The sequence below is a fragment of the Rhodococcus sp. NPDC079359 genome (assembly GCF_040702585.1).
Lineage (GTDB): Bacteria > Actinomycetota > Actinomycetes > Mycobacteriales > Mycobacteriaceae > Rhodococcoides.
Genome location: NZ_JBFBLH010000001.1, coordinates 807,400 through 865,070, shown reverse-complemented (window position 1 = coordinate 865,070; position 57,671 = coordinate 807,400). Strand labels below are relative to the sequence as shown.

Annotated in this window: 40 protein-coding genes and 1 pseudogene (2 of these 41 only partly in view); 19 read left to right on the top strand and 22 right to left on the bottom strand. The window is 63.6% G+C overall.

Going from position 1 to position 57,671, the window contains the following annotated elements; all coding sequences use genetic code 11:
• The 4 genes in view from AB0362_RS03880 to AB0362_RS03865 are tightly spaced (at most 24 nt apart) and all read left to right on the top strand, a layout consistent with a single transcriptional unit that may run on beyond the window.
• Positions 1–637: the 3' portion of a sugar phosphate isomerase/epimerase gene (locus AB0362_RS03880; protein WP_366234837.1), read on the top strand. 287 nt of this gene lie to the left of the window's left edge; only the last 637 of its 924 coding nucleotides appear in the window; the start codon falls outside the window, past its left edge; its stop codon occupies positions 635–637.
• A 23-nt stretch (positions 638–660) separates the two neighbouring features.
• Entirely contained in the window at positions 661–1,695 is a 1,035-nt protein-coding gene (locus tag AB0362_RS03875; protein ID WP_366234836.1) for a Gfo/Idh/MocA family oxidoreductase, read from the top strand.
• Between the two features lie 5 nt (positions 1,696–1,700).
• Positions 1,701–2,570, top strand: a complete 870-nt coding sequence (locus AB0362_RS03870) for a sugar phosphate isomerase/epimerase (RefSeq protein ID WP_366234835.1) — start codon at positions 1,701–1,703, stop codon at positions 2,568–2,570.
• A 24-nt stretch (positions 2,571–2,594) separates the two neighbouring features.
• The gene (locus tag AB0362_RS03865; protein WP_366234834.1) at positions 2,595–4,091 is read left to right on the top strand and encodes a CoA-acylating methylmalonate-semialdehyde dehydrogenase; all 1,497 of its coding nucleotides are present in this window, start codon (positions 2,595–2,597) and stop codon (positions 4,089–4,091) included.
• 249 nt (positions 4,092–4,340) lie between these two features.
• On the opposite strand, the gene AB0362_RS03860 is transcribed toward AB0362_RS03865, so the two are convergent.
• On the bottom strand, positions 4,341–4,697 hold the full coding sequence (locus AB0362_RS03860) for a universal stress protein (RefSeq protein ID WP_366234833.1): 357 nt from the start codon (positions 4,695–4,697) through the stop codon (positions 4,341–4,343).
• Positions 4,698–4,725: 28 nt separating this feature from the next.
• Positions 4,726–6,141 carry a sugar porter family MFS transporter gene (locus AB0362_RS03855; protein WP_366234832.1) on the bottom strand — a complete coding sequence of 472 codons (1,416 nt, stop codon included), beginning with the start codon at positions 6,139–6,141 and terminating at the stop codon, positions 4,726–4,728.
• A gap of 277 nt (positions 6,142–6,418) precedes the next feature.
• On the opposite strand from AB0362_RS03855, the gene AB0362_RS03850 reads away from it, so the two are divergent.
• A complete protein-coding gene (locus tag AB0362_RS03850; protein ID WP_366234831.1) occupies positions 6,419–7,435 on the top strand; it encodes a LacI family DNA-binding transcriptional regulator in 1,017 nt (338 codons plus the stop codon).
• A gap of 98 nt (positions 7,436–7,533) precedes the next feature.
• Positions 7,534–7,674: a hypothetical protein gene (locus AB0362_RS03845; RefSeq protein ID WP_176457443.1), complete on the top strand. Its 141-nt coding sequence runs from the start codon at positions 7,534–7,536 to the stop codon at positions 7,672–7,674.
• Between the two features lie 162 nt (positions 7,675–7,836).
• Here the strand turns inward: AB0362_RS03845 and AB0362_RS03840 are convergent, their stop codons facing one another.
• A complete protein-coding gene (locus AB0362_RS03840) occupies positions 7,837–8,805 on the bottom strand; it encodes a LacI family DNA-binding transcriptional regulator (RefSeq protein WP_366234830.1) in 969 nt (322 codons plus the stop codon).
• A 141-nt stretch (positions 8,806–8,946) separates the two neighbouring features.
• Between AB0362_RS03840 and AB0362_RS03835 the strand changes: the two genes are divergently transcribed.
• The 3 genes from AB0362_RS03835 to AB0362_RS03825 all read left to right on the top strand — a co-directional run bounded on the left by AB0362_RS03835 (position 8,947) and on the right by AB0362_RS03825 (position 12,335).
• Positions 8,947–9,969: a Gfo/Idh/MocA family oxidoreductase gene (locus tag AB0362_RS03835; RefSeq protein WP_366234829.1), complete on the top strand. Its 1,023-nt coding sequence runs from the start codon at positions 8,947–8,949 to the stop codon at positions 9,967–9,969.
• A 1-nt stretch (position 9,970) separates the two neighbouring features.
• Positions 9,971–10,741 carry a TIM barrel protein gene (locus tag AB0362_RS03830; protein WP_366234828.1) on the top strand — a complete coding sequence of 257 codons (771 nt, stop codon included), beginning with the start codon at positions 9,971–9,973 and terminating at the stop codon, positions 10,739–10,741.
• Positions 10,742–11,912: 1,171 nt separating this feature from the next.
• Positions 11,913–12,335, top strand: a complete 423-nt coding sequence (locus AB0362_RS03825) for a phosphate acetyltransferase (protein ID WP_366234827.1) — start codon at positions 11,913–11,915, stop codon at positions 12,333–12,335.
• A 56-nt stretch (positions 12,336–12,391) separates the two neighbouring features.
• Here AB0362_RS03825 and hydA read toward each other — a convergent pair whose 3' ends face one another.
• The 4 genes from hydA to AB0362_RS03805 are packed head-to-tail and all read right to left on the bottom strand — an operon-like array spanning position 12,392 to position 16,277.
• Positions 12,392–13,780 carry a dihydropyrimidinase gene (gene hydA, locus AB0362_RS03820; RefSeq protein WP_366234826.1) on the bottom strand — a complete coding sequence of 463 codons (1,389 nt, stop codon included), beginning with the start codon at positions 13,778–13,780 and terminating at the stop codon, positions 12,392–12,394.
• A complete protein-coding gene (locus AB0362_RS03815) occupies positions 13,777–14,163 on the bottom strand; it encodes a gamma-glutamylcyclotransferase (RefSeq protein WP_317785002.1) in 387 nt (128 codons plus the stop codon). The genes hydA and AB0362_RS03815 overlap by 4 nt, the downstream gene beginning before the upstream one ends.
• A gap of 13 nt (positions 14,164–14,176) precedes the next feature.
• Positions 14,177–15,325, bottom strand: coding sequence for an FAD-binding oxidoreductase (locus tag AB0362_RS03810; protein ID WP_366234825.1), 1,149 nt, complete (start codon positions 15,323–15,325; stop codon positions 14,177–14,179).
• On the bottom strand, positions 15,315–16,277 hold the full coding sequence (locus AB0362_RS03805; RefSeq protein WP_366234824.1) for a dihydrodipicolinate synthase family protein: 963 nt from the start codon (positions 16,275–16,277) through the stop codon (positions 15,315–15,317). Before AB0362_RS03805 ends, AB0362_RS03810 begins: the two co-directional genes overlap by 11 nt.
• Before the next feature lie 172 nt (positions 16,278–16,449).
• Between AB0362_RS03805 and AB0362_RS03800 the strand changes: the two genes are divergently transcribed.
• The 5 genes from AB0362_RS03800 to AB0362_RS03780 all read left to right on the top strand — a co-directional run bounded on the left by AB0362_RS03800 (position 16,450) and on the right by AB0362_RS03780 (position 21,415).
• Positions 16,450–17,454 (top strand): LacI family DNA-binding transcriptional regulator, encoded by a 1,005-nt coding sequence (locus tag AB0362_RS03800; protein WP_366234823.1) that lies wholly within the window; start codon positions 16,450–16,452, stop codon positions 17,452–17,454.
• Between the two features lie 228 nt (positions 17,455–17,682).
• Positions 17,683–18,543, top strand: coding sequence for an ABC transporter substrate-binding protein (locus tag AB0362_RS03795; protein WP_094641656.1), 861 nt, complete (start codon positions 17,683–17,685; stop codon positions 18,541–18,543).
• Positions 18,544–18,573: 30 nt separating this feature from the next.
• A complete protein-coding gene (locus AB0362_RS03790; protein ID WP_094614187.1) occupies positions 18,574–19,314 on the top strand; it encodes an amino acid ABC transporter permease in 741 nt (246 codons plus the stop codon).
• Between the two features lie 53 nt (positions 19,315–19,367).
• A complete protein-coding gene (locus AB0362_RS03785) occupies positions 19,368–20,099 on the top strand; it encodes an amino acid ABC transporter ATP-binding protein (protein ID WP_366234822.1) in 732 nt (243 codons plus the stop codon).
• A gap of 281 nt (positions 20,100–20,380) precedes the next feature.
• Positions 20,381–21,415, top strand: a complete 1,035-nt coding sequence (locus AB0362_RS03780; RefSeq protein ID WP_179271974.1) for an ABC transporter substrate-binding protein — start codon at positions 20,381–20,383, stop codon at positions 21,413–21,415.
• 66 nt (positions 21,416–21,481) lie between these two features.
• On the opposite strand, the gene AB0362_RS03775 is transcribed toward AB0362_RS03780, so the two are convergent.
• From AB0362_RS03775 to AB0362_RS03755, 5 genes are read right to left on the bottom strand one after another with little or no spacing between them, the layout of a single operon-like run.
• Entirely contained in the window at positions 21,482–27,886 is a 6,405-nt protein-coding gene (locus AB0362_RS03775) for an amino acid adenylation domain-containing protein (RefSeq protein WP_366234821.1), read from the bottom strand.
• Positions 27,883–34,689, bottom strand: a complete 6,807-nt coding sequence (locus AB0362_RS03770) for an amino acid adenylation domain-containing protein (protein WP_366234820.1) — start codon at positions 34,687–34,689, stop codon at positions 27,883–27,885. The genes AB0362_RS03775 and AB0362_RS03770 overlap by 4 nt, the downstream gene beginning before the upstream one ends.
• 25 nt (positions 34,690–34,714) lie before the next feature.
• On the bottom strand, positions 34,715–36,475 hold the full coding sequence (locus AB0362_RS03765; RefSeq protein ID WP_366234819.1) for an ABC transporter ATP-binding protein: 1,761 nt from the start codon (positions 36,473–36,475) through the stop codon (positions 34,715–34,717).
• Positions 36,472–38,184, bottom strand: a complete 1,713-nt coding sequence (locus AB0362_RS03760; protein ID WP_366234818.1) for an ABC transporter ATP-binding protein — start codon at positions 38,182–38,184, stop codon at positions 36,472–36,474. Before AB0362_RS03760 ends, AB0362_RS03765 begins: the two co-directional genes overlap by 4 nt.
• Positions 38,181–39,125, bottom strand: coding sequence for a methionyl-tRNA formyltransferase (locus AB0362_RS03755; RefSeq protein WP_366234817.1), 945 nt, complete (start codon positions 39,123–39,125; stop codon positions 38,181–38,183). Before AB0362_RS03755 ends, AB0362_RS03760 begins: the two co-directional genes overlap by 4 nt.
• A 274-nt stretch (positions 39,126–39,399) precedes the next feature.
• Between AB0362_RS03755 and AB0362_RS03750 the strand changes: the two genes are divergently transcribed.
• Positions 39,400–39,864, top strand: a complete 465-nt coding sequence (locus AB0362_RS03750; protein ID WP_068047344.1) for an SRPBCC family protein — start codon at positions 39,400–39,402, stop codon at positions 39,862–39,864.
• A 295-nt stretch (positions 39,865–40,159) separates the two neighbouring features.
• Here AB0362_RS03750 and AB0362_RS03745 read toward each other — a convergent pair whose 3' ends face one another.
• The 4 genes and pseudogenes from AB0362_RS03745 to AB0362_RS03730 form a co-directional block, all read right to left on the bottom strand.
• Complete coding sequence (locus tag AB0362_RS03745; RefSeq protein WP_068047343.1) at positions 40,160–40,978, bottom strand: DNA-formamidopyrimidine glycosylase family protein; 819 nt, start codon at positions 40,976–40,978, stop codon at positions 40,160–40,162.
• Between the two features lie 50 nt (positions 40,979–41,028).
• Positions 41,029–41,472, bottom strand: a complete 444-nt coding sequence (locus tag AB0362_RS03740) for a carboxymuconolactone decarboxylase family protein (protein WP_317785014.1) — start codon at positions 41,470–41,472, stop codon at positions 41,029–41,031.
• A 79-nt stretch (positions 41,473–41,551) separates the two neighbouring features.
• Complete coding sequence (locus AB0362_RS03735) at positions 41,552–41,779, bottom strand: hypothetical protein (protein WP_317785015.1); 228 nt, start codon at positions 41,777–41,779, stop codon at positions 41,552–41,554.
• A gap of 401 nt (positions 41,780–42,180) precedes the next feature.
• A pseudogene (locus tag AB0362_RS03730) lies at positions 42,181–42,684 on the bottom strand (transcriptional regulator); the annotation flags it as partial.
• Positions 42,685–42,692: 8 nt separating this feature from the next.
• Here AB0362_RS03730 and AB0362_RS03725 point away from each other — a divergent pair.
• Complete coding sequence (locus tag AB0362_RS03725; protein WP_366234982.1) at positions 42,693–43,433, top strand: SDR family NAD(P)-dependent oxidoreductase; 741 nt, start codon at positions 42,693–42,695, stop codon at positions 43,431–43,433.
• Between the two features lie 3 nt (positions 43,434–43,436).
• Here AB0362_RS03725 and AB0362_RS03720 read toward each other — a convergent pair whose 3' ends face one another.
• From AB0362_RS03720 to AB0362_RS03700, 5 genes are all read right to left on the bottom strand, one after another.
• On the bottom strand, positions 43,437–45,500 hold the full coding sequence (locus tag AB0362_RS03720) for an AMP-binding protein (protein WP_317785018.1): 2,064 nt from the start codon (positions 45,498–45,500) through the stop codon (positions 43,437–43,439).
• 186 nt (positions 45,501–45,686) lie between these two features.
• Positions 45,687–47,291, bottom strand: a complete 1,605-nt coding sequence (locus tag AB0362_RS03715) for a DASS family sodium-coupled anion symporter (protein ID WP_366234816.1) — start codon at positions 47,289–47,291, stop codon at positions 45,687–45,689.
• Between the two features lie 87 nt (positions 47,292–47,378).
• Complete coding sequence (locus AB0362_RS03710) at positions 47,379–48,827, bottom strand: alanine/glycine:cation symporter family protein (protein WP_366234815.1); 1,449 nt, start codon at positions 48,825–48,827, stop codon at positions 47,379–47,381.
• A gap of 125 nt (positions 48,828–48,952) precedes the next feature.
• Positions 48,953–50,293 (bottom strand): NAD(P)/FAD-dependent oxidoreductase, encoded by a 1,341-nt coding sequence (locus AB0362_RS03705; protein ID WP_366234814.1) that lies wholly within the window; start codon positions 50,291–50,293, stop codon positions 48,953–48,955.
• Positions 50,294–50,323: 30 nt separating this feature from the next.
• Positions 50,324–51,712: a protein kinase gene (locus tag AB0362_RS03700; protein ID WP_366234813.1), complete on the bottom strand. Its 1,389-nt coding sequence runs from the start codon at positions 51,710–51,712 to the stop codon at positions 50,324–50,326.
• A gap of 143 nt (positions 51,713–51,855) precedes the next feature.
• Here AB0362_RS03700 and AB0362_RS03695 point away from each other — a divergent pair, with 143 nt between their 5' ends.
• Both AB0362_RS03695 and AB0362_RS03690 read left to right on the top strand, forming a co-directional pair.
• On the top strand, positions 51,856–53,109 hold the full coding sequence (locus tag AB0362_RS03695; RefSeq protein ID WP_149405700.1) for an EAL domain-containing protein: 1,254 nt from the start codon (positions 51,856–51,858) through the stop codon (positions 53,107–53,109).
• A 92-nt stretch (positions 53,110–53,201) separates the two neighbouring features.
• The gene (locus AB0362_RS03690; RefSeq protein WP_317785023.1) at positions 53,202–54,746 is read left to right on the top strand and encodes an alanine/glycine:cation symporter family protein; all 1,545 of its coding nucleotides are present in this window, start codon (positions 53,202–53,204) and stop codon (positions 54,744–54,746) included.
• 18 nt (positions 54,747–54,764) lie between these two features.
• Here the strand turns inward: AB0362_RS03690 and AB0362_RS03685 are convergent, their stop codons facing one another.
• Positions 54,765–56,273 (bottom strand): PucR family transcriptional regulator ligand-binding domain-containing protein, encoded by a 1,509-nt coding sequence (locus AB0362_RS03685; protein WP_317785024.1) that lies wholly within the window; start codon positions 56,271–56,273, stop codon positions 54,765–54,767.
• A gap of 128 nt (positions 56,274–56,401) precedes the next feature.
• Here AB0362_RS03685 and AB0362_RS03680 point away from each other — a divergent pair, with 128 nt between their 5' ends.
• Positions 56,402–57,671 carry the 5' portion of a cytosine permease gene (locus AB0362_RS03680; protein ID WP_149405703.1) on the top strand. 188 nt of this gene lie beyond the right edge of the window, so 1,270 of the gene's 1,458 nt are visible here — the first part of the coding sequence; it begins with the start codon at positions 56,402–56,404; its stop codon lies off the right edge, out of view.

Below are 57,671 nucleotides of genomic sequence, written 5' to 3'. Positions count from 1 at the left end.
TGCGGCAGTGGGTGGAAAGCACGTCGTCGTCATTCCCGAGATGTGGCGTGACCCAGGCACCGGTGCGGTGCTCGAGGACCGCACGCTCACCCCCGATCAGTGGCGCAAGAAGACCGAGGGCATGAACGAGCTCGGCAAGCGCATGTTCGAGCAGTACGGTGTCAAGGCTCAGTACCACCCGCACGCGGACTCTCACGTCGACACCGAAGAGAATGTCTATCGGTTCCTCGATGGCACGTCGAGTGAGTTCGTCAACCTGTGCCTCGATACCGGCCACATCAGTTACTGCGGCGGAGACAACATCGCCATCATCGAGCGCGCACCGGAGCGCATCGGGTACCTGCATCTCAAGCAGGTCGACGAAGCAGTCCGCGCCAAGGTTGCAGCCGAGGATTTGCCTTTCGGCGAGGCATGCAAGCTCGGCGCGATGACCGAACCGCCCCTGGGCATTCCGGACATGCCGCCCCTGCTGTCGACCATCGAGCGCCTGGCCGATGCCGGCAAGCTCACCGCCGACATCTTCGCGATCGTCGAGCAGGACATGTACCCGTGCGAGCCGGACTACCCGCTGCCGATCGCACAGCGCACTCGTAAGTACCTGGGCTCCTGCGGGATCCCGTCCATCCAGTTCAGCTGATACCCGCAAGGAGAATTTTTTTCATGACCAACGAACTGCGCATCGCCGTCCTCGGGGTCGGCATGATGGGTGCCGACCACGTCGCTCGCATTTCCTCGAAGATCGCCGGTGCACGCGTCGCCGTCGTCAACGACTACTTCACCGAGAAGGCCGAAGAACTCGCCGCGTCCATTCCCGGCGCTCGGGTCGTCAACGACCCTATCGACGCCATCGCCGATCCCGAGGTCGATGCCGTGTTGCTGGCGACCCCCGGTCCGACGCACGAGAAGCAGCTCCTCGCATGTCTCGAGTACGGCAAGCCCGTCATGTGCGAGAAGCCGCTGACCACGGACGTCGAAACCTCGCTCGCAGTGGTGAAGGCGGAGGCCGAACTGGGCAAGAAGCTCATTCAGGTCGGATTCATGCGCCGGTTCGACAACGAGTACGCAGATCTCAAAGCTCTGATCGACTCCGGAGACATCGGTCGCCCGCTCGTCGTACACTGCGCGCACCGAAACCCGGCTGTGCCGCCGCATTTCGACAGCGCGATGATCGTCAAGGATTCGCTGGTTCACGAAGTCGACGTCACCCGCTTCCTACTCGACGAGGAAATCACGACAGTGCAGATCATCACACCGTCGGCCAACACGAATGCGCCGGCGGGGCTGAAGGATCCACAGATCGCCATCTTCACCACCGAGACCGGTCGGCACGTCGACGCGGAGGTGTTCGTGACCACGGGCGTCGCGTACGAGGTCAGGACAGAGGTGGTGGCCGAACGAGGCAGTGCCATGATCGGTCTCGATGTGGGACTGGTGCGTAAGTCCGCACCCGGAACCTGGGGCGGCACGATCACACCGTCGTTCAAGGAGCGGTTCGGGCAGGCATACGACACGGAAATTCAGCGGTGGGTCGACGCCGTGCGCTCGGGTGCCGAGACCGGAAACTACGTCGACGGTCCCGGCGCATGGGATGGCTATGCCGCAGCAGCTGTATGCGAGGCCGGAGTGAAGTCGCTCGAGTCGGGTGCTCCCGTGGCCGTGGATATGGTTCCGCGTGCCTCGATCCCGGGCGCGTGAAACGAATGAAGATCGCTCTCGATCCGACCCCGTTCCATCACGATTACTCGCTGCTCGAATTGCCCGGTGTGGTCGCCGATCTCGGGTACGAGTGGTTGCAGTTGACGCCGCACGTGGACATGATTCCTTTCTTCAACCATCCGAAAGCCGATGACGACCTCGTCGCCAAGTTCAAGAAGGCGTGTTCCGACGCCGGTGTCGGTATTGCATCCGTACTTCCGGTGCTGCGGTGGTCCGGTCCCGACGAGGATGCGCGTGAGGCTGCAGTTCGATACTGGAAGCGCGCGATTCAGATCACCGTCGACCTCGGTGTGTCGACCATGAACACCGAGTTCAGCGGCCGACCCGAGAAGCCCGAGGAATCCGAACGGGCCTTCTACCGGTCGATGGAGGAACTTGTTCCCATCATCGAACGTGAAGGTCTCGAGGTGTTGATCGATCCGCATCCCGACGACTTCGTCGAGGACGGTCTGGCGGCGGTTCGTACCATTCGCGGAATCAACTCGAAGAACATCGGCATGGTGATCGTGGCATGTCACCAGTTCCACATGGGCGGCGATCTCGACGCGATCATGGCGGCAGCGGGCGACATGGTGCGACTGGTGCACGTGGCCGACACGATGGATCATCATCGCTCGCATGGGCTTCGGTACATCACCAATCCTCCGGGCAACGCCGTACGCGTGCATCAGCACCTCAAGGTCGGTGACGGCGATGTCGATTGGAACCAGTTCTTCGGCGGCCTCGGCAAGCTCGGCTTCTACGACCGCGACACAGTCATGGTCTCGAGTGTGTTCGCGGAGAACGAGAACGCGCACGAGGTCTCGCGATATCAGCTCGACACCATTCGGAAGTACGTCTCCGAGCACTCCTGATTTCCACTCACGTAGGGACACATCATGACTGACAACGTTATTGCTCATTGGGTGGACGGAAAGCCGTTCGCCGGCACGTCCGACAAGACCGCTCCGGTCACCAACCCCGCGACCGGGCAGATCACCGGCCAGGTAGCGCTGGCTACCGTCGAGGATGCACGCACGGTCATCGCATCTGCCGCAGCGGCATTCCCGGCCTGGCGAGACACCTCGCTGGCCAAGCGAACCGCGATAGTCTTCAAGTTCCGGGAATTGCTCAACGCCAAGAAGGGTGAACTCGCCGAGATCATCACCGCCGAGCACGGCAAGGTTCTCTCCGATGCGCTCGGCGAGATCAGCCGCGGCCAGGAAGTCGTCGAATTCGCTTGCGGCATACCGCACCTGCTCAAGGGCGGGTTCACCGAGAACGCGTCGACCAAGGTCGATGTGTATTCGATCCGTCAGCCCGTCGGACCTGTTGGCATCATTTCTCCGTTCAACTTCCCGGCCATGGTTCCCATGTGGTTCTTCCCCGTCGCCATCGCCGCCGGCAATACCGTCGTGCTCAAGCCCAGCGAGAAGGATCCCACTGCATCACTGTGGATGGCCGAGCTGTGGGAAGAAGCAGGACTACCGCCCGGTGTGTTCAACGTTCTGCAGGGCGACAAGCTCGCGGTGGACGAGCTGCTCGAGAACAAGTCCATCAAGGCAATCAGCTTCGTCGGGTCGACGCCGATCGCGCAGTACGTCTACTCCACAGGCACCGCGCACGGTAAGCGAGTTCAGGCCCTCGGCGGAGCGAAGAACCACGCTATCGTCCTCCCCGACGCCGATCTGGACCTCGCTGCCGACGCGATGGTCAACGCCGGCTTCGGTTCTGCGGGCGAGCGGTGTATGGCCATCTCCGCGCTGGTCGCCGTCGGAAACATCGCCGACGAACTCGTCGAGAAGATCGTCGAACGCACCACACCGTTGGTCACCGGAGACGGGACCAAGGGTGCCGATATGGGACCTCTGGTCACCAAAGCGCACCGCGACAAGGTCGCCTCGTACGTCGACGCCGGAGAAGCAGCCGGTGCCACCATCGTCGTCGACGGCCGCACCGTCGAAGCGGACGGCGGCAAGGACGGCTTTTGGCTCGGCCCGACGCTGATCGACAACGTCACCACCGACATGTCCATCTACACCGACGAGATCTTCGGGCCGGTCCTCTCGGTGGTCCGCGTCGACACGTACGACGAGGCGCTCGAGCTCATCAACTCCAACCAGTACGGCAACGGTACCGCCATCTTCACCAACGATGGCGGTGCGGCGCGGCGGTTCCAGAACGAGGTCGAGGTCGGCATGATCGGCATCAACGTCCCGATTCCGGTTCCGATGGCGTACTTCAGTTTCGGTGGTTGGAAGAACAGCCTTTTCGGTGACACTCATGCCCACGGAATGGACGGTGTCCACTTCTACACCCGCGGCAAAGCAGTCACCAGCCGGTGGCTCGACCCGAGCCACGGAGGAATCAACCTCGGGTTCCCTGAAAACGACTGAGCCCGAGAACGACTGAGCTCTGATCTGCGAAACCCCCGCTCCTATTGTCGGAGCGGGGGTTTCGCGCGGCGCGGACACATATCGGTGAGCTGCACTGTGGACGTCCGCTGTCGATGCAGCTGTCCGGTCCGGCGGACTACCGCCGTCGCCGACGAGAAGACCCTGCGTGGCATGTTCTGCCGCGCAGGGTCTTCTGTAGGTTCGTGTCGGTGACGGGTCGGATTCGGCGCCAGCCACCGTCGAGCGGACTCAGCTGGGTTGGACGCTCAGGACCGGGACGGGCGACATCATCAGTAGGCGCTGAGTGATGCTGCCCAGCAGAGCTTTGCCGACACGACTGCGTCTCTTGATTCCGATGACAAGCCGCGTCACTTCGGGATGTGCGTCGATCTCGTCGAGGACCGCTGTTGCGGGGTCGCGGTCTGCGCGTCCGGCACGGTCGATGACTCGCACAGCAAGCTGTGCGTCGAGTCCGCTGACGTCAAGTCCGCCGAGAGTCAAATTCACCACAATCAGTTCGGTGTGCATCGCACTTGCTTCGTCGGCCGCGACGCGCAGGGCGTGGCGGCCCTCTTCGTTGTCGGTTACTGCAACCAGTATTGCCATGTCGTGACGTCCTTTCGATGGGTTCGGTTCACGAATACTCGCGACGGAATCCGGCCTCTAGCTGTTCGAGTGATTGCCCGCGAGTTTCCGGTACCTGGGTGACGATGAAGATCAGTGCCAGGACCCCTAGCCCGACGAAGATGAAGAAGGTCGGCGCTATGCCCAGCGCCTCGACGACAGGCGGGAATGCTAGCGCAACAAGAGCATTGGCCAACCAGAGCATGAACACGCAGACCCCGATTGCGAAGCTGCGGATCTTGAGGGGGAAAATTTCGGCAAGCATGAGCCACACCAGGGGGCCGATGGTGCCCTGCATGCAGAAGACAAACAGGACGACGAAGACGAGGATGAAGTACGCCTTCGCAGTGCCGTCCGGCAGTAATAGCGCGGACAGTCCGACGAGGAGGTGGAAGAAGGTCGTCAGCCCGAAGCCGGCGATGAGCATCGTCCGGCGGTTCACCTTGTTCATGATGAGCAAACCGACAGTGATGCCGAGAACGCTGAACAACCCGTTGAGCGTGTTGGCGATGATTGCAGCGCTGTCTGAGAAGCCGGCATCGCTGAGCAGCTGTGTGCCGTAGTACATGACCGAGTTGATCCCGGTGAACTGCTGGAAGACGCCGAGGCCGACACCGATGAAGATGAGCCGCCGGATCCAGCGGACGGATAGGTCTGCTGCACCTCCGGTCTGGGAGAGTCTCTCTTCTTCGGCCAGAGCGTGTACTTCGGCCATCTCGGCTACTGCGCGTTCGTCGGTGCGAACTTGCTTCAGAACTGCCAGTGCTTCGTCGTCGCGACCCTGCAGCACGAGCCAGCGCGGACTCTCGGGCATGCGCAGCATGCCGACGAACAGCGCGATCGCGGGAAAGAGTGCGACCACGAGCATGTAGCGCCACACCGACTCGTGGTCACCCCAGATGTTGAAAATGATGGCATTGATGATGAAGGCCGCGAACTGGCCGCTCACGATCATGACCTCGTTGCGGGTGACCAGAGATCCGCGTCGTTCGGCAGGTGCAACTTCGGAGAGGTAGACCGGGACCGTGGCGGACGCGCCGCCGACTGCAAGACCGAGGATGAATCGGAATACCGCGAGCACCTCCCACGACGGGGCAAGCACACAGCCGATGGTGCCGAGAGCGAAGACTCCGGAGAGCAGCAAGATGTTGTGGCGTCGCCCGTATTTGTCGGACAGACGCCCTCCCACCAGTGCGCCGATCGCGGCACCGAAGATGAGAATGCTGACGACTAGACCTTCGGTGAACGACGTGAGCCCCAGGTCGTCCTTCATCGGTTCGAGCGCACCGTTGATGACACCGGTGTCGTAGCCGAACAGCAGGCCGCCGAACGTCGCGACGACTGCGATGACGCCCAGTCGTCGGGAATGCGTCCCCGGGGTGTCGGGCGGGAGCGCACTCCGTGAGTTTGGTTGAGCTGAAGACATCTGTTTTTCATCCTCCGATACCCGTGGTTGACGATGGGCTAGAGCTAAATCTTTATGTATGTATGTCTTAACATACTGACAGTGAGATGAGAAGTGGGTCACATGGCTTTACCCGCTGAGCTACCGGTCGAACGCACAACGATCGAGAGCGCTCGGAGGTACGGTTTGTCGACGCCGTCAGGGTTCGCGAGAGTGGGAGTCAGTGACTGGAAGTGAGCAGAGCGATCGACGATCGGACGCGGATTCTCGCGGAAGGGCGCGAGCGCGGAAACCCACGATGGACGATATTGCCGTCCGGGCGGGGGTATCACGCACGCTTGTGTCGTTCGTCCTCGGTGGTAAGGCCGGTGCGGGGGAGCGAACGCGAGAGCGCGTTCTTCGTATCGCCGATGAGCTCGGATACAAACCCGACGCCACCGCTCAGCTGTTGGCCCGCGGACGCAGTCGAACCATCGGAGTTCTGGTCGACGTCGAGCAGCCGTTCCAAGCTCAGTTGGTGAAGCGAATCTATCCGTTCGCCAAAGCCGCGGGTTACGAGGTTCTGCTGTCCGCAAGCGCACCGGGGCGAGACGAAGTGGCTGCCGTCGAATCTCTGATCGCCCACCGATGCGAAGGGCTGATTCTGCTCGGCCCGAGTTCGGAACAATCGTACTTCGAGGAGCTGGAAGAGCGTGCGGTTGTAGTTGTCGTCGCAAAACCTTTGTCTCGGAGCAGCTTCGACAGTGTGCGTAGCGCCGACGACAGCGGTATTCGGCAATCCGTCGACCACCTGATCGAACTGGGGCACCGCGAGATCTACCACATCGATGGGGGATCCGGTCCGGGATCTGCCATCAGAAGCGACGCCTACCGCGCCGCGATGCATGGCCACGACCTGGGTGATCGAATTCGCGTGATCGACGGAGCTCACGACGAGTCGTCGGGGGTTGCGGCAGGACATCTCATGCTCGACGAAAGCACTTTGCCGACAGCGGTTCTTGCCGGCAACGATCGCTGCGCGCTGGGCCTCATGGATGCATTCGACCGCGCCGGAATCGATGTTCCAGGGGATGTGTCCATCGTCGGTTACGACGACAGCGACCTCGCGCGGCTCTCTCGGATCGATCTGACGACTGTGCGACAGAACGTTGATGCTCTGGCCGAGAACGCCGTGGCGTTCGCGGTGACGCGCCTGGAGAACGGCTCCGCGCCGGCGTCCGAGATGATCGTCGAACCGCATCTCATCGTGCGCGGAAGCACCGGACCCGTGCGTTCTGCAGAGCGAGTTCGCGCCTTGAAGCGAAGAGGTTTGTAACCGAACTGTTGACTTCTGCCTGTGATGTAGCCCATAGTTAGTTCTACTAACGCGCTTAAGTAGCTGCGTCTCACGACGCACTGGAACTGGGAGATCAGATGTCGAACTTCGTCGAGGCCGGCGGTACCGCAGTGAAGTCCGCTGCCGCCGCAATTGCGTTCGCTGTGATGCTGTTCGTGTTGATTCTCGGCTTCGTCGCCTCCGGAATCATCGGCGCTGCAGGGTCTATCAGAAATTGAGAACGTTGTCGCCGGCGTAGGCAAGGTCGGCGCGGGTCGCACGTGGGCACCGCCGGGAATGAGTTCGGGTTTCGACCATTGGCCCGCGACACAACCGCCGAGACCGGTCCCGTGTGGCCGATCTCATGAGGACTCGCTCGCGCCATCCGGCAGGGGGTGCGACTACGTGTTGGCGGGTGGCGGAGCCACCGTGCCCCGTCTGATCAGGCGGGGCGTCAGAACAACCTCGGTCGGTTCGGCGCCGGCGATGCGTCCCAGTGCGCTCGCCACCGCTGAATCCGCCAGTGCCGATACGTCCTGCGACATCGACGTCAGGTCGATGTGGGCGATGCGCGCCAAGCGTGAATCGTCGTAGCCGACAACCGAAATAGCCGATGGGACGTCGATTCCTCGGCGCACGAGATGATCGAGCACACCCGTCGCCGAGTTGTCGTTGAACGCTACGACTGCCGTGGGCGGTTCGGTGGATTCGAGAAGGGTGCGCATACCCTCTGCACCTTCGGTTTCCGACATTCCGCCGTCGACGACACGCGCGTCGATTCCATGCCTGTGTGCGGCGGCCACAAATCCGCGTCGCCTGTCGTGCGCCCCCGGCGATGTGCCGCCGTCGATGTGAGCGATGCGGTCGTGTCCCATTTCGACCAGATGATCGACAATCGAGCCGGTGCCCGCGACGTCATCGCTACGCACCGACGCGATACCGTGGGTAGATTTGAGTATCTCGACTACGGGCGTACGGCCGTCGACTTCCACGAGTTCCGCTGTTGACAAACGTGATCCGAGAAGTATGGCCGCCTCGCAGCGCTCACGCAGTAATGCTTGCACTGCGCTCAGTTCGTTGCGACTCGGAGCGACGGCGCTGAGCGTGACATCGTATCCGTGACGCGCTGCCGCCGTGTAGATGCGTTCGACGAGGTCCCCGTGAAACGGTTGCTGCAGATCGAACGTGACACCCAATAGTCGCGAGCTGGCCTGGCGAAGCTTTTGCGCTCGGCGGTCAGGGACGTAGCCGATGCTCTCCGCGATCGCCTTGATCCTTGTCCGGGTGTCGTCGCTCGCGCCCTCGACTCCACGCATGACGATGGAAACGAGCGCAGGCGATACCCCCGCGATCCTTGCCACGTCAGCCATTGTCGGGCGCGCGCTGTCGACCACTGGACTCCTTTCGTCTCACGAGAACGCTAGTTGACCAATTGAGGCAAGCCCCCTAGTGTTCTGACACTAGAACGTACTAGTTATCCTGAGCAGCGCAAATACACCAGGAGAAGACGCATGCCAAACCCTGTCGCCACGGTTCGCGTGGCTCTCATCGGAGCGGGCCGCATCGGAAAGAACCACGCCGAGATCGTTGCTCGACGAGTCCCCGGTGCCGTCCTGGAAGCGGTCGTCGATCCGGTCGACGGTGCAGCCCGCCAGCTCGCCGACAGCCTGGGCGTTGCAAAGGCATACACCGACGTGGACACAGCATTGAACGACGCCGAGATCGATGCCGTCGTCGTCGCCGCGCCCGCACGCAGCCATACCGAACTCGTTGTGAAAGCCGCAGCCGCGCGCAAACACATCTTCGTCGAAAAGCCGATGGCCGTCACGCTCGAGGATGCAGATCGTGCGATCGCCGCCGCCGAAGCTGAGGGCGTCGTACTTCAGGTCGGATTCAACCGACGTTTCGCGCCGGGGTTCGTTGCCGCCCGCGCAGCGATCGACGACGGAAAGATCGGCACACCACAGCTTTTGAGGTCTCTGACCCGCGACCCTGGCCCGTTCACTGCCGACCCCTCTCGCATTCCGTCGTGGACCATCTTCTTCGAGACGCTCATTCACGACTTCGACACGCTGATGTACCTCAATCCCGGCGCGACGGCACAGCGGGTCACCGCCATCGCCGACGCTCTCGTGCGCCCGGACGCCAAAGGCAGCGGGCACCTCGACACTGCCGTCGTCACAGTGCAATTCGACAACGGTGCCATTGCCACAGCCGAGGCCAATTTCAGCGCGCTCTATGGATACGACGTGCGCAGCGAAGTGTTCGGTTCGGCAGGTATGGTCATCGCAGGCGACTGTCGGAGCAACGACATGACCCTGTACAGCGCTTCTGGCGCGCACGTCGACACTGCACGTAGCGACACCGAGCTACTGCGCGCGGCGTACATCGGCGAGTTCACGGCATTCGTCGACGCGGTGAGGTTCGGCACGCCATCGGTCGTGACCGGCCATGATGCGCGCGCTGCCCTGGAGATCGCGCTCGCCTGCATCCGCAGCGTCGAGACCGGCGCTGCTGTGGAACTGGGACAATGACATGATTCTGGCAGCGAGCGCCGAAATGCTCTATCTCGAACTCCCTTTCGTCGAGCGCGTCGAGCGGATAGCAGCGCGCGGACTGCACGTCGAGATCTGGAACTGGTCCACCAAGGACATCGATGCTCTCGCGTCCTGTGGTGCCACATTTTCCTCGATGACCGGATACCTCGACGGCAACCTCACCGAACCAGCAGGCATCGAGCGACTTCTGTCGACTGCTTCGGAGTCGCTTCTCGTGGCAGAGGCGCTCGATTGTCCGCGGCTCAACCTGCATGGAACCGGGCTCGACGGGAACGGACTCCCGGTGCGTCCGGTGGAGGTCGTGACGCCGGCGATGTGGCTGACCGCAGTGCAGACGTTGCGCTCGATCGCAGCACTGGGAGAACAAGCCGGACGTGTGTTCACGCTGGAAAATCTCAATCTTGCCGTCGACCATCCGGGGACGCCTTTCGCAAAGGCATCGGACACTCGTGCATTGGTACGGGCTGTCGACAGCCCGTACTTGAAAATGAACCTAGATCTCTATCACGCCCAGATCGGCGAAGGAAATCTCATTGCACTGCTCGAGGATTCGTTGCCTTACATCGGCGAAATCCAGGTTGCCGATGTTCCGGGCCGGTGCGAGCCAGGGACCGGTGAGATCAATTTCCCGGCAATCGCTGCTGCTCTTCGACGCATCGGCTATACCGGCATCGTCGGCCTCGAAGGGTGGGCGTCGGGTGACCCCGACTCAGCCCTCGATGCATTCGTTTCCGCGTTCGAGATGTAGTGACTTCCTTTGCCCGTATACGTAGATCTATGTTCGGATCTTCCACGATGCGAGGACCCTCACACAGCAACCTTTAGAACATGCGTCGGATTGCCGCGCTTGGCCGTCATCAGGATTGGTCCGACAAGCTGTTGGACAATAGCCACGCGGCCATGCGGTCGCCTTCGGCAGTCCAGCGTTCTTGTGGTGCATCGCTGCCCTATGCGCGCCCAGGCGCAGACCACCTTCACTCGCCACTCACCCCGACGCACGACGCCCACGTCAACAACCCGCCCTCGAATGACCCCCTCGCCAGCGGAAAGGTAGGTAAGAATGTCGTCTTTTTTACGTTGGTTGTCCCGCTGTCTGCGTACGAGACCGTAGTGGGTCGGTGGTTCAGTCACTTTTCGCAGCGGTGGACCCGGGTGGTGTGTGTGTGGGGTCTTCGGTGGATCCGCATGGAGCAATCGGTGTTCGAGCGTGCCGCGAGCGTGTCACTACTGGGTGCAACCGGGGGTGGATTGCTTTGAACCCGTTCGGACGAAAAAGCCTGCTCAAGTCCTACGCTGTGGGTCCGGTTGGGACCATGGAAGTGTGGTCGATCTAGCTGGGGGTCAAGTGGTCGCAGGTTCAAATCCTGTCAGCCCGACACATTGCAGGTCGAAGACGGTTTCGGAGAAGTCCGGAGCCGTCTTTTTTTGTCTGCGTTGCCGAGGCGTAGCGACGCGTGAACTCCGGAAAATTCTGATGTCGGTGCCCTGTGCGATTCTCCACGGCATGGCGATCTGCATGGCGTGTGAACTGGAAATGCTCGATTCGGTGGGTTGCACATGGCGGCCCAGTCGAATACCCAATGGACGGAAAAAGTGCCACGACTGCGCTGCACCGCCGGGAGCACTTCACCACCCTGGCTGTGACGGTGAGCGGTGCCGATGTGGCCAGATGCTCTCGTGCGGCAGCGGATGCGCAGTCGACGAGTGCGAACGTGAAGACGGCCACGACTACGTCGGTGGAAGCTGCAGGTGGTGCGGGCAACCGTTCGGACAGCTCCGCCTCGTCAGTGGCCCATGACATTGCCGGCAGGCATCCGGACTGTGCGGTCGGTCAGGTCGATCCCCGAGCTGTACAGGTGTCGATATCTTCCGGTCGGGTGCTGGTTCGCGAGATCACTGCTCTAGGGCATCATGGGCCTATGAGCGATCCCGAATACCTCGCCACTTTGCTTTCTGCGATCGATGGGGAGATCGCGCGAATCTCTGCCGCCGAATCGGGCTCCGACGAATACGCATCGGCGATCGACGATGCCGCCGATGCCGTCTTCCGGTTGCGCGAGAAGGTCAAGGCCGGCTACTCCGGCAAGAAGGCCTACTACCTCGCGGCGTCGACCGATCCGAAAGGAATCAGGGTCGAGGGAATTTCTGCCCTGCACGGCAAGCGTGCCCACGAACTGGTCCGAGACGGTGGTTGGATGCACGCGGATTCCAGCACCGTCCTCGAGGCTCTCGATGACGACCGAATCAGTCGGTACCACGCCATCGCGGGGCGCGGGGTCGCACAGACAATTCGAGACGCACGTGAATACCTGGCGGCGGCAGTAGCTCTCGCCGACAAGTAGTCCGAAGTAGCACCACGTCGAGGCAGCCGAACCCGTCGACGGTAGAAGTCCGGGCCTCACATGCTGAATGCCCCGCTGAAGTCGAGGGGTGCCGCTTCGAGGTGTCGGCCGCGGGGAGTGGCGTCGACGAGTTCGCCGTCGCGGACGACAATCTCGCCGCCCACGATCACGGTGACCGGCTTTCCTCGAAGTCGGTGTCCCTCGTAGGGGGTGTAGTCGGTCGCCATGTGCAGTGTTTCGGTGGTCACCGTCCATTCCAGTTCGGGATCCCAGATGGCGATGTCGGCGTCGGACCCCGGCATCAGCGATCCCTTGCGGGGATACAAGCCGTTGGTGCGCGCTGGATTCGACGAGGTCAACTCCACGAATCTGCTTGCAGTCAGACCCAATCCGTCGACATAGTGCGAGTAGATCACCGGAAGACGCGTCTCGACTCCGGGCAGTCCGTTGGGCATGTGCCGCACGTCGTGGCTGTGCACCTGCTTCTGTGCGGTGTCGTAGCAGCAATGGTCGGAACCGATGGTGGTGATGTGCCCGGTGAACAGGTGACGCCCGAGTTCCCCGACCACCTCGGCCGAGCGCAGCGGTGGGCAGCAGACAAATCGTTCGGGTTGTTCACCCTCGTAGGCCGAGTCGTCGACGATCAGATGGTGCGCAACCGATTCGGTGAAGGCGACGAGCCCTCGCTTGCGAGCGTCCGCGACCAGTTCGACGGCAGCCGGAGTCGACTGATGCACGAAATAGACCGGCGCATTCTGTGATTCGGCGATCGCGAGAATGGCGGCGACCGAGGCAGTCTCGGCGAGCTCCGGCCGCGTCTGCGACATGTGTGCGGCATCGACTCCGTCCGATGCCGCGGCGAGGTTCTGCGCGTCGGTGACGATTGCGTCGGACTCGCAGTGAATGATGACCATTCCGCCGAGATCGCGAGTGGCCTGCATTGTGCTGAGTATGGTGTGTTCGTTCGCCATCGTCTCACCGGCGTAAGTGGTGAACATCTTGACCGTCCGAATACCGCCGTCCGCCAGCGTTTTCAGTTGGTCGGCGGTGGTGTCGGTCCACTCGACGACGCAGGCGTGCAGAGCCGAATCGCACAGTCCGCTCGACGCTTTCGCTCGCTGCACCTCGGCAGCGTTGAGCGGCTGTTGACCGGGACGGGGGATGGCGAAGTCGATGATCGTGGTGGTGCCGCCGAACACGGCCGCCGTCGTGCACGCGAGATACGAGTCGAGAGAGGTGAATTCACCGGAGGTGAATCCGACGTGGCAGTGGGGATCGACTCCTCCCGGCATGACCAGTTTTCCGGTTGCGTCGATGACCTCCGTTGCCGCGTCGACCTCACTGCCAGGGGTGAGCACCGCAACGACTCTGCCGTCGTCGATGAGCAGGTCTGCCGGAGCGGCCCAATGGGATTCGACAACCGTTCCGCCACGCACGACCTTCATCGGGTGCTCGCGAGGTAGGTCAGCCATCCGCCGCGGTCACTGATGTCGGTGACGCCCGTGGCCGTCAGATAGCTCTCACGCATTCGCATCGACAGGGAGCCCGAGCCGTCCGCCAACTCGATGACGCCGAGTTCGAGTTCCTTCGGTTCCCTGGGAAGGAGCTCGTCGCGTAGTACGTCGTACTCGACCTCGTACAGCTCGCCCGGTACTACGAATCCATCGGTTGAGACCGGGTGCAAACCGGGAAATTCGTCGCGCACGGAGAAGAAGCGGTATTTCGGTGCGGTGTCGACTTTCCCGACAAATCGCGCCTGGTGCAATGCGTCGTTCAGGGTGCCGCCGGACATCGCCTGTCCGTTGACGAACATCGTGACCAGTGCCATGTGAAGCCCTCTTTCAGTGGGTAGGGAGGTGGACGAGGCGGTCGGGGGAGAACGCCGAGATATCGAGTTCTGGTTTTCTACCGTGCACCAGCTCGGTGAGGATGTGTCCCCACAACGGTGCGAAGGTGAACGAGTACGTGCCGCCTGCCACGAAGAGTCCCGGGGCTCCGGCGAGTTCGCCGATGACCGGCATCTCGTCGGGGGTGGTGACCACGGGGCCGGTCCAGGTATCGAGGAGCGCATTCTGGGCGAGCGCAGGCAGAAGCCGTCGAACCTGCTCCAGATTTCCTGTGGTGCTGTCGGATCTGCTCGGGGCCGTCTCGCTGTCGTGGAACGCACCTGCAGGCCAACCGCCGCCGAGGACGAGGCGTCCTGTTCGGTTCTGCTTGATCGACATTCCCTCGCCGACGTGCTGCACCAGCACTCCGAGCGTCCGAGGTGCGGCATCGAGCGAGTGCATCTGCAACGAGGTCGGAACGAGATCGAGCGATACCCCTGCCATAGCCGCGATCGGAGCCATCCACGGACCGGCAACGTCCATCACTACGGGTGCAATCCACGTTCCACCGTTGGTGCGCACTGTCCAGACATCACCGTCGCGGGTCAATCCGGTGACCGGTGTCGACGGATGTACAGACGCTCCTTCGGCCACGGCCTGACGTAACAGGGCAGGACCGGCGAGGTCGGGTTCTGCGAATCCGTCCCACGGACACCAGGTTGCGGCCTGAACGCTCGGGCCGAACAGAGGCAGCGCCTGCCGAGCGTCTTCGCCGCTCAGTACCTCCGTCGGGATCCCCGCAGCTCGTTCCCATCGGTGCTTCGCGATGAGGGCGTGGACCTGCTCCTCTGTTTCGGCCACCATGAACCCGCCGCATCGGTTCAGCCCGAGACCGGGCACCGTCTCGTCCAGTGTGTTCCACAGCGAGCTCGTCGACTTCTGCAATGGAAGCAGCTGTTCGACGTCGACGGCTGTGCCCTGCCCGGGCCTGCGCGTATGGATGGTCTGGATGTGCAGGTTGCCCGCAGTCGTACCGGAGCCGGCGGTGTTGGGTAGGGTCCGATCGAGGACAGCAACGCGGGATCCCGCGCGGGTGAGGGCGAGAGCCGTTGCTGCACCGACGATTCCGGCTCCGATGACAACAACGTCGACCTCAGACCGCATGGACAGCTCCTGCGGTCGCGTAGGCATCGTCGATACCCGATTCGACGATGACCGATTGCAGCGCGGCAAGCGTGTCGGCATCGGTGACCGGCAACAGTGGTTCGCGCACGGTGCCTCCCGGTTGGCCGAGAAGGTTCATCACGGCCTTCAACTGGGGGATGGGGGAGGCGTACACGCCGCTGTAGTCGAACGCGATCAGGCGGCCCGAGAACGCGCGATAACGATCGACCCACATGCGCGCGGTGTCGGCGTCACGTGCAGCGACCGCCTCGTAGAACGGCACCGCGAAGGGCGCGCCCACCCCACCGCCGTCGATGTTGCCGTCCCCACCCAGCTCGAGCAGCGTGGCAAGGCCGCGTCGATGCAGGAAGCTCCCGAAGACACGGACGCGGTCGGACACGGCCTCGACGGTGTCGAGCATGGCAAGCCAATCACCGGTGCTGTCCTTGATCGCGACGACGTTCTCCAGGTCGGCCAGTCGAGAGAACAGGCCGGGTGCGGTGCCCATGTCGACCGCAACGCCACGAGGCCAGTTGTAGGCCATGAACGGCAACGATGTTGCGGTACTGACGCTTCGGTAGTACTGGAATGTCTCTTCCGCCGAGGTGTGCACGTACGGCGGAGGCGTCGCCAGTATGCCGTCTGCGCCGACGGAAGCAGCGTGTTTCGCGAGCGTAGAGGACTGCGCAGCTGTGTACGCACTGATACCGATCACGACAGGGAAGCGGCCTGCGACTGCATCGATCGACGCTTCCGCGACGGTCTTTCGTTCGTGGTCGCTCTGGCTGAACCATTCGCCTGTGCTGCCGTTCACGAGTACACCGTGAACACCCGTCTGCGCGTAGAGATTCATCAGGTCGAAAATTGCCTCGGTGTCGACGTCACCCGACTGCGTGAACGGTGTGGGGGCAGCGGGCCAGTAACCGGACCACGCGACATCATCGCGATTCATGGAAGTGCCTTTCGGGCTCGGGACGATCGACGACGCGTCGTACCCGCATTTGTGGGATCGATTGCATAGACTGCCTTCGGGGTGGTCGAGTCGTCAAGCCGGAAACGTACTTGTAACGCGACCACGGTCGAATGTGTCTGTCAGAGGCGTGAAGCAAGAGAACGGAGAACCGATGGCGGTCACCTTGATCGACGTTGCGAGCGCTGCTGGGGTTTCGCGCAGCACGGCATCACGCGCATTGAGTGGATCGTCACTGATCTCCGCGGAGACGCGGGCAGCGGTGGAGGATGCGGCCCGGGTTCTCGGGTATCGGCCGAACAGGGCTGCGAGCGCGCTGCGCTCGAACAGGTCGCATTTGATCGGTCTGGTCATGAACAACCTGCTCAACGCGACCTTCCACACTGTCGCCGAGGTCGTCCAGAAGAGGGCGGCAGCCAGCGGATTTCAGGTCCTGCTCTGCATCACCGATGCCGATCCGGCGCGCGAGGACGATGTACTGGCCATGCTGGGCGAGCACGGCGTCGACGGCACCATCGTGATCGGCAGCGGTCGAAGTGCGGCGGCGTCGAATGCGCTTCTGGAGCAGGGCCGCGCGGTGGTCAACCTGATCCGTTCGGTCAAGGGGAGTTCGGCGTCGACGGTGCTGGCAGACGACGTCACGGGTGCTCGCGATGCGACAGCGCACCTGATCGAGCTCGGGCACAGTCGTATCGGCTATATCGGTGGAAACGAGGATGCGACGTCCGGACGTGAGCGCTACGAGGGTTATCGACTGGCGCTGGCCGACGCAGGTATTCCGGTCGACGAGACGATCGTCCGGAAAGGCCCGTTCACCACGGAATTCGGTGCCGAAGCGATCAACTCGTTACTGGATGCACCCCAGGCGATGACTGCTCTGTACGCGGCCAACCACGAGGCTGTCTTCGGCATCCTGCCCACGCTCGTCGGCAGAGGCGTGTCGGTACCGGACGAGTTGTCGATGATCTGCCACGAGGACATGCCGTGGCTCGCGATGTGGCAGCCGGCAATCACAGTCGTCGACAACGGCGCGGCCCAATTGGCCACCGTGGCCATGGACCTGTTGTTCCAGCAGATCAAGGACTCACTCGAACCCGACGGGCGTACGTATCGAATCGGTGCTCGTCTGGTGGAGCGGGCGTCGTGTGCCGAACTGTGAAAGAAGTTTTCGGAGTGCAGGAATCGGGACCTCGATCACGTGCGAACGGTTAACAGTTGATGTACCGCGTGTCGGCAGTGTTAACCGCGTTGACGCCTCCGAAGTCGTCTGCGACGCTTGGTGCAATCGATCCCAAAAGATCGACTCTTCTCGAACCACTCCATCATCGTCGCTGCCGCCCCGTCCTCGAACGTGTAGTGCTGCAGTCGATATCGAAAGGCTCGCTCAATGCGCAAGTTAACAGGACTCGCCGCTATCGCTGTCGTTGTAGCCGGCCTCACTGCCTGTAGTTCCTCGGACGATTCCGCAGCCGCGCCGACGGACTGCACACCCACGCTCGGTGCTTCGGACCTCGCCGAAGAAGGCGTACTGACGATGGCCACCAACGCAACTCTTCCGCCCATGCAGTACGTCGATCCGAACGGAGACGTGATCGGCATGCGCGTCGACCTCGGTAAGGAGATCGCCAAGCGCCTGTGTCTGACGCCGAAGTTCGTCAACATAGAGTTCGAGGCGCAGATTCCCGGTGTGCAGGCCGGCCGCTGGGACATGATCGACACCGGCATGTTCTACACGCCCGCACGCGCCGAGACCATCGATCTCGTTCCGTACGAGGTGCAGGCAGTCTCGATCTCGGTGCCCTCGGGCAACCCCGAATCGATCTCGAGCGTGGACGATCTGGCGGGCAAGACCATCGGGGTCGAAGCGCCCGGATACGAGTTCGACACGTTGACCGCCATGGCCGAGGAATTTGCGGCCGAAGGAAAGCCGGCGCTGACGGTGCAGACGTTCAAGACCAATGCTGATGCCTATCAAGCGCTTTCGGCGGGACAGCTCGACGGCACCTCCATCGTCGAGTCGGTCACGTCGTTCTACCAGGAAGACGGACGCTTCGAGACAGCCGTCGGTGGAATCAACGAGGCACCCCTTGCCATGGGATTCGCCAAGGGCAGCAAATCCTCCGCTGAGGTGGCGCGTGTGCTCTCGGAGATGAGGAGCGATGGATATCTGCCCGATCTGTTCGAGCAGTACGACGTCACCGGATACGAGGGCGATATCGCCGTCAGCACCGGTCCTCTCGACAGCTGATCCGACCAACGCAAGTCGAAAGGCACCCCCATGTGGTCCTGGGACGCATTCTTCTCCATCCTGACGAGCACCCAGCTGCTCGAAGGCGCGTGGGTCACTATCTGGCTCACCGTAGTCAGCATGATCCTCGGACTCGCTCTCGCAGTGGTGGTGGCCTCCGCGCGATCGTCCAAGCTCGTACCCCTGCGGATAGTCGCCGGGTTCTACGTGTGGCTGATGCGTGGCACGCCTCTACTGGTGCAGTTGGTGATCATCTACACCGGACTGCCTCAGGTCGGTATCAAACTGGGTGTGATCGAGGCGGCACTCGTCGGCCTGGTTCTCAACGAAGCCGCATACCTGTCGGAAATAGTCCGATCCGGATTGCTGTCGGTTCCCACCGGACAAACGGAAGCGGCACGGGCCCTCGGTATGTCACCCACGAAGGTCTTCCGCGTGGTGGTTCTTCCACAGGCGCTGCGGGTGATGATTCCTCCACTCGGCAACAGCTTCAACGGATTGCTCAAGACCACAACGCTGGTATCGGTCATCTCGGTGCAGGAACTGTTGCGTCGGACGCAGTTCTTGGTGCAGGTGAATTTCCGAGTGCTGGAAGGGCTCTGCGCGGCAGCGTTGTACTTCCTGGTGCTGACAACTCTGTGGGGGTTGATTCAGAAGATGATCGAAGTACGAGTAGGACGTGGATACGACCGCAATTACCGCCGTAAGGGCGGCCCGTCGAGTCCGAAGCTCGACGACAGCGCGATGAAAGCCGAGGCTGTGAACCGATGACGAGTGCGACGTCTGCGACCGCAAAGGCCACGACGATGGTCGAGGTCAGGAATATGACGAAGGCCTACAACGATCTCGTCGTCCTCGACGACATCGATTTCACGGTGGACAAAGGGGAAGTGGTCCTGCTCCTCGGGCCGTCGGGAAGTGGAAAGAGCACCCTGCTGCGCACGCTCAACTGCCTCGAGACGATCGAATCCGGGACCGTCCGAGTATGCGGCGAGATGATGGGCTTCTCGGAAGGGGCCAAGCGAACGCCGCTGTCGGAGGCGCAGATCGCCAAGCAGCGGCACCACACAGGAATGGTGTTCCAGAGCTTCAACCTGTTTCCCATGATGACAGCGCTGGACAACGTCGCATCGGGTCCACGTCATGTCCTCGGCACGCAGAAGGACAAGGCGCGCAGGCAAGCTCAGGAACTGCTCGACCTCGTCGGCCTGTCGGACAAGGGGGAGAACTACCCGTCACAACTGTCCGGTGGTCAGCAGCAACGCGTGGCGATCGCCCGAGCGTTGGCGATGAAGCCCGAAGTGATGCTGTTCGACGAGCCCACGTCTGCCCTCGATCCCGAGATGGTCAACGAGGTCCTCGACGTCATGCTTCGACTGCGCGACGAGGGCATGACGATGGTGGTGGTCAGCCACGAAATGGGCTTCGCGAAGGCGGCCGCAGACAGGGTCGTCTTCATGAGCGACGGGAAGATCGTGGAAGAGGCACCTCCCGGTGAGTTCTTCGACAATCCCAAAAGCGCTCGTACACAACAATTCTTGAGTCGTATTCTCTGACGGGCGTAGGTGGCGCCGACCATGCGTGCCGTAGGTCGAATGAATGTCGAGCTGGGGGGGGGGCACGCTGCCGGGTCCGTCGACGCCTTCTATCGCGATGTCGTCCAACCTCTGAAGCCATGGGTCCCGTCGGCACCGGGAACGTCATCGGTCGACACCGTGGTCGACTGACCGGACCCACTGAGGCGAACCAACTGCACCGAACCCCCGTCGTGTTGGTTAGTCTATCCCAACATAGGCAACGTTTGCCTAACTTGGATGATGGGGAAAGAATGCGGACCTTGAGAATTTCAACGACTCGAACGCGGGGATCTCGGCGCACACTGGCGACGACATTCGCAGTGCTTTCGATGGTGGGCGTCACCGCGCTGAGCGGATGTTCCTCTTCGGACAACGAGCCGGGGGAGTCGAACACGACCACTTCGGAGTCCGGTTTCAGCTACGTGGACGGCCGCGGCGAAACCGTCGAACTCGACGCGGTGCCGTCACGCATCGTGGCCAGCGAACAGGCTGCCGCAGCGTTGATCCCGCTGGGCATCAAGCCGGTCGGCATCTGGGGAGGGAGCTCCTTCGAGTCGTCGATCCCGCTGCGCGGACTCGATCTCGACGGCATCGAAAGCGTGGGACAGGCATACGGCGACATCGACGTCGAACAGGTCGCGGCCCTCGATCCCGATGTGCTCATCACCGGCTGGTACGCCGGGGACGCCTACGGCGGCCTCGGTCTCGAAACATCCGACCTCGCCAACCAACTCGAGCAGGTCGCACCGTTCCTTGCTGTCTCCGCTCAGAAGCCCTCCTCCGAGACCCTGCAGGACTACGAGACACTGGCCACCGAACTCGGTGCCGACGTCGATACCGACGCAAACCGGGCCGACCGTGAGGCCTACGACTCCGCTGTCGCCGACCTGAAGGAAGCAATTGCTGCCAAGCCGGGTCTGACCGCGATGGCCATCTCCCCGTCGGACCAGTACTACGTCGCGATCAACGACGAGTTCCCCGAACTGCGTGACTACCAGAACTGGGGTCTGACGCTTCTCGAATCCGACGTTCCCCGCGCCGCCGACTCGGGATCCTTCACGCCCGTGAGTTGGGAGAATGTCGGTCAGTATCAGCCGAATCTCATTCTGCTGGACACTCGTTCGTACTCGACCCCGCTGGCCGAACTGGAAGCCGACCGTCCGACCTGGGCCCTGGTCAACGCTGCGGAGGCCGGAAACATCGCCGACTGGACCACCGATGCGACCAACAACTACGCGAGCTACACCGCGCAGATCGTCGACCTGACGGCGGCGATCGACAAGACGACCGTCTAGATCCACAACTTCGGATCGGAGACCGAGTCACTGCCCCCACCTCGGCAACCCCGAGGTGGGGGTACGTCATTCGATGCGAGCCCAGATGTAGTCGGCCACTCGTTGCCCGAACACCGACCAGTTGTGCGCCTGACCTAGCTGTGCATGCTCGAGGTCGACGGAGTGCACGTGGACGGTCCCGGTGATTCTGTCCTGCCACTGGCGGTCTCGGCGACGCTGCATCTCCAGGGGCGTTCCACGAGAAGCTCCGATCAGCAACGCGTCGCCCGCGTGGCGGCCGACCGTCGGTGGTATCGACAGAGCGAGGTGCCGACCGAGGGTGCGCACCAACCGGTCCTGTACCTCGGAAGCGAAGCTCGACAGCAGCGGATCCGTCTGCATGTGGCGCCGAAAATTGTTCTGCGCCTCCTCTATGCCGTTCTCAGACAGATCCTCACGTTCGGCCGTGTCTGCGCCGGCGACGTCTGCGTAGGAATCGAGCAAGACCAGCGACGCCACTTCTTCGCGCCGCTCGTGCAGACGCGCGGCGATCGCGTGTGCGAGCTGCCCGCCGAAAGACCATCCGAGCAGGTGGTACGGACCGTGTGGTCGGACGGCTCGGATCCGCTCGACATGGTCGTCGACCAAGGCCTCGATCGACGTCAACTCGATCGCGTCGTCGCCGCTCTGCAGCGCCGGGTCCTGGATGGCGTATACCGATATCGAGGGATCGAGGAACCGCAAGGCTCCGATGTAGGACCAACTGAGACCCCCGGCAGGCTGCAGACAGAACACAGCGGGATCGCCGGCTCGACGCAACTCCACCACCGGTGCGAGCATGCCGTCTCCGCCACCGTCGATGACCGCACGTGCCAGACCCGCGACTGTCGGTCGCGCGTAGATGTCACGCACGCCGAGCTCGAGATCCACCGCGCGCAGACGAGACGCCAACCGGACAGCAGCCAGTGAATGCCCACCCAACGCGAAGAAGTCGTCGTCTCTGCCGATCTCGGTCACGCCCAACACGTCGTGGACCGCATCGGCGATCAATGATTCGACATCGCCTCGCGGACGGTCCACCGGCTCGGCACTCTCCGACGGTGCAGGCAGCGCCGCGACGTCGAGCTTGCCGTTGACCGTCAGCGGCAGGCTGTCGACCACCTGCACCGATGCCGGGACCATGTAGCTCGGAATCAGTTCCCGTAGTCCGTCTTTGACCGATGACGCGGTGATGTCCGACGCTTCCGGGCCGTCGACGAGGACGTACGCGGCCAGTTCCGTACTGCCGGCCCGCTCGAACACGGTCACCGCGGCGCGCACGATGCCGGGGATCCGCTGGAGCGCGTCCTGTATTTCCCCGGTCTCGACGCGGTGGCCCCTGATCTTCACCTGATTGTCGGCGCGACCGTGATAGGAGATCAACCCGTCCGGGTCGCGCGATACCAGGTCTCCGGTTCGATACATTCGAGAACCGTTGTTCGCGAACGGGTTTGCCACGAAACGTTCCGCAGTCAACCCGGGCCGTCCGTCGTATCCACGCGCGAGGCCTGCACCCGACAGGTAGAGCTCGCCGGTGACGCCGGGTGCCGACAGTCGCAATGCGGTGTCCAGCACATGCGCGGTGGTGTTCAGAATGGGCCGACCCAGTGTCGGCGTCGATCGGTCCTGCACGTCGGCACCGAGCGCGTTGATCGTGTACTCGGTGGGCCCGTAGAGGTTGTACCCTCCCGTTCCGGGTGCGTCTCGTAGGTCGGACCACAGACGGTCTCCCACCGCTTCGCCGCCGAGCGAGACGAACACCAGACCCGCGGAGTCGTCGTCCTGCAGGGACGTGTTCAGGCACCGAGGGCGGGCCAGCAGACCGGCGTCGACGAGATGTTCACCGTAGGTCGGTGTGACGTCGAAGGCATCGATTCTCTCCGCATCGAAGTAGTCGAGGAGAATCGCCGGATCGCGTCGCGTCTGCTCGTCGATCACGTGCACCGTGTGGCCCTCCAACAGCCAGAACAGCTGCTCCCACGATGCGTCGAACGAGAACGACGTGGTGTGCGCGATCGCCAACTGTCTGTGCCCGGCCCGAGCGACGACGGGCTCGAAAATTTCCTTGCGGTGGTTGACGAACATGTTCGTCAACCCGCTGTACGGGACTGCAACCCCTTTGGGGCGCCCGGTCGATCCCGACGTGTAGATGATGTAGGCAAGCTGGTCGAGTCGCCGCGCGACATCGCCGGGTGCCGGCAGTCCGTTTCCGACACCTTCGATGTCCAGTTCGATGACGACAGCGGACTGTTCGGTCGTGATGCTCTGCAGCTGTTCCGCCAGCGTGCTCGTCGTCAGAACGACGTGCGGACGCGATTCGCGCACGATGTACTCGATGCGGTCGGCGGGCATCTCGGTATCGACCGGAACGTAGGCAGCTCCTGCAGCGAAGACACCGAACAGCGCCTCGACCATGAGCTCGGTGCGGGGGAGGAAGAGCATGACCCGCGATTCCCCGACGACGCCGTGCGCTCGCAGTAGCGCACCGAGATTCAGCGCGCGTGAATGCAGGTCGGCAAAGCTCCACCGAACATCCCCGGCCACCAGTGCCAGCGCGTTCGGTCGGTCGGCAGCGCGTGCAGCGAACAGGTCCCACACTGTGTGCTCGGGTACAGCCGAGCCGAGTGCGCCCGAGTGTTGCCGCGTCCACGCGAGCTCACGCGGAGTGAGCAGAGCGATGCTCGCCGCCGCCTCGTCCGGTGCCGCGGTCAGCGCGGCCAACGCCGCCCGATAGGTGTCGGCAATCGCTGCTGCCCGGGCATCGTCGAGAGCGTCCCGTCGATGCATCATTCGTACCCGGGCACCGGACTCCACCGGCGCGACAACCACCGTCAGTGCGTAATGCGTTGCATCGCTGAGCTTCTGGTCGATCACCCGAAGTGCGCCATCGGGACCCAAACGCTCGTCGGGCGGGACGACCGGGATGTTCTGGAAGACGAACAACGTATCGAACAATCCACGGTGCCCGGCGCACTCCTCCAGGTCGGACAGCGCGAGATACGGATGGGTCAGCAGCGGGCGTCGCTCGTCCTGAATACGGGCCAAATGGTCACGAACGGCGAGAGCAGGATCGATGCGCACCCGCAGCGGGACCGTGTTGAACAGCAACCCCAGAAGCTCGTCGATACCGGGGATCTCGGCCGGCCGACCGGACACCACGGTGCCGAACACCACATCGTCCTGGCCGGTGAACTTCTGCAGAGTCAGCGCCCACGCAAGTTCGTACACGATGCTCGTCGTTACGCCGGTCTGCGCAGCGAGTTCCTTCACCTCTCGGGTGAGTGAGCGATCGAGATGGAAGACCGTCTCCGCCGAGCCGGCCGGATCGACCGATGCCGCGGTGCGCCGGGGAGCGAGCAGAGTCGGCCCTGGCGTGCCTGCGAGCTGGCGTCGCCACATCTGCAGGCCCGCATCACGATCACGAGTTCTCAGCCACATCACGTAGTCGTCGTACGACGCACGGTGACTCGACTCGGTACGGCCGGGCCGGGTGTATTCGTCGAGAACGGCCCGTAGGAATCTCCAGATGGACCACCCGTCGAGAACGAGATGTTCGATGGTGAACACCAGTGCACTCCGGCCCTCGGGGAGCAGCGCCACGCCCAGTCGGACGAGCGGCGGCTGCACAGGATCGAATCCCTGTGCAGCCTCGCGCCGTTCGAAGCGTGACAGCTCCACCTGAGCCGCATCGGCGTCGAGATGTCGCAGATCCGTCGTCGCCCAGGGCATCCGGACCGTTCGCGGCACTGCGGCAACGGTGCGCTCACCGAGCTGGACATATCCCGCACCGACCTGCGGGTGCGCGGCGAGCACGGCGTCCGCGGCGCGTCGCAACAGATCCGTGTCGAGCGAGCCGGAGAGTCGCATCACCGTCTGCGACAGGTAGATCCCCTCGCCCTGTCCATCCAGCTGCTGATGGAAGAGAAGCCCGTCCTGCAACGACGTCGTCGGGTAGATCGCTCGCAGCGGGCCGAGAATCGACTCCACTGATCGACGCTCCCGCGGGTCGAGTCCGGCCATGTCGGTACTGCGATCGACGCCGTCCGCGAAGGCGCTGTCCACCACTGGATTGACTCCGGAACCCACTGCGTTCACCCTGGTCGCGACAGCCTTCGCCAGGCGCTTGGCGACGTGGGCGACGTCGATGTCGGCGAGTGCGGACACCGAACATGCGCACGACCACGATCCGGAGTCGGTTCGGAGGAACCTGACGTTTATCGCGGGCTCGGTGTCACTCTGTACGAGGTGATGCCCTTCGGCACTCGAAATGTGGATGCGGACCTGCAGATCGGCAGTCGGTAGGTCGTCGAACACGCCGGGGGTGTGTGCGCTGAGGTGTGCGGCCACTCCGAAGGAGGCGGCGTGCTCGGGGTCGGCATCTGCGCCGAGCAGGGTGCCCGCGTCGATCACGACGGGTAGCCCGCGGCGCAGGCAACCCACTGTTCGGGAACCGTGTTCGACGTTTCGGTCTCGGTCGGATTCGTCGACCCACAGCACCATCGACTCGATACCGGCGAGTTCCGTCATCACCTCGCGCACCGACTCGAGGACAGTCGTCCGAGTCTCGACGATGCCGGGAAGTCCGGCCGTGGTCAGTGGTGCAGAACTCTCGGCACCACCACTCGCGGGTGCTGTCGGGACGGAGAAGAGGGGCGACGCTGTTTCTCGCCGGTCGATCACATCCACGGCCGCATCCACGACATCGAGCCACGTCTCGGCGTGGTCGACGATCGAAAGGTCCTCTGCCAGTTCCTGATCGAGGCGTGCCCATCGTGCCGAGGAGCCGACCGCCACGTCGACCACCGATCGATCACTCGTCAATGCATCGAGAACGGACGGCCATGACTCCTCGTCGACCGCCGCGTGGGTCATCTCCACTCGCAGTGCACCTTCGCCCGTCCAACCGGCTCGAAGACCCCCGTTCGCGACAGCCCCGAATTCCGTTTCTGCACTGTGGATCCGAGACCGCTCGAGAATCTCCGTTGCCGTCAGAGGGGTACGCACCGGCGTGTCACCGTCGGTGTCTGGACCGGTGGAGAGCATGTCGTGCCGAAGGTGGAGGCCGATGAGCGTCGCCTGGGCACGGCGGATCTGCCTCTCGGACAGGGGCAGTGTGCGTGACCGCCTGCCGGGACGCGGCCGAGCGGGTATCCGGATCCGTCGCGGGGCCGGGTCGTTCGGACTGGTGGCCAGTTCGGAGATCCGCCGGTTCGGATCTGCGACGGCCTGAGCTGCGATCAGTGTCATGTCGTCCAGAATCGTTCGAATGGTTTTGTCCTCGAACAGTTCCCGGCGGTAGAGGATGTCGAATCCGAGTCGACCCGATTCGCCTCGTGGACCGATGGCGGCGATCAGATCGAACTTTGACGACGCGTCGTCCGGTGGGCGGAGGACTCCGTCTACGGGCCCCAGCGACACCGGTTTCGGTCGCGTGTCCACCTCGGCGATCATCACCTGGAACAGTGGATGCACTCCCGGGGTTCTCGCGGGCCGGATCCACTCGACGACCTCGTGGAACGGGGTGGCGCGACGGTCGACACAGTCGAGCGTCGAAGTCCTGGTCCGCGCGGTCAATTCGGTCACGGTGGGGTCGCCGGTGAGGTCGGTGGGCAGCACGATGGTGTTGACGTAGAGCCCCACCGCATCGGTCAGCGCGTCCGGTGGCCGAGTATCGACGGCCGTGCCCATCGGGATCAGGTCGCCGCCGCCGTGGGCACGCAGTGCGAGCGCAGTGACGATCTGGAGAAAGATCAGTCGGCTGATGCGGTTCGTCGTGCAGAACTGCTCGATGTCGTCGGCGAGGAACGTGGGCAGCACCGTTTCGATGATCCGCCCCGCGGTGGACGGCACTTCGCTACGGGCGTGATCGAGCGGGAGAGCGACGGGCTCGACGTACGGTGCAAGAGTGGACGTCCAGAACGGTCGATCTGCCGTGACGTCGATGGAGCCTTCGTCCTCCGCGTAGTGCGCGTAGTCCACCGCCGACGCCGGCCAGATCGGTTCCTCGCCTCGCGCACGCGCGTCGTACGCGATCCGGATGTCTTCCAACAGGATCGGCACCGAACCGCCGTCGGCGGCGATGTGGTGCACGGTCAGGACCAATCGAGACCGGTCGTAGAGATCTGCAGCGAAGGGGATCTCGGCACCGAGGTCGAATGTGCGGGGGCTGTACGGCTCACCTCGACGGTCCGCTACCTTCACTGCAGCAGCGGGTTTCAGGTGGCGCAGCACCCTGCCGTCGTCGTTCGAGTACACACTGCGCAGCGACGCATGGCGTGTTGCCACATCTGCCAGGGCATCGGCCAGGACGTCCAGATCCGGATCCGACGTCAGATCGAGGTGGACCGGCATGGTGTACGCATGGCGGTCCGTTTCCATCTGATCGAGGAACAGCATCCGCTGCTGTGCACTCGACGCCGGCCCGGTACGTGCGGACGTGTGGGTGTTCGTCATCGGTGAACTCCTGATGCGAGGGTGCCGAGAAAGTGTTCCGCCACTGTCGACGCGGTGAGAGTGTCCGAGAGCGCGAGGTGATGCACGGACAGCAAGGCGGACCATCCGTCGCTCTCGTGTTTTTCGACATGGATGTGGAGCAACGGGCCGGTGTCGACATCGATCCCGTTCGCGACGCTCGCCGAATTCTTTTCACCTGCAACGTGCACGACGGTCTCGAGGTTCACCGCGTCGGGATGTATCTCGAAGGCCTTCCACAACCTGCGCCGGGAGCGGTCGATGCGGGTGCGCAGCGCCGGGAACGTCTCCATCAGCGTTGTTGTCGCCCGGCGCACCTCCCTGTCGAGGTCTACCGCGGTCAGATCGGAGCGGACGCCGAGCTCGACCCGAACCGTCTCGATACGGTTGTCGATGTCCAGGCCCGACTTCACCGCGGCCCTGGCGAGATCGGGCAGCGGCACAGCGACATCGGTACGGGAAACATGTTCGTGTGAAGCATCTTTCGTCGCCGCGTCGTGCACCGCGGCCTCGGCGAGTGCGGCTACCGTGCGGAGATCGAAGATCTGCATCTCGGTGATACGCCAGCCGCGTCTGCGCGCGAGGGTGACCGTGCGAATTGCGCTGATGCTGTCGCCGCCGACTCGAAAGAAGTCGTCGTCGATGCCCATGTCGTCGGCCTCGAGTCCCAGGGCTTCGGCGATGGCGGCACGGATCGCGATCTCGCTGTCGATTGTCGGTACTCGATCACTCGACGCCGAGACCTGGAATTCGATGGTGGGAAGGCCGTTGCGGTCGAGCTTTCCGCTCGAGGTCAGCGGGATCTCGTCCAGGATTGCGATACGAGCCGGAACCCACGACGCGGGGAGGATACGGGTGACCGTGAGGCGAATATCGGTCTCGAGCACAGTCGTTCCGGCATCTGCGACGACGTATCCGACGAGTCGCGGCCCGGCTGCCGTGCTCTGTTGGGCCGCGGCGCTCGACCGGACGCCGGGATGGGCGCGAAGCGCGGCCTCCACCTCGGCCAATTCGATACGTTGGCCGGCCAACTTGATCTGGCCGTCGGTGCGGCCGAGATACTCGATACTGCCGTCACGTCGTTGCCGCGCACGGTCGCCGGAGTGGTAGAGGCGGGCACCGGGGACGTCGGCCCGGGGGTCGGCCACGAACCTGCTCGCGGTCAGCGCGGTCTTGTTGTGGTACCCGCGGGCCAGTTGCGTTCCCCCGAGGTAAAGATCTCCCTCGGCACCGGGCAGCACCTCGGCGAGCGTGTGATCGAGTATGCGGCAGTAGGTGTTCCACACCGGCGTGCCGATCGCGACGGACAGCCCTGCGACCGGTCCGCGCGCCGAGACCTTCTCGGCGGTCACGTCGATTGCCGCTTCGGTGGGGCCGTACAGGTTCAGCAGGGTCGCCTGCGGGAAGACCGTGGCCACCGACTGCGCATGCTGCGCTGTCAACGGCTCGCCGCTGCAGACGATCAGCCGCAGCGCACTGGCGTCGAGGACAGGGCTCGCAGGTTCGGACGTCGCCGTGGTGAGGAATTCGCCGAGCATCGAGGGAACGAAGTGGACGATGCTCACTCCGTGCGTCGAGATGAGGTCCGCCAGCCGCCGTGGATCTCGGTGGCCGCCGTCTTCCACCACGACGATTGACGTTCCGGTGACGAACGGCAGAAAGATCTCCCAGCCCGAGACGTCGAACGACGCGGGGGTCTTCTGAAGGAACACGTCCGTATCGGTGATCTCGTGATGTTCTGCGGCCCAGAGGACGCGGTTCACGATGGCCGAATGGGACACCGCGACGCCCTTCGGTCGTCCGGTCGAACCCGACGTGTAGAGAACGTACGCCGGATGATCTCCGCGCAGCGGGCGTCGGCGTTCGTTGTCGACGACCGGATGTGTAGGAAGTTCGGCCAGCCGAGTGGCCACCGCTGGGTCGGCGAGATCGATCAGGGGCACATCCGAATCGGAGAAACGTGCAGCGATGTCGGCGGTGGTGACGATGGTGGCGGCACCGGAGTCTTCGAGCAGGTAGCGAAGCCGTGCTTGGGGCAGTGCTGGATCGAGTGGCACGTAGGCGGCTCCCGAGAAGGTCACGGCGAGGATCGTGACGATCAGCTCGGGTGACCGATCGAGTGCGACCGCCACGACGTCCTCGGGTCCATGACCGGAGTCGATGATCAACCGTGCCAATGCGGACGCCTCGCCGAGGACTGTTCTCAGGTCTCGGCGACGATTTTCGAATATCAGCGCCGCGCCGTCCACCGCGGATGCGCGAGTGATGATTCGGTCGAGCGTCAGGCCGGGTTCGATGTCACGTCGAGCGCCGGAGAGTCGCGACAGAGTGGTGTGATCCTGGGCGTCGAGCAGATCCACCGCGTCGACCTGCAGGTCCAGCGAGGCCGGCATACGCTGCAACACCGTTTCGAGTCGCCGCATCAGTGCGTCGGCGGCGTCGGTGTCGACGACGTCGGTTGCGTACTCGACAGCAAGACCGACGGCCGAATCGTTCTCGTACAGAGTGATACTCACGTCGTACTTGGCCGTACCGGTGTCGACGGGCAGCCGTTCGGTGACCAGGTCGCCGAGAGCCAGAGTGCCCCCGCCGTCCCGGGGTGGTTGGTGGACCACCATCACGCGCACCGGAGGCTGCTCGCGCAGCGCCGGCACCGCGGCCACGACCTCCTCGTACGGTGCCCTCGAATGCGCGAGCGCGTGCAGCGTCTGGTCCCGGGTACGCGCGAACACTTCTCGTAGCGTGGGGTTTCCGCGTAGATCTGCTCGCAGCAGCACGGTGTTCAGGTGGAAACCCACTTCGTCGCTCGCGTCGTCGTGGCCTGTTTCCGGGGACCTGATCGACATCGGGGACGCCGTGAGGAACTGCTCAGCCGATCCGCACGCGCGCAGTGCGATCGCCGTCGCAACCTGAGTGGCCATGTACATGCTCGCCCCGCACTCGCGCGCCGTGGACCGCACAGCCGCTGCGACGTCGTCGGCAACGACGCGTCTGATCGTCCGCCCGGTCCGTGCGCCGGTATGGCGGGCAGCGCGCCAGCCCGGTACGTCCAGGACCGGCGGTAGTGGAGTCAGATGTGCTCGCCACGAGGCGATCTCGGACTCATGATCGTCCTTCACCACTACCGTCGGGGGCGGCGCGGTACCCAGGTCGAGTGGTGCCCGGCCGGCACCGCGCGCAGCGTAGGCACGCGAGAGGGTGCGCAGCAGAGCCGGTTCCGACCATTCGTCCGTCGCGATGTGATGCACGGCGAGAACGAGTGTTGCGCAGTCCTGCTCGTCGTGGTGAACGAACACGCCGGCGCGCAGCGCAATCGACTCCGAGGGATCGAATCGTTCCTGCAGGAACTGCTCGATCGCCTGCGCCACCTTCGATGACGACACGGCGTGACGTCGCAGGGCAGGGGCCGAGCGTTCGTCACTCGGGTCGAGGATCTCGACCGTCAGTGCTCCGTCGTTCTCGACGTACAACGACCGCAGAGATCGATGACGTGCGGTGACGTCGGCGAGTGCCTGTTCGAGAGCGGAGAGGTCGAGTGGACCGGCGACCCTGAACACCAGCGGTACCGTGTAGGTTCCGCCGTGTCCACTGAGTCTGTCCGCCAACCACATTCGTCGCTCTCCGGCGTTCATCGGCCGGGTGCGCGTGTCGATGTCGACCGTCTCGTCGATGTTCGTTTCACTGTCGGCGCACGGCGGCTGTTCCGCTGCGTCGATGTAGGCAGACAGATTCGCGACCGTCGGGTGATCGAACACCGCTCGCACCGATATCCGTAGGTTCAGATCCCGATTGACCCGGGTCACCAGACGCATCGCGGCCAGCGAATCTCCGCCGAGGGCGAAGAAGTCGCTGTCGGGTCCGATGGAATCCAAGAGCGCCTGCGAGCCGGCTTCGCGACCGAGCAAGGCCGCGATGTGTTCGGCCAATCGCCGTTGACCGTCGGTCAGCGGGCCCGCCGGCGCACCTCCGACATCCGGGACGGGCAGGACGCGGCGGTCGACCTTACCGTTGACGGTCGTGGGAAACGCCTCGAGCACCATCAGATGTGCGGGAATCATGTGCTGGGGCAGCAACGTCGTCAGATGCGCGAGAACACTGCGAGAAAGGTTGTCCGAGTTCGGGTTCGCGTCGTCCGTGGGGACCACGTAGCCGCACAGAACGGGTGTTGCCGCTGCGTGCACGAGCACGACGGCAGCGCGAACCTGGGGATGACTGGCTGCGGCGGCTTCGATCTCTTCGAGTTCCACCCGCATGCCGCGGATCTTGACCTGGTTGTCCGCTCGGCCGAGGAAGTCGAGTGTTCCCCCTTCCGTCCAGCGAGCGCGGTCACCCGTTCGATAGGCGCGGCCGCCGTCCTCGAGGGCGAAGGGGTCTGCGACGAATCTCGCGGCAGTCATGTCCGATGCGCCGACGTAGCCGCGCCCGAGCAGGTCACCTGCCGCGTAGAGCTCGCCGCCCATGCCCACGGGGAGTGGTCGCAGGCGGTCGTCGAGCACATACAACCGGCAACCCGGATTCGGTTGTCCGATCGAGGTGGAGATTCGGTCCGATCCGGTCCCGTCGTACACCACGTGCGAGACCCCGATCGTCGCCTCGGCCGGCCCGTACCCGTGATACAGGGTCCCGGTCATGCGAGACCGGAACCGCGAGAACAACTCCGGCGTGAGAACTTCGCCGCCGCACCAGACGTGACGAACCCCAGCCATCGCGTCGGTCCCGGCGCTGGTCTCGAGGAGCACGTCGAGCATGGAGGCGACGAGATATACGAAGGTCACTCGCTCACGGGATATCAACTCCAGCAATCGCTGCGGGTCCCGATCCTCGCCGGGTCCCGCTACGACGACGGTCCCTCCCGAGCACAGCGGGAGCAGTAGCTCGTTGATCGAAATATCGAATGCGAGTGGAGCTTTGAAGAGGCTGGCATCACCCGGGCCCACCTTCAGGATGTGCTCGATCTGCCATTTCATCCGGCTGGCGATGGCCTCGTGCCGGATCATGGCACCTTTCGGCCGACCCGTCGAGCCCGAGGTGAAGATGACGTATGCCAGGCCGGCTCCGTGACGGACCACTCCCGACGGCGGGGTGACCGGTCGGCTCTCGTGCTCCCATCGGTCGAGGGCCACCGCTATCGACAGCACCCCCGTGTCCTCGTTCGACTCCGAGCTTCCTGGACCGCGCAATGCCACGCCGATGTTCGCGTCACGGACCACCGCAGCCCTGCGGGCCTGGGGCCATTGCGGGTCGAACGGGACGAACGCTGCTCCTGCCGCGAGAACGGCCATGACGGACACGACCATCTCGGCGGACCGAGTCATGTCGATGGCCACACGTGCTTCCGGTCCGACTCCCGCCGCCACCAACGAGTGCGCGAGTTGGCTCGAACGGTGGCTCAACTCGGCGTAGGTCAAACGGGTTGGGCCGGCAACGACGGCGGTCGCGTCACCTGTCCGCGCCGCCCACTCCTCGAACATCTGCACGACGTCTTGCTCGGCGAGGCAGTGTCCGGTCTCGTTGACGTCGGTTACGAGCGTCTGCAGCTGCTGCGAGGAGGCGAGGGGCAACGAGTCGATCGGAGCATCCGGTGCGGTGGTCGCGGCATCGAGAAAGACCGCCAGCGCGTGCGCATGGGCTCGGATCTCCGTCTCTGCGCCGGCACCTCGTAGTTCCATTGCCAGCCAAGAGCTTCGAGGATTCGCACGGTCGATGGTGCCCTCGACCACGAACTCGAGGTCCGTCACAGGCCCGAGCCAGTTCTGACGCAGTCGCGCGCGCTCGCCGCCGAACATCGAGTCACGTTCGGCCACCAGAACATTGATGCCCGGAGCGATCAGCGCAGAGTCTCTTCGCCGCAGCCGCAGCAGCTCGGTCACCACATCGGGTGCGACGGCGGTATGAGGTCGCATCCGCGTCAAGGTCGAATCGACGTCCGCCAGCACGTCGACGACGGTCCTGTTGCTTTCGTGTTCGAGCACGAACGGCACGACGGTCGAGGTCATTGCGATCGGAGATGCCGCCGGGGAACGGCCGGCGATTGCCAAGCGGATCGGTTGCCGCCCTATGGGTCTCGTCGTTGCGGCGTATGCGCCGAGGAGACCGACGAGGGTGCGGCGCGGCGACGTGCGCGAGCGATCGGCCAACGCGAGCACGCGGTCGACGACGTTCTCCGGTAGTTCGACCGCGATGTGCGACACCGTCAGTCCTGTGTGCTCGAGCAGACCCTGATCTTCGGGCAGGCTCGCGATCACCGCATCCCAGTAGTCGCGGTCGTCGTTCGGTGAGGCGGTGTCGGTGAGAGGACGCGTGGATCGGTCCGCCCGAACATCGTTGTAGACGTCGGCGACCCGTTCTGTGAGTGCGGTGACCGACAGGCCGTCGATCACGATGTGGTGGTAGGCCTGGATCCACCACAGCCGCCCGTCTTCTGCGGCGGCGACGATGTGGTGATGCATCGGGCCGGTGTCCGACGACCCGATCCTGGACCGAGCCTCGGTGACGAGGGAATCGATGTGCGTGTCCGATCCGGACGTCGCACGTGTCTCGATGCGTCCGGGCACCGCGTCGACGATGTCGAGGTCACCGCCCGGGGACGGTGTGAATGCGCGATCGAGATGCGGCAACCCGGCGAGCGTGGCTGACACCGCACTGTGAAGACGCACGGGGTCGGTGGTCGTGGGAAGCTCGAGCCGCCACGCCAGCGAGTACGTGCCCTCGCCGGTGTCGATCTGCGCGGCGGTCCAGACGGCTCTCTGTGCGGGGGTGATTCGAGGTGCGTCGAGCATGGTCATCCGGGTCTCCTCGTCGTGGGTGCGTCTACTCGACATCTGTTCTGCCCGACCATGCCGACCAGAGACGCGCATATCGGCCGTCTGCCGTCACGAGATCGGCGTGGGTGCCGGATTCCACGACACGGCCGTGCTCGAGCACCACGACCGTGTCTGCTGCCACGGCCTGTGTCAGCCGGTGCGCCACGATCATCGTGGTCCGGCCCTCGGTCGCTGCCGATGCGGCGTCTTCGAGCAGGCGGGCTCCGCTACTGCCGGCCTCCGCGGTCGCTTCGTCGAGTATTGCGACCGGGGGATCGGACAGGATCAGCCTCGCCAGTGCGAGCTGCTGCCCTTGGGATGCACTGAGCGGATGCCCGTTCTCCCCGATGCGTGTGTCGAGGCCCTCCGGCAGAGCCCGGACCCAGTCGGCAGCTCGGACCCGATCGAGGGCGTCCCACAGAGCGGAGTCGTCGGCATCCGGGTCCGCGAGCCTCAGATCGTCGGCAAGAGGGCCGGCACTGACGTGGACGTCCTGCGAGAGGATCGCGATGTGCCGCCTGAGTCGGTCGGTACCGAGATCACGTAACGGAATGCCGCCCAACGTGACCGAGCCGCGGTCGGGCTCGAGGGACCCCGCTGCGAGAAGCGCGGCAGTCGTCTTTCCGGCACCGGTCGAGCCGACCACCGCCACCGTACTTCCGGCGGGAACGCTGAGCGAAATGCCGTGCAGAACGTCGCCCCCGGTGGCGTAGGCGTACGTGACGTCGGATAGTTCCAACGTCGCGTCGACAGGTTCGGCGTCGATCCCTGTCGTTCGCGTCGATGCCATGTCGACCACGCCGACGAGACGATCGAGGCTGGCACCGGCGGATTGGATATCGTCGAACAGGAACAGCACCGTACCGAGCGGGTTGAACAGTCGATGGAACATCAACGTTGCAGCGGTGACTGCGCCCAGAGTCACGAGATCGCCTCTGACCAAGAAGAACCCAGTACTCAGGATGATGGTGAGACCCACCAGTTCTGCGCGGTTCTCCTTGCCGACGAAGCGAGTCAGCAGTGTGAACGTGGCGATGGAAAAGTCCCTGGCCCGTTCGGATTCCGTCTCCACGGACGCGACAGCTGTGTCTTCGCGGCGGTACGCGCGCACCGTGCGCGCGCCTTGGATGTTGCTGATCAGCGCCTGCGAACGGTCGCCCATCGCGGCCCGTTCGGCTGCGTAGAGAGGGCCGCTGCGCGGCAGATACCACCGAAGAGCGGTGACGTACAACGGTAGTGCCAAACTGCCGGCCAGCCCGAGACGCCAGTCGATGCCGTACATCGTCACGACGGACACCCCGATCAACAACACCGCGTTCACCACGGCGGGGAGTACGCCGTTGACGGCGCGGGTCACCTGGGACACGTCATCGCTGATGCGCGAGAGCACATCTCCGCGTCCTGCCCGTTCCACCGTGCGGGTGGGGAGCGCGAGAACTCGGGTCACCACCTGCTCGCGCAGCTGTGCCACCACGCCTTCGCCCAGCTTCGCCACGAGGTAAGCCATCAGTCCGGCGAACACCCCGTTGACGCCTGCGGCGATCATGACCAGAACCACCACCATCACGATCCGGCCCGGCGGCGCGCCCGCGACGACCTCGTCGACGAGGCGACCGAGAATCAGGATCGGTGCCAGAGCCGATACGGCGGAGACGATGCCGACGAACGGAGTGACTGCAACGAGCCCTGGCCTGGCCGCGAGCTGTCCGCGTAGCCACGACCACGATCGTCCGGCGGTTGCAATGGGCAGACGGGTGTCGTCGGTCATCGCAGCACCGCCTCGGCATAGCCCTCGGCCCGTTCGAGAAGAACGGAATGGGGTGCGTCCGCCGCGATTCGGCCGTCACGTATCACCACTACCCGGTGAGCCACGGACAGCAATGCAGGACTGCTGGTCACGATGATCGTCGTTTTCGGGGTCCGTACGTTGGGCCCGTGACGAAGAGTCGCGATGCCCCGAGCGATGGTGTGTTCGGTGACCGAATCGACTGCGGTGGTCGGTTCGTGCAGCACCAGTACGGGAGGCTCGGCGAACAGGGCCCGTGCCAGCGCGATGCGTTGTCGTTGTCCCCCGGACAGATTGGCGCCCCTCTCGGTCAGCCGCTGTTCGAGACCGTCGGTATGACTGTCGACGATCTGGTCTGCGCCCGAAGCGTGAAGCGCTCCATCGAGCTGTCGGTCGGTGTATTCGCGTCCGACAGTGATGTTGTTCTTCACCGTGTCGGCGAACAGGTCGGAGACGTGTGGTTCGACCACGATTGCCGCTCGGACCTGCGCGAGTTCGATGTCGCGGGTGGGCGTGCCTGCGAGCAGAACATCGCCGCTGACGCCGGCAGCCGAAACCTGCCCGGACAGAACGGCCACGATCGACTCGGCGTCCTCGGACCCGTACGCCAGGATTCCGACTGTCTCCCCAGCCGCGATGTCGAGGTCGATCTTCTGCAAGTACCGGTGCGTGACGCCGCGGAGGCTGAGATCGAGCCGCTTGCCGGTGATGTGCTGGTTGCCGTGGTGCAGAATTCGATCCGCTCCCAGTACCAGGGCGACGCGATCGGCGGACGCCCGCGCCCGCGCGATGATCGCCGGGGTGGAGGACAAGACACCCAGTGGTTCGATGAGGAATTGCGCCAGACCGACGACGGCAATCAATTCTCCGACGGTGATGCGTCCGATGAGAGCGAAGTAGCCGGCAAGCCCCGCGACGGATGCAGCAACCACCGCGCTCACGCCGGTGGTGATCCCCGATTGCGTCGCCAGCGATCTCGCCGTGAGCAGTGCTGCACCGAGGGCTTTCGCGCTCGCTTGTCGATAGCGCGTCGCCGCTACGGTTTCCGCGCCGATACCTTCGATCGACCGATGCCCGCTGACGAGGTCGGTGGCCAGCGCAGTCGCCTCGGCGACCGTTCGCTGCTGCTCGGCCGCCCGCCTGGTCACCCGCGGTGCGACGAGCTGAAGCACGGCGACGAAGATCGGGGTGCCGATGAAGATGGCGAGTCCCAACGGCACGTCGATGACCATCAACGCAATGGCCGTGGCGACGACGGCGGTGGCAGCGGCCGCGATGCGCGGGAACAGATCCAGGAACCATGCCGACTGTTCGGCGTCGGTACTGGAAATGGTCAGTAGCTCACCACCCCGCAGAGTTGTGTCCAGGCCACGCGGATCGAGAATTCGACCGGTGACCTCCATTCGTATGCGGTGCGCCTCGTGCTGCAGAGCGACGTTGAGGAACCGCATACCGAACTGGTAAGCCGTTGTCAGACAGAGAAACAACGCTGCAAGTCCGACGATCGAGAGGACGAACCAGGGGACGTCGCCCGAGGAGATCGCCGAGTCGATGATCCACCCCAACGCGATCGGAACTGCAGTCTCGGCAAGCTGGTGGATGCAGATGAGAAGTGTTCCGATGCTCACTCTGCGCTTGTTGCGCGTCAGTGTTCGACGGACGATTCGCCCGCCTGTCACGTCGTCCTTCATGCCGTGGGCGTGAGGTAGCCGCCGCCGGTCACGAAATAGTCGAGCGCATCGACATCGTCCCCATTCTCCGTGCGCACGCGATCTATGACGAGTCCGTGGTTGGTGCCGCGGTGGGCGTCGGGGCCGGACACGATCACCATTCCCGCGCCCTCCCTGATGAATATCCGACCGGGTGTTCCGCCGTAGATGCCGTCCGAGACGTGAGCGGTGATGATTCGAAGCTTTCGGCCTTTGTGGAAGGTGTAGGCGTTGGGATAAGGATCGGACATCGCACGAACCAATCTGTCCAGGTCCTCGGCAGGCCAGGTCCAGTCGATGCAGCTGTCCGACTCGTGTCGTTTGTGGAAGAACGTCCGTTTCGTCAGATCCTGCGGAGTCCATGTGGCCGTGCCGTTCTCGATACTCTCGAGTGCGTCCAGCAGCACCTCGGGGATCAAGTCGATCGTCGCCTCGACGAGATCGGTGGAGGTGTCCCTCGGTCCGATCGGAACCGCTCGTTGGGTGATGACATCGCCGGTGTCGAGTTCGCCGTCCATTCGGTGCGCCGTCAGTCCGGTCTCGGCGGCACCACTGATCAGCGCCCAGATCACCGGAGAGAATCCGGTGAAGGCGGGAAGCAATGAGTCGTGCAGGTTGACCGTGCCGTGCGTAGGCATCGCGAAAATCTCGGGAGGCAACCAGGTCCGCCAGTTGTTCGCAACGATGATGTCCGGTGCCCACAGCTGCAGACGTTCCTCCAGCGCTTTGTCGGGACGCTTCGCCAAGTACACCTCGATGCCGTGATTGCGTGCGAGATCTTCGACGGAATCGGACCAAATGCTCTCGTACGCTTGCTCGCTGACCGGATGCGTCACTACCGCGACGACGTCGTGGCGTGAATCCACGAGCGTCTGCAACGTCTTGTGACCCCAAGTCTGGAAACCGAACAGCACTACCCGCATTGGCTCATCTCCATGTCTCTGCTCCGACGAAGTGGCACAGTGCCTCGCCTTGTACGTGGCCACCGAGGATTCGCGTCGTACGCGATCGATCACCCCGAGCCGATAGTTAGGCTAGCCTACCATCAACTACAGGTTCGGGTGGGTGGGCGAAGTGGCCCCGAGCTGCAGAGACGTCGACGAAAAAGCCCAGTTGGGACGCGGTGTGACGACGGTTCGATCGAATCTTCCGGCGGTGCCGCGATTGAACGTGTCGAACTCTGGGCACAGAGGAAGAATGACAGACAACACGAAAGTCACAGTCGAACGAACCATAGAAGCTCCCGTCGACGCTGTTTTCGACGTGCTGACCAACCCCGAGCGTCATCAGGCGCTCGATGGATCAGGCTTCGTACGAAGTGTCGACCACGCCGACCGAATTCAGAAGGTCGGCGAGAAGTTCACGATGAACATGCAGGGCGATCACATGGGCGGCGAGTACCAGACCGACAACCATGTGACGGGCTACATCAAGGACAAGCTGGTCGCATGGACGACGGCACCCGCAGGCAACGAGCCTCCCGGCTGGGAGTGGCTGTGGGAGCTCGAGTCTCAGGGCCCGAACGAGACGCTGGTCCGTCATACCTACGACTGGTCCAAGGTCACCGACAAGAAGTTGCTCGAGCAGATCAAGTTCCCTCTGGTCACCGAGGATCAGCTGAACGACACACTGGGTCGCCTCGCGGTCGAAGCGACGTCCTGACCCAACGACTCTTCTGGGACGCACAGCCTCAGCTCAGCCGTAGAACGCTGTGGCGTCGACACTCTCTATCGGCATCCAACGCCGCGGGGAGTCCGTCGACGTGGAAGTGGCCGTGCGGTCGACTCCACGGCGAAGCTCGTGGGAACCGGCGGCAACTTGTTCGCTACGAGTTCGGTGCGCGCCTCGTCGGGGAGGTCGGCGTCCGGTAAGTCTTCGCTGAATGCGATCTCGTGTGACAATTTCGAAAAATGCGGTCTTACAGCATTATCGGGCACGTCCCGCGCGATGCATCGGATCAGGACTGTTCACGAGAACACCACCAGGTTGTGCGGCCGCCCACCGTTCCGCGTGCCATCGGGGCACCACATCGCGGGCACGCCGCATCGGTTTTTCGGAACGGAATGATCTCCCCGGTGTGCACTCCACCTTTCTTCGTGGCTGATCGAACAGCGCGACGCAGAACAACACGAAGCTCGTCGAGCTCCTCCGTCGTGAGCGTGTTGGCCCGCCTGGACGGGGATTGCTCGCTCTGCCACAGCACCTCGTCGGCCAGTAGATTGCCGACCCCCGCTATCGCCGCTTGATCGAGCAGTCGTGCCTTGAGAGGTGCACCGCTGGAACCGATTCGGTGGCGGAAATCGTCGCGCGTGATCTCCGCGGCATCCGGACCGAGAGCGTCGATGTCGGGTTCGAGTCGAACCCGGCCGAGGCGGCGCTTGTCGAAGAGCCGGAGCTGTCCACCATCGTCGAACGTCATGGAGAACCGAGTCCACTCCGGCTTGTCGGTCGGGCGCTCGCCGACATGGGGATCGCCGCCTCCGTACTGCGACGTCCGCTCGCCGTCGGGAGCGGTGACGATGACGCGTCCGCCCATGCCCAGGTGTATGCCGAGGGTCGGCCCGCTCGAGCCGTCGGCCGTGACGGTCTCGCACCACATCGCCTTACCGCGTCGACGCGCCTCGGTGAGTTTCCCGCCGATCAGTGCGCCGGCAATATCGCCCGGCATATGAGGTCGGCACTCGAAAGTATCGGTGTCATCGATGTCGACGATGACGCGACCGAGAGCTTTCTCGACGACCTGTCGGGCGTTTTCGACTTCGGGTAATTCCGGCATGCACCCGGTGTACCCACTTCGTCGACACTATGCGCGGGTGCCGCCGTCGATCATTCGGCTCGTTCGTCGTCCCTCGCGGGCACCAGCGGACCCAGTTCGGCATCGAGCACCTTCTGCACGACGCGCATCGCAGCCAGCGCCGCAGGCGCACCGCAGTACCCCGCCGTGTGGACGACAGTTTCGGTGATTTCAGTTCGGGTGAGGCCGTTGCGGAGAGCTCCGCGTACGTGTCCTGCGAGTTCCTCGTGGGCGCGTAGCGCGATGAGGATGCCGAGGTTGAGCAGGCTCCGACTGCGGTTGTCGAGGCCGGGCCGCGTCCACACGCCGCCCCACACGGTGTCGGTGACGAAGTCCTGCAGGGCAGCGGAGTCGGTGTCGGCGGCACTGGCAAACGCCTTCTCGACGTACTCGTGGCCCATCACGTTTCGACGGACCTCGAGCCCGTCCTCGAAGCGCGGCCCCCTGTTTCGACTCGTGGCCTCGTCGTCGATCATGGTGGATTCTCTCCTTCGTCTGCGTGTCGACAGATCATGGCAGGGGTTCCCGCGGAACCTCAGGCGGAAGCGAAGTCGGTCACGGCTCGCTCTGTTCGGTGTGCGTGCGTGGATCACCGTGATCAGGTGGAGTGATCCCACGCTCGCGAGGCGAGCCCATGAAGGCCGATCCTCCGACAGCGCTTTCGATTCCGTGAAAACGGCCGCGCCGCATGCGCGAGCGAAGTAGGCGTGCGATCAATACGAAGGCACCCAGAACGACTGCGAAGCCTGCGACCACGGCAAAGACTGCCAACGATGTGTCCATGATGTCTCCGATCCTCATCTCCGAAACCCGACCGGCCTCTGTCGATTATGAGACCTGGGACCTGCTCGGGTGGTGGAACCGGGACGTAGGTGTCTTTCGCTCCGCTCAGCGCGAAGAAACTGTCCCTCCGTCACGGTCGTCCCGCGCAGGTTGTATGTCGTCGGAGACTTGTTCTGCACGAGTTGCTTCGAGGAACAGCTGAAGAAAAGAAGAATGCTCGCCCCGTTCCTGCGAGGGCCTTCCCACTCGGGGGCCTTCCGATGCCTTCGACATATCGATTCGCGTTCCTCCCGTGTCGGCGATCAACAATCTCAGATTCTGAATAGTCAAGCAACTGAGATAGTAGATACAAAGCGCGGCACTAAGCGAACGATCGGCGAAATGCGGCGACCGAGCGACTCCTAACGGTGTGCGTGGGCGGCGAGGGTGCCCAAGAGCTGCAATGCATCGGCCGAGGGGCTGTTCGGTTCGGCGTGATAGGCAACCAGGGTCTGGCCATCGGTACCCGCAACGGTCAGTTTCTCGTGCCGAAGGTCGAGGGGTCCGACCTCCGGGTGATCGAGAAGGCTGGTGCCGCCCGTTCTCAGATTTACGTCATGGCGCGCCCACAGCTGCCTGAACACCGCGCTCGCGATCGACAGTTCGCCGACCAGTGCGGTGAGGACCTCGTCGTCGAGATGCGTCGCCGAGACAGCCCGAATTCCAGCCACGGCGTCGGTGGTGACGCGGCTCCAGTCGCGGTGCAACTCTCGCTCGTCGGCATCGAGAAATACCGCACGGAGCAGGTTGACCCCGGGGGAGTTGTTGGGAGACAACGCCGTTCCCATTCGATTCGCGGCCAACACCGTGAAGCGGCGATCGTGAATCAACGCCGGCATCGGCAACGCGTCGAGAAACCGAAGAGTTCCGGCCGATACTCGCTCCGGAGATCGTCGCCGACACCGAAAATTCCGAGATAGACGTACGCGAGCTCGACCTCACCGACACCGCATCGGTGAGAGCATTCGTCGACGCGTGGGACGAGCCCCTGGATCTGCTCGTCAACAACGCGGGTGTCATGGCCATCCAAGAGCTGACCCTGGTCGAGAACACGTGGGAAAGGCAGTTCGCGACCAATTTCCTCGGCCACTTCGCCCTCACGACAGGCCTTCGCGGCGCCCTGCGGCTCGCCGACGGTGCGCGGGTGGTGTCGGTTTCTTCCTCGGCTCACCTGTTCTCGCCGGTAGTGTTCGACGACATCGACTTTCGCTTCCGGCCCTACGACCCGCTGCAGGCCTACGGTCAGTCCAAGACTGCCGTCGTTCTGTTCGGAGTGGCCGCGACCTCACGGTGGGCGGACGACGGAATCACGGTCAACTCCGTGAACCCGGGAGCAATCGCGACCTCTCTGCAACGCCATGTCGGTGGCACGCTCGCCACTCCCATCGAACTGCAGAAGACCCCGGCACAAGGCGCGTCGACATCTGTGATGGTCGCTACCAGTCGACAACTGGATGGCATCGGTGGCCGCTACTTCAACAACAATCAGGAAGCGATCGCCGTCGATCACAGACCTACCGACATCACTCAACTGGCGAACTCCGTGGCCTCGTACGCCCTCGATCTCGATGTTGCCGAACGGCTCTGGGCCATTGCGGCCCGTGCCGTCGAATGACGATCACATCCCAGCGGCGGTAGGCGGCTCGATCAGCATCCTCTTCATCACCTTGCCGGTCGCGGTTCGGGGCAGTTCGTCGAGGAATGTGATGTCACGGGGAACGCAGAAGCGGCTCAAACGGTTTCGGATGTAGGCGCGCACCATGTCCGCATCGAGGCCCGCTGATCCGCGGCCGACGACGAATGCGGCCAAACGCTGCCCGTATTCGCTGTCGGGCACACCGACGACCGCGACCTCGCCGACCTGAGGAAGATTGGCGATGGCATCCTCGACAGGGCCGGGAAAGACGTTCTCGCCTCCGGAAATGATCATCTCGTCATCCCTGCCGCAGACGAACAGCCGCCCGTTGCAGTCGATGTACCCCAGGTCGCCGGTATCCATCAGCGCAGCTCCGCGGGCGGACGCCGTCGACGGCGGTTGGGCGTTGGTGTACCCGTCGAAGAGCATGTCGTTGCCGACGAATATTCGACCGAGGGTTCCCACCGGAACGGCAGTACCGTCCGCGTCGAGTACCGCGACCGTTGTACCAAGAGGAGGGCGCCCGGCAGTGGCGGGGGCGGCGCGTAGGTCTTCGGGGGTGGCGATCGTTGCCCACGAGACCTCGGTGGAACCGTAGAAGTTGTAGAGGACGTCACCGAAGACGTCCATGAAGCGGCTCACGGTCGATCCGGTCAATGCCGACCCACTGCATGCGACGACTCGCAGGCTCGAAGTGTCGTAGCGTGATCGGATCTCGTCGGGCAGGTCGAGTATCCGCTGCAGCATGATCGGAACTGCGATCAGCGAGGTACAACGGTGCGCCTCGATAGCCCGCAAGCAGTCCTCCGGATCGAATCGATCCTGAAGAACCACCGTGGCGCGCAGCGGCGTACTGATCTGCAGTGCCGCCAACCCCCAGCTGTGGAACATCGGTGCCGCGATCAACATCGTCTCGTTCATCCGGAGGGGCATGCGAGAAAGCATGGCTGCAACAGTTCCGAAGCCCTTCGGTGTGGGACGAACCGCACCCTTCGGTGACCCGCTGGTTCCCGAGGTCAACACGACCACCGAACCGGGTCTGTCCGGCCTCGTGAACGTCGCGGACGGTGCTGCGACGAAGTGTTCGAGGGTGCGTCGACGCGGAACGGCAGTGTGGGAAGAAAGGCTCACACGAGTGACGTCGTCGGGCAGGTAGCGAACCATCGAGTCGAACTCGTCGTCGACGAACAGCACTCGGAGCTGGTGTCGGGCGGAAATGGTCTCGATCTGGCGGGCAGCGAGACCGGTGTTGAGAAGGACCACCTCGACCCCGAGCATGCCGCACGCGACGGTGCACTCGATCATCCCGGAGTGGTTTCGAGCCAGAATGCCGACGGTGCTACCAGGACTGATTCCGGCCGCATCGAGACCTGCGGCGATGCGGTGCGATCGCTGGTGGATCTCTGCGAAAGTACGGGTCCCTCGATCGTCGATCAAGGCAATCGCGTTCGGCGACTTCGCTGCTGCGGCCGCGAAGCCTCCGCCCAGAGTGAAGCCCCATTTCGCCAGTGAGTTCAGCTGCTTGTACGCGCGGTCGGGACGTGCAGCACGAATGACGCCGGTTCCCACCATCGTCTTCATGATTGCCAACGGGAGTGACCGAGAATCCCCGGTATTGGACACGATCGACGTCGAGGTGCCGGAGAGGCAGTTGTCCAGTCGGCGCAGACCACCCATCACCCAATCGACCACCGCGCGGTTGTGCTCGGGTTGGGGCGAGTACGACCCGCCGAGGCCAGCTCTGAACACAGTGACATCGATCTTCGTCTCGCCTGCCGAGCGCGCAGTGAGGGTGAATCTGATGAATCCGCCGGACTCGACGTGCTCGATGGTGATTATCGGCCGGTTTCGCCTGTTCACCACCAGGTCGAGGGCGTGCTCGACACCGCCGACTCCGCACCGGTAGCCGTCCGTGGATTCACGGAGCACGCAGTAGTCGAGCCCGGGGAAGTAGCGTGGGAACAGCTCGACCGCGCTCAAGACCCCGCAGACCTGCTCGATGTCGTGTGCGAAGACCGTGCTGCAGTCGATGACGTCCGAGACCATGCCCCACCCCCCGTACCTTGCCGAGCCGGCAGGGACGCCGACTCAACACCGACCAGGGGATGGCGGCGCGCACCTGGAACGGGTCATCCGCCTGGATGAAGTCGTCATCGTAAACCCGAAGCACGCTTGTCTGGGTGAAATCAGCCGAAGTTGGTCTTTTATCGTGGTTTTCTCCTGTCCAGCGCGTCAGAACTGGATGCCCAGCGACCATGCGAACACCGTGTACGCGGCGATGGTGATCAACGAGATGGCGATCAGATTGAGCCAGAAACCACCACGCATCATCTGACCGATCGTGATGTATCCACTGGCATAGGACACCGCATTCGGTGGAGTCGCGACCGGCAGCATGAACGCACAGGTCGCGGCCAGCGCTACGGGGACGGTCAGGACCAGAATGTCGATGTTCATGCCCATCGCGACGCCCCCTGCTACCGGGAGGAAAGTCGCCGCCGTCGCGGTATTGCTGGTGATCTCGGTCAGGAAGATGATCGCGGCCGTGGCGACGACGACCAACATGACCACCGGAATCGTGTCGAGACCGCCTGCGACGCTACCTATCCACTCCGTCAGGCCGCTGGACTCGAACTGTGCCGACAGGGCGAGCCCGCCGCCGAACAGCAACAACACGCCCCACGGGAGTTTGACGGCGGTCTCCCAATCGATCAGACGCACACCCTTCTTGCTGCCGCTGGGAAGCAGGAACAGCAGGAGAGCTGCGGTCATGGCGATGCCGGTGTCGGATATCGGCGGGCTGTCGAAGAGCAACGGAACCCCCACCCAGGAAGCGGCCGCCAGGCAGAAGATGATCGCGACCCGAATCTCTCCCTGCGACATCCTGCCCAGGGCGTCCAGTTCACCTCTGATCAGCTGTTTGCCGCCGGGTATGTCGTCGATCTCCGGCTTGAACATCACGTGGGTCAACAGGAACCAGGCGATCACGAGCAGGATCACGGCGAGCGGAACGCCGGCGATCATCCACTGCAGGAATCCGATGGTGATTCCCTGCCCCTCCAGGTAGCCGACCAGCAAGGTGTTGGGCGGGGTGCCGATGATCGTTCCGAGTGAGCCGATCGATGCCGCATAGGCGATACCGAGCATCAGAGCGGTGCCGAAGTTGCTCTTGATGACGGCCTGCGTGATGGTCTCGGCGTCCGGGCTCGTTCCACCGTCGGAGCCGGGTACAGCTCCGGCCTTCCTGCCGATGTCGAGAACCAGAACGAGGACCGAGACACCGATCGGAATCATCATCACAGCGGTGGCCGTGTTGGAAACCCACATCGACAGAAAGCCGGTCGCGATCATGAACCCGGCGATCACCATGGTCGGTTTGGTGCCCATGGCGTTGACCGTCAGCAGCGCGATACGGCGATGCAGATTCCACCGTTGCATGGCCAGCGCCAGGAGGAAGCCGCCCATGAACAGAAAGATGATGTTGTTGCCGTACGAGGCACCCACGTCGTTTACGACGACGCCGGAATCGAATACCGGAAAGATGACGAGGGGTAGCAGTGCGGTCGCCGGGATGGGCACTGCCTCGGTCATCCACCAGATGCCCATCAATACCGCGGTGGCTGCGGTCAGCCGTGCCGGGTGCGCCACGTCCTCCGGGAGAACCAGATAGACGACAAGTGCCAACAGAACGCCTGCGCCGAGTCCGACCCATTGCCGCTTGCGGCGGCCGGGCTGCACTTCGTCTTCGCGTTCTCCGGCCGATCTCCGATCCACTTCGTCGAACGCGTGGCCTTCGGATGCGCGCCCGGCCTTCTCGTCGTCGCCGACCTGCGTCATGGAACCTCCTCGGTGTGGACGTTTCATCACCCTAACGCGTGAATTGTCCGGAAGGTCCGAATCGAACAGTGTCGACGCGCGCCTCGCTTACTGCGCGACGTCGGGCTTGTTCGCCGCCGGATCGTTGTCGAGCACCGGGTCCCACACGTCGCCGGGTAGGTCGCCCGGCAGATGACTGTTTCCGCGTCCGACGAATTTGTCGTCGCGACCTTCGCGCCGCATCGCCTCGAAGTCCGCCAGCGCACCGAAGGCCCATTTGCCCAGCAGCGCAATGGCTACCAGGTTCACGGTTGCCATTGCCGCCATGGCGACGTCCGCGAGTGCCCATACCGTCGTCAGCGCGGACAGGGAGCCGAAGCCGATGGCTGCAAGGACGATGGTGCGCAACAGGTTCAGCAGTTTGCCCTCGACTCCGAGGAAATTGAGATTGATCTCGGCGTACGAATAGTTGCCCAGGATCGAGGAGAACGCGAACGTGAAGATCAACAGTGTCATCGGAATCGTGGTCCACGTGCCCAGCTGAGCTGAGATCGAGTCCTGAGTCAGAACCGCGCCCGCCACTCCGCTCGGGTTGCTGATGTCGTACACGCCCGAGACCAGGATGATGAACGCTGTCGCACTGCAGATGACGATGGTGTCGAAGAAGACTCCGAGCGACTGGATCAGACCCTGCTTCACCGGATGGGACACCGTCGCGGTCGCTGCGGCGTTGGGCGCGCTGCCCATGCCTGCCTCGTTGGAGAACAGTCCGCGCTTGACGCCGTTGAGCATGGCGGCCAGGATTCCGCCCGTCGTGCCGCCGATCGCCTCGTTCAAACCGAATGCGCTGGAGACGATCTGACCGAAGACCGTCGGGATCTCGCCGATGTTCATCGCCACGATCACCAGTGCGAGCAAGACGTACACCAGAGCCATGACGGGGAGCAGGTACTCGGCCACCCGCGCGATTCGCCGGACACCACCGAAGAGGATCGGAGCAGACAGCACCACCAGGAACACCGCGATCCACCCGGCATCGATGTTCATCGTGGACGAGAACGATTCGGTGATGGTGTTCGCCTGAACCATGTTGAACGCGAAGCCGAAAGCGAAGATCAGCAGGCACGCGAAGACGATTCCCCATCGACGCGAACCCAGACCCAATTGGATGTAGTAGGCGGGACCGCCCCGGAAGCTGCCGTCGGGATTGCGCACCTTGTACATCTGCGCCAGAGTCGCCTCGATGAACGCCGTCGCCATGCCGACCACCGCGACCAGCCACATCCAGAAGATTGCACCCGGTCCGCCGAGAGTGATCGCGATGGCAACACCTGCGATGTTTCCCGTACCCACCCGGGACGCCAGGCCGACACAGAAGGCCTGGAACGCCGAGATGCCGCCCTCGGCATTCGACCGAGATCCGCCGATTGCCTTGAACATCGACGGAAGAAGTCGAATCTGAACGAATTTGGTGCGAACGGTGAAGTACAGTCCGACGCCGATCAACAAGTAGATGAGGAAGACGCTGTAGAGACGATCTGCCAAGAAGTCGATCACTGAACTGACGGTATCCACGGTGCCATCCTGGAGTGCTCGGTGTGTGGGTGCGTCGACAGCACATTACTCGCAGATGGTCGAAAGTTTGCACCCAACTACAGAGTCGCGCGAGGTGGGTTCGGAACCTACTGCCGGTGCTCCGTGGTGCCCCAGATGTCGTCGAACGGTATCGACCGTCCCAAAATACGTTCTGCTGCACGGTGTCCCGACTTCAACGCCGCTGTGACCGTTGCCGGATCTTCGGTCCAGGTCGCTTCACCGGCGAGATGAAGTACATCGCCGATCGGAGTGGCCAGGTCGTCGTGATCGCGCGTGCGTGAACCCACCGTCATGTACGAGTACGAACCGTACGAGAACGGATCGTCCTGCCAGCGAGTGACGTACACGCGGTCCGGTGCAACGACCCGGTCGCCGTACAGGCCACGCAGCGCCTCGAGAACCGAGTCCGCGATGCGCGCGTCCGACCAGTGCCGAGTCTGCTGCGCGCATGCGCCCGCTGCGAACGTCAGAAGCGTCGGACGTCCCTGGGGCATGGTCACGTCGTACCAGGAGTGCCACCAGCGCCCGGCTTCGCCCTGCTGCCGAACGGCATAGACGTTCTCGTCCCAGAACTTGGTGGGGAACCGAAGAAAGACTTTCTCGAAGGCATTCATCTCGAGTCGTTCCAGTGCACCCGAAACAGGTTCCGGTAGTGGCGGTTCCACGGTGAAGGTCGGCGACTTCAGTACTCCGATCGGCACCGTCACCACAGCGCGCTCGGCCGAGAACCCCCCGGATCCAGTGTCGACCCGAACTCCGTCTCGACCCCAACGGACCTGCCTCACCACGTGTTCGAGCCGGACGTCGAGCCCCACGGCCAATCGAACCGCCAGCTCGTCGTAACCGTCGGGGAACACGACTTCGTCGCCCTCGATGGCGTCGTCGTCCAAACCGTGCGCGTCGAGCGACTCTTTTCCTACTCCCAACTGTTCCTCGGCTCGATGTCCGAGGAACTCGCGAACTCGTTCGAGTCGGTCGATGTTCCAATCCAGTTGCGTCAGAGTTGCTTCCACTGCGTCTCCGAACGATGTCCCCGGGGACGACTTTGCAACCGTCGCGGCGAACAGTTCGTCGAAGTGGTGAACGTCGGCGCCGAACTGCGCGGCGGACTCATCGCTCAACCTGGTCCCGGTGGGGGAGTAGTACGCGATGGGTCTGCCGTCGGGCTGGTAGCTACCGACGGTGAACTCGACGGTCCGCATTCCGAAGGCGTGTACGGCATCGGCGAGAGGGTTGTCGTCCGTTCCGTGAATCCAGGACGCTCCGACGTCGAGGATGTCGTCGGCGGTGCGCATCGTCCAGACCCGACCGCCCACGCGGTCTCTGGCCTCGAGAACGACGACTCGCTGACCGGCACGATGGAGGAGTCTCGCAACGACCAAGCCGGAAATACCTGCCCCGACCACGAGGGTATCGACGTGTGTCACCGTCACTCCTGTCCGCCGACGGCCGTGGGGTCAGTTCCCTCGGCCGGAATTGCCGTTTCCGTTCCCGCTGTTGCCGTTTCCTGAATTGCCGTTCCCGCTGGTGCCGTTCCCACTGGTGCCGTTGCCGTTTCCCGAATTGCCGTTTCCCGAATTGCCGTTCCCCGGGTTTCCGTTGCCGTTTCCCGGCGGTAGCGGCGCAGGCGCGGCCGGTTCGATCGGATCCGGATTCGACGTGGGGACGGGTGCAGGCTCGGGCGGGTTCGAGAAGACCGGGATCGAGGTCGCAGGTGCGGGCTCAGGTGCAGGTGTTGTGGCCGCAACGGTCGGCGACTCCACGACTGTCGGAGTCGGTGTCGCAGGTGACATGGGCTCCGGCTCATCACCCGTGCCCACTGCGACCCAGACGATCGCCGCGCCCAGCGAAACGAACAGAGCCGCTGCCGCCGGGATCATCCATCGTCGGCGGGGAGATTCGGCCGTAGTCGACGCGGGAAATGTTGTGGGCGCAGCCGTGTCGATGGGTTCGACTGGCATCACGGCAGTGTGAGCAAGAGGTGTCGTGCTGCGCGAGAGCCCGCGCAGTCGGTGGGCAACCGCAGCTGCGTCCGGTCGATCCTCCGGGCGTCTGGCTGTCATCTCCGTCAACAGCGCGTGCCAGTCCGGTCCGAGCCCCTCGGGGACGTCGGGATCGCGGTGCAGGCGCGCCACCGCTGCTGCCACGGCACTTCCCTCGAATGCCATTGTGCCGGTAAGGCATTCGATGAGAACGAGACCCAGCGTATAGATGTCCGTCGGTGGGCCCGCAGACGTACCTGTTGCCTGCTCCGGGCTGAGGTAGTGCGCAGTACCGACTGTGGTGCCGTGCTCGGTGAGTCGTTCGGCGTCGACGATACGGGCGATGCCGAAATCGGCAAGTTTGGCGCATTGCCCCACGCCCACGTCCGGTGCCTGCGCGACGAGAATGTTGGCCGGCTTGATGTCCCGATGGACCACACCCCGGTCGTGAATGTAGGCGAGAGCTTCCGCCAACTCGTAACCGATCCGCGCGACGTGTGCGGCGTTCATCGATCGGCTCCGGCGATACGCACTCAGAGTCGGACCGTCGATCAGCTCCATCACCAGGTACGGAACCGGCGCCCCGCTGTCGTCGAGTGCAGTGCCCGCGTCGTACAGCGTCACCAGACCCGGGTGCGACAGCGACGCGAGAGTACGAATTTCTGCATCGATGCGCTGTGCAGAGTCCGGCGGCTCACCGTGGCGAAATATCTTCACCGCTACGGACCGGCCGAGAACGTCGTCGTCGGCGTGCACGACGTCGGCCATTGCGCCGCGTCCCAACACGGTGCCCAGTCGGTATCGGTCCGCGAAGAGGCGGTCGTGAGGGGCAAGAGGACGAGAGTCCGCTCCCACTGTCGTCACCGCCGTTCGTCGAGTCCTTCGAGCACCTTATAACCAGTCGATCGACGTGCAGACCGCAGTCGGCTGTGGACATCACGGTGCAGTCGGGCAAGATGATGACCCGGGTGGGGACCGATCGATCAGTATCGAGGGAGGGTCCACCCATGCGTCGAGGCTCGACGAGTGCCGCAATTTCGCCGGTGTCGATCGACATCACGTCGGTCTATCAGCCGATCGTCTTGCTCGACGGGCGCGCCGTCGTAGGGTACGAAGCGTTGGTGCGGACCTGCGGAGAAGGTCCGCCGATCCCGCCACCGGAACTGTTGGGGGTGGCACGCGCGCAGGGCGTCACCGCCGATTTCGATTGGCGGTGCAGACTCAGCGCGCTCCGCGGTGCTGTCGAGTCCGGCTATCCCGATCAGCTCGCGCTGTTCGTCAATGCCGAACCTGTTGCCCTCGATGCACCTCCTCCTCGGGACTACCTACCGATGCTCGCCGACGCGTCGCGGCTGTCGATCATCGTCGAGATCACCGAGCGTGATCTGATGGGTGATCCGGCGGGTCTGCTGAGGGCGGCCGAGCACGCCAGAAACCTGGGGTGGCGAGTCGCCATCGACGATGTCGGGGCAGATTCCTCCAGCCTGGCGCTGATCCCGCTGCTGCGTCCCGACGTGATCAAGCTCGACATGGCTCTGGTGCAGGGGCGTTCGAGCAACGAGACCGCCGCCATCGTCGCTGCCGTTGCCGCCGAGGCCGAACGTACCGGTGCCCTGGTCCTGGCCGAGGGGATCGAAACCGAGCGGCACGAGAGCTATGCGCGCGCGATGGGGGCCGTTCTGGGGCAGGGATACCTCTACGGCACACCGGCCCCTCTCCCGGATTTCGGTGAGGTACCCGAACCCGTCCGTTCGCTCGACCTGGATGGAACGGTCACCGTGCGCGCCCCGGTGGCGGTCACGCCGTACGGGCTCACCCATTCGCTCGGCGCCCGCAGGCACGCGGATTCCACACTGCTCGACGCCATCGAGAACAGTTTGCTGCACAGTGCATACGGCACCGGTTCCTCGACCGTCGTACTGGCGACGGTGAGCGCGTCCACCGGCCTGACGCCTGCACGCGAGGCGATGTTCGAGGACCTCGCCACCCGGACCGCGCTGACGGCTGTCTTCGACTCGCATGCCGCGCCGCCTGCGCCCAGCTTCCGTGCTGTGGTGGTGGGCGCGGACGAACCGTTGGCGTTGGAGCGTTCGATCGTGATTCTGGCTCCGATGTCGAGTGTGGCGCTCATTGCGGTGGAGCGAGGCACGGCCGAGGACGGCACCCCGATGTACGACTACCGCCTCACCTACGACCGTCATGTCGTACTGGATGCTGCAACAGTGCTTTTGAGACGAATACCGGCCAGATCTGCGGTCTGAGCCCGCGAGCGTCTCGTCAAGATCGCGTAAATTATTGCTCGAAATTCGGTAAATGGCGTCTTCTGCGGTCAACGTGCTGTTCACTCGAAGCCATGAGCTCTCACCCCCTCGCAACCGATGTACTGGCCGCGGACGGAGGCACGATCAGCTCCATCGAGACGGCGATCAACAATGCCTTCGATCCGATCTCCGCTGCCGTGTCGAATCTCGTCTTCTTCACCGTGAACATCGGCGGAGCCGCTGTTCCACTGATCGTCCTCTGGCTCATCGTCGGTGCCGTCGTCTTCACGGTGGCGTTCAAGTTCATCCAGGTCCGCGGAATCAAGCGTGCGTTGATTCTCGTCAGCGGCAAGGAGGACGAGGCGGACGCGCCCGGTGAAGTCAGCCACTTCAGAGCACTCACCGCCGCGGTGTCCGGAACCGTCGGGCTCGGCAACATCGCCGGTGTCGCCGTCGCCGTGACGCTCGGTGGACCCGGTGCCACACTCTGGATGATCCTCGCAGGCTTGCTCGGCATGGCGTCGAAGTTCGTCGAGTGCACGCTCGGCGTGAAGTACCGAGACATCAACGAGGACGGCACCGTCTCCGGTGGACCCATGAAATACCTGACCAAGGGTCTGGCAGAGCGGGGACTCGCCAAGGTCGGCAAGGTCATGGCCGTCTTCTACGCCATCGTCATCACGTTCTTCGCCATCAGCGGCGGCAACATGTTCCAGGCCAATCAGACGTACGCACAGGTCCGTTCGGTCACCGGCGGTGACGATGGATTCCTCGCTTCCGACGGAGCCAAAGCAGTGTTCGGCATCGTCGTCGCGCTGATCATCGGTCTGGTCATCATCGGCGGCATGAAGTCGATCTCGGCGGTGACCGCCAAGCTCGTACCGTCCATGGCGCTGATCTACATCGTCGCGTGCGGCGTCGTCATCGCCGTCAACTTCCGTTCCGTCCCCACGGCGTTCACGGCGATCTTCGAAGGTGCGTTCTCGCCCGAGGGTGTGGCCGGCGGCGTACTCGGCGTCATGATCATCGGATTCCAGCGCGCCGCGTTCTCGAACGAGGCAGGACTGGGTTCGGCAGCCATCGCGCACTCGGCCGTCAAGACCAGGCATCCGGTCACCGAGGGCTTCGTGGCCATGCTCGAGCCCTTCATCGACACGGTTGTCATCTGTACCGCGACCGCACTGACCATCGTGATCGCCAACACCGTCACCTGGCAGGATCAGCGCGCGATCGTCGCCGAAACCGGTGAGCTTCCCGCCGGCGGTGTCACCCTCACCTCCGACGCCTTCGAGACCGTGCTCCCGTGGTTCCCGTACGTGCTGACTCTCGCGGTGGCTCTGTTCGCGCTCTCGACCGCAATCACCTGGGCCTACTACGGACTGCAGGCGTGGACGTCGTTGTTCGGACGCAGCCGCTTCTCGCGGACCTTCTTCAACGTGATGTTCTGCATGTTCACCGTCATCGGAACCGTACTGTCCCTCGGCTCGGTGCTCGATTTCGCCGACGCCACCTTGTTCCTGCTGGCATTGGTGAACATCACCGGCTTGTACCTGCTGCTGCCCGTAGTCAAACGCGAACTCTCCGAGTACCTGGCGATGCGTCGAGGCGAGTCGGACAAGGTCGACGCCGAGGTGTGAGAAGGATCTGTCGACGGGTCAGCCGCCGGGGACGGTACAGCCCTGGCGGCGGGCCTGTTCGAGAAACACCGCAGTGGCGATCCCCGGGAATCGAGGGGAGCCTGCCGGTAGTGGACCGAGAACGTCGAACAGCCTGTCGAGCCGTTGATAGAGCGTCTGCCTCTGTATCCGAAGGCTTTTCGCGGTCTCGGTCTTGCTACCCCAGTGGGTGATGTACGCCAGCAGGGTCGCGTACAACTCTCCGTGCCGCTCCCGATCGTGGGCGAGCAACGGTCCGATCTGATCGTGGACGAACTTCTCGACCGTTGATTTTCCCGACATCGACTCCACCAGTAGGGCAAGTGCGAAATTGCGGGCATCGCGGATGCGGTCGTGAGGGCCGAGGTCCAGCGCGAGCACTGCTGTGGCGGTGTCGAAACACCGGCGCAGACCGTGGCGATCGGAGGCTCCCGGACCGACACCCGCTCGCCTGATACGCAGCTGCGTCGCCTGCAACCTCGACAGCAGAACCGGCCGTCGGGCATCGAGCATCTCCTGGTCGGCGAAACCGAGAACAGCGACGTGTCGGTCGCCGATCTTCTCGCACCAGTTGTGCGGCGACACCGACCCCACTGTGCGTTGCCACGTGCCGGCGGCCGGGTCGTGGTCGAATTCGACCGACACCGTCAGGTAGGCGTCGTGTTCGGGCATACCCATGCGCTCGGCGACGCCGTCGAGGTGGTCGGTGACATCGGAGGCGGGGTAATTCGTCGCCGACAACAGTGAGAAGAAGCGGGTACGCAGTCGGTCTTCCACCCTGGCCGGGCGTGAACTGAGCAATGCAATCGACAGGATTTCCGGAGCTCTCTCCAGTCCGGCGTTTATCGAATAGATGTCGGCATCCGGTCCAGGAGCCACGGTCAACACCGCCACGTCCCGACCACCACTGGTGACGGGCACCTCGAACGAGGTGAAATCCGATGGCTCGGTGACGAGCCCGGATTGCCCGATCAGATCTCCCGACGCCGAATGCAGCGTCACCGACGACCGAGTCTCGACACCGAGCACATCGAGAACGGCGTCCACCGCCCCGTCCGTTTCGATCGAAGCCGACAACAACCGAGACATACGGTTTGCCATCTGCAGCCGACGCAGAGCGGAGTCGGCAAGTTGACTGTTGATGCTCTCGCATACCTGTACGAACGGCACACGGCGTCGGAGATGCACCACCGGAAAGCCGATCCGTTCGGCATGCTCGACCAGAAGCGGCGGAACGACGTCGAGGATTCCCCCCGTCTCCACCGCGATACCGACGACTCCCGCGGCATTCATCGACTCGAGGTACGTCACCAGATCGGCGTCGGAACACCCGCCGAAGTACACACCCTCCATCAGAATCAGCTCCCCACCGCGCAAGAGCGGTGCGATGTCGAGTTGCTCGCTGGCATGAACCCACCGCAGAGACCGCGACGCAGAACGCCTTCCCGCGACGAGCTCGGGTCGCGCCGCGGAAAGATAGACGTCATCGAAGGCGTCGAGCACATTCATAGGTGACATTCTGTCCACCCGCTGTTACGAGTGGCTTACATTGCGTAAGGGTTCGGGAAACACACGGGCAGCAGGCTTCTCACGAGGCCGACCGAACCGCCGGTCGACCGCATACCGAGGAGTTCACGGTGACCACACATTCCCACGACGTCGAGGATTCGCTCCAGCCGATTCCCGAGAGCCAGAGAACCACCGCGCTGTCCGGTCAGTTCTGGATATGGGCGGGTGCGAACATCGCGCCGATCAACTGGGTGCTCGGCGCGCTCGGCATCAGCATGGGCCTCGGCCTGGCGGATACGCTGACGGTGCTCGTCCTCGGAAACGTCATCGGAATGGCGATCTTCGGATTCTTCGTTCTACTCGGACAACGAACGGGAACGACCGGAATGCTGTTGGGCCGTTCGGTCTTCGGTCGTCGAGGCAACTACGTTCCCTCCGCCGTCCAGGCCGTGGTGGTCGTCGGCTGGTGCGCGGTGAACACCTGGATCGTCCTCGACCTGGTGATGGCCCTGTTCGGCGAACTCGGCTGGGTCGACCCGGACGCCGCGAACGTCGGATGGAAGGTCGCGGTGGCCACAGTCATCATGGCGATTCAGGTCGGTATCTCCATGGCCGGATACCGGGCGATCGCGGCATTCGAGCGCTGGACCGTTCCGCCGACCGTCGTGGTGCTGGTTCTGATGTCGATCGTGGCCTGGTTCCACCTCGACATCGACTGGAGTTACTCCGGTCCGGACGGAGTTGCGCTGGCCGGCACCGAGCGCATCGTCGCCATGTCCGCCGTGATGACGGCCATCGGAATCGGCTGGGGACTGACGTGGTTGACCTACGCCGCCGACTACTCCCGCTTCGTGAGTACGCGTGTTCCGCGACGCAAGCTGTACCTGGTCAGTGCACTGGGACAGTTGATCCCCGTCGTGTGGCTCGGTGTGCTCGGCGCGACGTTGGCCACCACCAACGGTTCCGTCGATCCGGGCAAGCTCATCGTGGAGAACTTCGGTGCGCTCGCCATCCCGGTGCTGCTGTTGGTTCTGCACGGCCCCATCGCCACGAACGTCCTCAACGTCTACAGCTTCGGTGTGACGGCGCAGGCCCTCGACATCAAGTTGAGTCGGCGCACGCTGAACCTTGTCGTCGGCGTTCTAGCGCTGGCCGCGAGCGTGTTCTTCGTCTTCCAGGAAGATGCGGCGCAGACCCTCGACGCCTGGCTCGTCGGTGTGGTGGGGTGGGTCGCGACATGGGGCGCGATCATGCTGGTGCACTACTACGTCTTCGAGCGTGCCAGCACCCGCTACGGCCATCTGTTCGACGACGTGGGCTCGACGAGGATGCAGGACGTCAACTGGCGTGCACTCGCGGCGTTCGCCGTGGGAATTTTCGGCACCTGGATGTTTCTCA

Coding starts and splice junctions, on each gene's coding strand:
- AB0362_RS03810 (WP_366234825.1), bottom strand. CDS start 15,325: ATGCGGTCTGAGGTCGACGTTGTTGTCATCGGAGCCGGAATCGTCGGT.
- AB0362_RS03770 (WP_366234820.1), bottom strand. CDS start 34,689: ATGACCATGCTCGACGCACCTCGAATCACCCCCGCACAGAGAGCCGTC.
- AB0362_RS03855 (WP_366234832.1), bottom strand. CDS start 6,141: ATGTCTTCAGCTCAACCAAACTCACGGAGTGCGCTCCCGCCCGACACC.
- AB0362_RS03865 (WP_366234834.1), top strand. CDS start 2,595: ATGACTGACAACGTTATTGCTCATTGGGTGGACGGAAAGCCGTTCGCC.
- AB0362_RS03715 (WP_366234816.1), bottom strand. CDS start 47,291: ATGACGCAGGTCGGCGACGACGAGAAGGCCGGGCGCGCATCCGAAGGC.
- AB0362_RS03875 (WP_366234836.1), top strand. CDS start 661: ATGACCAACGAACTGCGCATCGCCGTCCTCGGGGTCGGCATGATGGGT.
- AB0362_RS03845 (WP_176457443.1), top strand. CDS start 7,534: ATGTCGAACTTCGTCGAGGCCGGCGGTACCGCAGTGAAGTCCGCTGCC.
- AB0362_RS03690 (WP_317785023.1), top strand. CDS start 53,202: ATGAGCTCTCACCCCCTCGCAACCGATGTACTGGCCGCGGACGGAGGC.
- AB0362_RS03750 (WP_068047344.1), top strand. CDS start 39,400: ATGACAGACAACACGAAAGTCACAGTCGAACGAACCATAGAAGCTCCC.
- AB0362_RS03825 (WP_366234827.1), top strand. CDS start 11,913: ATGAGCGATCCCGAATACCTCGCCACTTTGCTTTCTGCGATCGATGGG.
- AB0362_RS03840 (WP_366234830.1), bottom strand. CDS start 8,805: ATGGCTGACGTGGCAAGGATCGCGGGGGTATCGCCTGCGCTCGTTTCC.
- AB0362_RS03755 (WP_366234817.1), bottom strand. CDS start 39,125: ATGCGGGTAGTGCTGTTCGGTTTCCAGACTTGGGGTCACAAGACGTTG.
- AB0362_RS03790 (WP_094614187.1), top strand. CDS start 18,574: ATGTGGTCCTGGGACGCATTCTTCTCCATCCTGACGAGCACCCAGCTG.
- AB0362_RS03740 (WP_317785014.1), bottom strand. CDS start 41,472: ATGATCGACGACGAGGCCACGAGTCGAAACAGGGGGCCGCGCTTCGAG.
- hydA (WP_366234826.1), bottom strand. CDS start 13,780: ATGAAGGTCGTGCGTGGCGGAACGGTTGTCGAATCCCATTGGGCCGCT.
- AB0362_RS03800 (WP_366234823.1), top strand. CDS start 16,450: ATGGCGGTCACCTTGATCGACGTTGCGAGCGCTGCTGGGGTTTCGCGC.
- AB0362_RS03785 (WP_366234822.1), top strand. CDS start 19,368: ATGACGAAGGCCTACAACGATCTCGTCGTCCTCGACGACATCGATTTC.
- AB0362_RS03695 (WP_149405700.1), top strand. CDS start 51,856: ATGCGTCGAGGCTCGACGAGTGCCGCAATTTCGCCGGTGTCGATCGAC.
- AB0362_RS03765 (WP_366234819.1), bottom strand. CDS start 36,475: ATGACCGACGACACCCGTCTGCCCATTGCAACCGCCGGACGATCGTGG.
- AB0362_RS03805 (WP_366234824.1), bottom strand. CDS start 16,277: ATGAATCGCGATGATGTCGCGTGGTCCGGTTACTGGCCCGCTGCCCCC.
- AB0362_RS03830 (WP_366234828.1), top strand. CDS start 9,971: ATGATTCTGGCAGCGAGCGCCGAAATGCTCTATCTCGAACTCCCTTTC.
- AB0362_RS03870 (WP_366234835.1), top strand. CDS start 1,701: ATGAAGATCGCTCTCGATCCGACCCCGTTCCATCACGATTACTCGCTG.
- AB0362_RS03735 (WP_317785015.1), bottom strand. CDS start 41,779: ATGGACACATCGTTGGCAGTCTTTGCCGTGGTCGCAGGCTTCGCAGTC.
- AB0362_RS03795 (WP_094641656.1), top strand. CDS start 17,683: ATGCGCAAGTTAACAGGACTCGCCGCTATCGCTGTCGTTGTAGCCGGC.
- AB0362_RS03815 (WP_317785002.1), bottom strand. CDS start 14,163: ATGGCACTGGTCACGATGTTCGTCAACGGACAGGCGATGTCCGGCGGC.
- AB0362_RS03720 (WP_317785018.1), bottom strand. CDS start 45,500: ATGGTCTCGGACGTCATCGACTGCAGCACGGTCTTCGCACACGACATC.
- AB0362_RS03860 (WP_366234833.1), bottom strand. CDS start 4,697: ATGGCAATACTGGTTGCAGTAACCGACAACGAAGAGGGCCGCCACGCC.
- AB0362_RS03775 (WP_366234821.1), bottom strand. CDS start 27,886: ATGACGAACACCCACACGTCCGCACGTACCGGGCCGGCGTCGAGTGCA.
- AB0362_RS03835 (WP_366234829.1), top strand. CDS start 8,947: ATGCCAAACCCTGTCGCCACGGTTCGCGTGGCTCTCATCGGAGCGGGC.
- AB0362_RS03760 (WP_366234818.1), bottom strand. CDS start 38,184: ATGAAGGACGACGTGACAGGCGGGCGAATCGTCCGTCGAACACTGACG.
- AB0362_RS03745 (WP_068047343.1), bottom strand. CDS start 40,978: ATGCCGGAATTACCCGAAGTCGAAAACGCCCGACAGGTCGTCGAGAAA.
- AB0362_RS03685 (WP_317785024.1), bottom strand. CDS start 56,273: ATGAATGTGCTCGACGCCTTCGATGACGTCTATCTTTCCGCGGCGCGA.
- AB0362_RS03850 (WP_366234831.1), top strand. CDS start 6,419: ATGGACGATATTGCCGTCCGGGCGGGGGTATCACGCACGCTTGTGTCG.